Origin of the sequence: Paracoccus amoyensis, assembly GCF_014490725.1 — a bacterium.
Lineage (GTDB): Bacteria > Pseudomonadota > Alphaproteobacteria > Rhodobacterales > Rhodobacteraceae > Paracoccus > Paracoccus amoyensis.
This window is the reverse complement of record NZ_JACOQL010000003.1, coordinates 113,953-170,099: the sequence shown is the minus strand read 5'-3', so window position 1 is coordinate 170,099 and position 56,147 is coordinate 113,953. Positions and strand designations below refer to the sequence as shown.

The window sequence follows — 56,147 nt, the reverse complement described above, 5'->3', positions numbered from 1 at the left end:
GGAACCCGGAAGGGTGAGCAAGAGACATAGTCCACGCCGGCGGCATGACAAAACGCGATGGATTCAGGATTGCCGCCATGTTCGCCGCATACGGACAAGATGATCTGGGGATTGGTCTGCCGTGCCCTTTGGACACCGGTCAGGACCAATTCGCCCACGCCATCCTGATCCAGAATGTGGAACGGGTCTTCGGAATAGACACCCTGACCAACATAAATGCCCATGAAGCGGCCCGCATCATCGCGCGACAAGCCATAGGTCATTTGCGTCAGGTCATTTGTGCCGAAGGACAGGAATGAAAGATGCTCGGCAATTTCTCCGGCCCGCAGCGTCGCGCGCGGTGTTTCGACCATCACCCCAAGCCTGTAGTCGAAATCGATGCGGTGGACGTTGCGCACCTCGGCCGCGACGGCGTCGATGCGGTTCTTGACGATCTCGACCTCTCGCACGGCGCTGACCAGCGGGATCATGATTTCCGGGACGATGGGCTGACCCGTCCTTGCGGCGGCATCAATCGCCGCCTCGAAGATCGCGCGGGCCTGCATGTCATAGATTTCCGGAACGGTGATCCCCAGGCGAACGCCGCGCATTCCCAGCATCGGGTTGAACTCTGACAACGCATCAACCCGGCGGGTCACATCCGACAGGGGCAGGTCCAATGATTCTGCCAGTTCACGAATACCTTCGCGATCATGTGGCAAAAATTCATGCAAAGGCGGGTCGAACAGACGAATGGTGACGGGCAACCCCGCCATGATTTCGAACAATTCGCGGAAATCCTGCCGCTGCATCGGCAAAATGCGCTCCAGCGCCAGACGACGATCATCCGGCGTGTCGGCAAAGATCATCTCGCGCATTGCGGGCAGGCGGTTCGCGTCAAAGAACATATGCTCGGTGCGACACAGACCGATGCCTTGCGCCTTGAAGGTCTGGGCCATTCGCGCATCTTCGGGCGTATCGGCATTGGCGCGAACCACGATGTCGCTTTCCTGATCCGCCCAGTCCAGCAGTTGATTGAAACTGTCATCCAAGGCCGGGCCCAGCAGCGTGACACGCCCGGCCAAAACCTCGCCCGAGGTGCCGTCGACGGTGATTTCGTCACCTTCTTCCAGCACCTCGCTGCCAAATTTGACCCTGCGATGGCGCAGATCGATGTTGATTCCTGTTGCTCCGACGATGCAGGGCTTGCCCAGCCCACGCGCAATCACCGCCGCATGGCTGGAGGTGCCGCCGCGTTCTGTCAGAACCGCAACAGCGGCATGCATCCCACGGATATCTTCGGGACTGGTTTCGCGACGGATCAGGATACAGGCCTCGTCACGTGCCGCGGCCGCCTGTGCATCGGTTGTGGTAAAGACGATCTTGCCAGTTGCCGCCCCCGGACTGGCATTGATGCCACGCGCAATAACGTGACGCGGGGCGCCCGGATCGACCTGATGGTGTAACAGATCGGCCAGTGCGCGCGGTTCGACCCGCATCACGGCTTCGGCCGTTGTAATGATCTTGTTGCGCGCCATCGCGACAGCCACCCGGACATTGGCACGGGATGAACGCTGCACCCGCGTCGCATCGATGATCGAGATATTGCCATTGTTGATGACAAATTCGATCTGCATTTCTTCGCGCAGCCGCGCACGGGTGGCGGTTCCATATGCCACCAGATCACCGAAAAGCTCTGGTGCGACGTCTTCCAGCGATGAACCGCGGTCATCCTTGACCAGATAAAATGTCTCGACGTCCTGACCGGCTGTTGCGCCCTGTGATTGGCGACGGAAACGCCCGGTGATGCGGGGTGCGCCGCTGACCGGGTCGATGAACTGAATAGTGCCTGATCCGCACAGGCCAGGACCAAGGGCAGGGGCCATATCCTGGACGACCAACCCAAGGGGTGCATCTGCCGGGGCGCCCTTTGCCTGACGCAGCAGGCGCGCTGTCGGGCCGTCCCATGCCCGTGACATGGACCGCAAAACCTCGGCCAGTTGGGTGCCCGGGTCCTGGGGGAAGGGTTCGTCCATCTGGTCGTGATACAGGTGCAAAGCCTGTGCCAGCGCACCCGGCCCGTCCTGCGTGAACATGTCGGGGTCCAGACGCGCAATGTTGATGGCGTAGCTTTGGACAAAATCCAGATAAATCGCATCGGCGTTTGCGCCGCCGATAGATTTCGACATCGCCGTATGGGTGTCGTCATTGATGCCGACGTTCAGCACCGTGCGTGGCCCGCCCCATTCAGGCATGACCGCCGAAGGGCGAACGCTGACCAACCGGTTATCCTGAGAAAACAGCGCACGCAGTTCGGGCAGCGGGATGCGTCGACCGCTGGCGATACCGGCCACGGTCGAGGCGGGAATGGCAAAACTGCGCGGAACCGGCAACTCAAGCCGGATCAGACGTTGCAGGCATTTCGCCCGCCATCCGTGGTGATGGCGTTCAATCCCCGCCGAGGGGGTGATTTCGGTCAGATCGGGGCTGTCGCGCATATCCATGATTGTGGAAGATAGGCATCGCGCCAGTCATGCCGCAAGTGCGAAAAAGGGGGCGCAAGGCCCCCTTTTGCTGATTTTGTCCAATGACGTCGCGATTATTCGACGATGGTGACCTTGGACATGTAGTCGGGCTCTTGCACCGAACCATTCGCGGCGGCATCGCCCTTTTTGATCTGGTTCAGGACATCCCAGCCATCGATCAACTGACCGACGACGGTATATTGACCATCAAGGAAGGGGGCCGGCGCCAGGTCGATGAAGAATTGACTGTTGGCGCTGTTGGGATCTTGCGCACGCGCCATGCCGACCGTGCCCGCGTCGAACGAGGTTTCGTTGAACTCGGCCTCAAGATCGGGCTTGCTGGAACCGCCCATGCCCGCCCGCGACAGATCGCCAGCCTGCTTGCCATGTTCCACGTCGCCGGTTTGGGCCATGAACCCCTCGATCACGCGGTGAAAGACGACGCCATCATAGTCGCCAGCCTTGGCCAGTTCGACCAGACGAGCGACGTGGTTCGGCGCCTTGTCCGCCAGCAGATCAAGCGTGATCGTGCCTTTGGGCGTGCCGTCAGCCGCTGCGACCTCTATCACCATGTTCGGGCCGGGGCCATCAGCATGCGTCGGCGCGTCCTGCGCAACGGCCGCGGTTGCCGTCAGCGCAAGGGCCGGGACCAGCAGGTATTTACTGAACATCGGCAGCCACCTTGACTGAGATCATGCGGTCGGGCGATGCTGGCGGTTCGCCACGGACGATCTTGTCGACATGCTCCATCCCGTCAATCACGCGCCCATAAACGGTATATTGGCCGTTCAGGAAGTCGTTGTCCTTGAAGTTGATGAAGAACTGGCTGTTGGCGCTGTTCGGGTTCTGCGAACGCGCAGCGCCCAACGTGCCGCGCGAATGCGGCAGTTTGGAAAATTCAGCAGGAAGGTCGGGCAGGTCTGATGCGCCGGTGCCGGCGCGGCCCGGATTGTAGTCCTTTTCCATATTGGCATGGGCTACGTCGCCGGTCTGGGCCATGAAGCCGTCGATCACGCGATGGAAGGCGACATTGTCATATGCGCCTGCGCGGGCCAGCTCTTTCATGCGCTCGGAATGTTTGGGCGCCACGTCGGGCAGCAACTCGATCACAACCGGGCCGTCCTTCAGCTCGATGATGATGGTGTTTTCGGGGTCTTTGATATCGGCCATGCGGCCCTCCTTTGCCACGTTCACTTGTTGATTTAGGCGTTTGCGAACACAGGTGCAACGCGCGACGACCTCAAAGGTTTATCACGCAGGCGTCATCATGCCTCACGTTGCCGGCACTGTTGACGCCGCCGCGCCCATGCGGGACAAGCCTATTCAAAACATTCACCCCGAAAGGACGCGAGATGGCGGATTTCAATACGATTGATGACATGGATCTGGATGGCAAAGTCGTGCTGACCCGCGTCGATCTGAATGTTCCAATGGAAAATGGTCGCGTCACCGACACGACCCGGATCGACAAGATCGTGCCAACGGTCAAGGATATTCAGGCCAAAGGCGGCATCCCGGTTCTGCTGGCGCATTTTGATCGTCCGAAAGGTCAGCGCGTCGAAAGCATGAGCCTGAAGCAAATCCTGCCCGCGCTGGAGGCCGCACTGGGGCAGCCGGTCGCGTTCAGTGACGAACTGATCGGTGGTCCGGCAAAGCGTGTGGTCGCTGCACTGAAGCCCGGTGATGTCGCGCTGATGGAAAACACCCGGTTCTACGAGGGTGAAGAAAAGAACGATCCGACCTTTGCCGCGTCGATCGCGGCGCTTGGCGGGGCCTTTATCAACGACGCATTTTCGGCCGCCCACCGTGCGCACGCCTCGACCACGGGTCTGGCTGATCTGCTGTCCGCAGGTGCCGGACGCCTGATGGAAGCCGAATTGAAGGCGCTGGATGCGGCGCTTGGCAATCCGCACCGCCCGGTGATCGCGGTGGTTGGGGGCGCCAAGGTATCGACCAAGCTGGATCTCTTGATGAATCTGGTCGAAAAAGTTGACAATCTGGCGATCGGCGGCGGCATGGCCAACACTTTTCTGGTCGCCAAGGGGATCGAGGTCGGAAAGTCGCTTGCGGAACGCGACATGGCCGACACGGCCCGCGCGATCATGGAAAAGGCGGCGCAGACCGGCTGCACCATCCTGCTGCCGCAAGACATTGTCGTTGCACGCGAGTTCAGGGCAGGTGCGCCAAGCGAGACGCTGCCCGTCGATCAATGTCCGGCTGATGCAATGATTCTGGATGCGGGACCGAAAACCGTTGCCGCTTTGGGCGAGTCGATGGAGCTGTGCAAGACACTGATCTGGAACGGCCCCTTGGGCGCGTTCGAAATCGAGCCGTTTGATGCAGCGACCAATGCGGCTGCCCGCAAGGCGGCACAGCTGACCCGCGAGGGACGTCTGATTTCGGTCGCGGGGGGTGGCGATACCGTTGCCGCATTGAACAAGGCTGGCGTGGCCGATGACTTCACCTTCATCTCGACCGCCGGTGGGGCGTTCCTTGAATGGATGGAAGGCAAGGATCTGCCCGGTGTGCAGGCGTTGAAGAAACCGGGCAAGTAAGCGTTCGGCAATGCAAACGAAAAACGGGGCGACAGATATCGCCCCGTTTGGTTTCCAGGATGAGCTTTGTCAGCGCCCGAACAATCCGCGCAGCAATCCGCCAAGCAGTCCGCCGGAATTGTTGCTGCCGGTATTGTTCGCCGGAGTGGTCACGACGACCACATTTGACGTTGCCGAGGTTGCGTTCGATCCCGTCTGAGACATCGTTTCCGCAGTCGTGGTGGTGGCCGACGTCGCAACGGTGTCCGTCACCGCAGATGCTGTATCGGAAATAGCTGCCACCGTTTCCGTCGCGGGTTCCGTTACCGTTGCTGCAGGAACGGTCTGCTCTGCGCTGGCAGCATCTGTCGATACAGCCGTGGATGCAGCCTCTGCAACGACACCGGCAGATTGCGACTGTGCTGTCGCATCACTGTAATCGCGCGTCGACTGTAACCAGCCGCTATAGTCAGCAGGTAATTTCACCGCGGGCGATACCGCCGTATACTCTGACGCCTCATATCCGTTTGCCTCACCCGCCGCGATGATGGGCCGGACAAAAATGCTGCGCTGATCCCCGCCGATTTCGGTTGAGATTGCATTGGTCATCCCGCCGAACAGCGAAAGATGTTGAAGCGTGAGGTTTGAATTCATGAACATGATACCTCCTTTGGGTAAAACTCAGTCCTCGCTCTCAGCTATGTGCCAAGCCACGCGATATCGCCAATGATTTGAAATTAAGATTTTATTCATCTTTGTGGATGCGAGTGGGCTTGTTTCCGCTATTGTTATCGCATGTTAGCGTCACCAGCGTTGTCTCTGGTCACCTCCATGCTATGCAGCCGCCAAACAGAGTGGAGTGCTTCAATGCAGATGACCGATACGGTTCGGAAAATCCTGGCCAATTACGAAGGCGAAAATCCTGGCGTGAAGGCGCAGTTGGCGCGGATGCTGATGACGGGCAAGCTGGCTGGCACCGGCAAGATGATCATTCTGCCGGTCGATCAGGGTTTCGAGCATGGCCCGGCGCGCAGCTTTGCGCCGAACCCGGCCGGCTATGACCCCCATTATCATTACCAGCTGGCAATCGACGCGGGCCTGAATGCCTATGCCGCGCCGCTGGGCATGATCGAGGCCGGGGCCGATACGTTTGCCGGTCAGATTCCGACGATCCTGAAGGTCAATTCGGCCAATTCGCTGATGTCTGATACGGCGGGCAAGAACCAGGCCATCACGGCAAGCGTGGACGACGCTCTGCGCCTTGGCGCTCGGCCATCGGGTTCACGATCTATCCGGGGTCGGACATGGCGCTGAGCATGTTCGAGGAAATCTCGGCCATGCGTCAGGAAGCGGCGGCCAAAGGGATCGCCAGTGTCATCTGGTCCTATCCGCGTGGCGAAGCGATCAGCAAAGACGGCGAAACCGCCATCGACATCGCGGCCTATGCCGCACAGATCGCGGCCCTGCTGGGCGCGCATATCATCAAGATCAAACTGTCGACCGATCATCTGGAACTGCCCGAGGCCAAGAAGGTCTATGAGGCGCAGAAGATTGACGTCGCGACACAGGCTGCACGCGTCAAGCATTGCATGCAGGCATCGTTCAACGGGCGCCGCATCGTGGTCTTTTCGGGCGGTGCCGCGAAAGGCGCGGATGCGGTTTATGACGATGCCCGTGCGATCCGTGACGGCGGCGGCAATGGCTCGATCATCGGGCGCAACAGTTTTCAGCGTTCGCGCGAAGATGCACTGGATATGCTGCAAAAGCTGGTGGATATCTATAAGGGTGCGTAAGCAACCTGTTTGATTGTGAATGAAAAAGGGGGCGCTCGCGCCCCCTCTTGCGTCCTTGGGGGCCGCAATTCACCCCCCGAGGATATTTAGGCACAGAAGATGGATCAGCCGCGCAGGCCGGTTTCTTCCAGCAAGCCTTTGCGTTTGGCTTCGTAGTAATAGCCGCGCGAATACCAACCGATTGTCTTGTCAGGGTTGCCGTCAGCAACGAGATATGCACCACGCAGGTATTTCACGCCATAGCGCAGGTTCGTATCGGCATCCAGAAGCCCGCTGTCCGGGCCGCGATAACCCATCGTGCGGGCGGTTTGCGGCAGGATCTGCATCAGGCCGTAATAGGGGCCGTTTCGGGCCCCGGGGCGATGATGGGATTCCCGGATAATGACACGCTGAACCAGTGCAGAGGGCACCTGATAGTGGCGCGACCAATAGGTGATACGCGACCGCAAGTGGGGCGTTTCGTTGGGATAGAGGCCGTTCGCGCCGAGGCCTTCGGGCATCGGTCGCGAATTGCCGCCACCACAGGCGGCCAGCGCCAGAGCTGACAGGATCAGCCCCCGGCGTCCCCACTGGGCCATCTCAGGCATGAATCGCACCGTCGCCAAGTGCCAGTGCCGCTTCGCGAACCGCTTCCGACGTGGTCGGGTGGGCATGGCAGGTCAAGGCGACATCTTCGGCCGAGGCACCGAATTCCATGGCGACGCAGATTTCGTGGATCATCTCACCCGCGTTCGGGCCCACGATGTGGCAGCCCAGAATACGGTCGGTTTCTGCATCCGCGATCATTTTCACGAAACCTTCCGACTGCATCATCGCCTTGGCGCGGGCGTTGCCCATGAAGGGGAACTTGCCGACCTTGATCTTGCGGCCACTTTCCTTGGCGGCTTCTTCGGTCAGACCAACCGATGCAACCTCGGGCGTGGTGTAGATCACGCCGGGGATCACGTCGTAATTGACGTGGCCATGTTTGCCCGCGATGACCTCGGCAGCCGCCATGCCTTCGTCTTCGGCCTTGTGCGCCAGCATTGGGCCGGGAACGCAATCCCCGATGGCATAGATGCCCGGCACATTGGTGCGCCAGTGATCGTCGATCTTGACGAAACCGCGATCGGTCATTTCAACGCCAAGTTTGTCCAGCCCCAGACCGTCTACGGTGGGGCGTCGACCCGTTGCGACCAGAACGACATCGGCCTCCAGCGTGTTTTCGCTGTCGTCTTTCTTCAGCTTGTAAGTGACCTTGGCCTTGCCTTTGGTGACTTCGGCGCTTTGGACGGCGGCGCCCATGACGAAGTTAATCCCCTGTTTGCTCAGGATTTTCTGGAATTGTTTTTGCACTTCGGCATCCATGCCCGGCGTAATCACATCCAGATATTCAATCACCGTCACATCCGCGCCCAAGCGGGCATAGACGGAACCAAGTTCCAGGCCGATGACGCCAGCGCCGATCACGATCATGGATTTTGGCACTTTCGGCAGCGCCAATGCACCGGTGGAATCGACGATCACGCCGCCCGCATTATCAACCTCGACCCCCTTCAGGGCAGAGGGGACAGAGCCGGTGGCAATGACGATGTTTTTCGTGTCATAAAGCGTGTCGCCGACCTTGACCTTGCCGGGGGCTTCGATCGTTGCCCAGCCTTTCAGCCAATCTATCTTATTCTTTTTGAACAGAAATTCGATGCCCTTGGTGTTGCCGGCGACGGTTTCAGCCTTGTAGCCGAGCATCTTGGCCCAGTCGACTTTGACCTTGGCGCCCGTCAGACCCATCTTGTCAAAATTATGTTCGGCCTCGTGCAGCAGATGGCTTGCGTGCAGCAGGGCTTTTGATGGGATGCAGCCCACGTTCAGGCAGGTGCCACCAAGAGTTTCGCGGCCTTCGACGCAGGCGACTTTCAGGCCAAGCTGGGCGGCGCGGATGGCGCAGACATAGCCGCCGGGGCCGGCACCGATCACGATCAGATCATAGGTGGACATCGTAAACTCCTTCTTGTCCTTGGCCCGCACGGGGCATGCACTGGGCGTACACAAGCTGTACACCGCCCATGCACTATTCTTCTTTCGTCAGGGCGCGCGGTTTGATCAAAACAACGCCGCCAAAATCATCATCATCGTCGCGGCAAAGCCTATCGCCCAAATGAGCGAGCGGCCGGGTGTCCAACCCAATACATAAGCTGGAATGTAGAAAATTCGAGCGATCAGATAGATCCATGCGCAGGTCGCCGTCAGCGTGGACCCCTGTTGACCCATCGTCACCACAACAACCGCCAGCGTGAACAGGATCAGCCCCTCGAAATGGTTGTTCAGCGCACGCTGTAATCTGCCCGCAGTCCCGGTCAGAGCAGGTGGGTTGTCGCGCGGTCCCATGGCCACTTTCGGGCCGACCTGCAGATTGGCGGCGACCGAGAATACCGCAAACTGAATAGCTTGCAGGATTCCGGCCAGCGCCAATACGGTCAATTCGGTCGTCACGTCAGGCCGTTTCGACCAAAGCAAAGCTGGTCGCCGTCACGCCTGCCTGACTGTTGAAGACACCTGCCGCACCCTCGAGATAGGCTTTGGCGGCCTTGGCATCGCTGATGTTGAACAGCGCCCAGGCGTTGCCATTATCCTGACGCCACAGTTGCAGCAGCGACATCCCGTTATTGCCGCGATCTTCGGCGTCATTGTCGAAGGCCGTCTTGAAGGCCGCGAAATCATTCACGGTGTAATGTGCGATCATCTGGCTCATATCATTCCTCCTGTAACATTGCGTTGCGGATGGTTTGGAAATCCGCCTCGGTAATCTCAAATAATCCGCGCCGGGCCAACATGCCCCAGTTGCCCTGGGTAAATTCCAGCCGTCCTTTCAACTGGTCGATAGGCGTTTCAGCCGCTTTGCGCCAGTCCACATCGCGCCGATAAAGCATCATGCCGGGCCGGATTTCGGCCTGATATGGTTCGCCTTCCCTGATCTGACCAAGCGCGGTGAAAGCTTTCAGCGGCTGACCATCAGGATAGGCGGTTTTGGGGGAATAGAAGATCAGCCAGTCGCCGGGGCCAAGGCGTTGCAACGGCGCCAGCTTGCCGTGGTTCATCATGGCAAAGCCGCCGGCCACACCGATCATGACGTGTTCGCGGCTGACGGTGCTGATCCAGTAATGGGTCATGCGAGCCTCGGCGAGGAAGAAGGCGGGGCAAGACCCCACCTTGCCGTATCATGGCATTGGAGTGCAACCGATCGCAGGTGAGGGCGGGGCGCGGCCCCGCATTTCCCGCCCAGCGATGCCGTTGCAGCGCCCTTTCCCATCTTTCTCGACCTTACAGATCCATCAACAGCCGGCGCGGGTCTTCCAGCGCCTCTTTCACGCGCACAAGGAAGGTCACGGCGCCTTTGCCATCGACAATGCGGTGGTCATAGGACAGCGCCAGATACATCATCGGGCGGATGACGACCTGACCGCCAACGGCCATCGGGCGCTCCTGAATCTTGTGCATGCCAAGGATACCCGACTGCGGCGGGTTCAGGATCGGCGAGGACATCAGCGAGCCATAGACCCCACCGTTCGAAATGGTAAAGGTGCCGCCCTGCATTTCGGCCATGGACAGCTTGCCATCACGTCCCTTCACGCCCAGTTCGGCGATTTCCTTTTCGATCTGGGCAAAGGACTTCTGGTCGGCGTCGCGGACGACGGGAACGACCAGACCGTTCGGCGTGCCGACCGCGATGCCCATGTTGACATAGTTCTTGTAAACCACATCGGTGCCGTCGATTTCGGCGTTCACTTCCGGCACTTCATGCAATGCGTGGACGCAGGCCTTCACGAAGAAAGACATGAAGCCCAGCTTGACCTTGTGCTTCTTCTCGAACGCGTCCTTGTATTCGTTGCGCAAGGACATGATGCCGGACATGTCGGCCTCATTATAGGTGGTTAGCATCGCGGCGGTGTTCTGCGCGTCCTTCAGACGGCGGGCGATGGTCTGACGCAGCCGGGTCATCTTGACGCGCTCTTCGCGGGCGGCGTCCTGAACGGGACGGGCCGAAGCCGGGACGGCCGTGGGTGCGGCAGCTTTCGCCGGGACTGCGGCTGCGCCGGACACGTCTTCCTTCATCACGCGGCCATCGCGGCCCGAGCCGGTGACCTGATCGCGGCTGACGCCTTTTTCAGCCATGGCTTTCTTGGCTGAGGGGGCGTCTTCGACATCGTCGCGCGGCTTGGTCTGTTCCGGACCTGCGCCGGGCGATCCGACATCGCTGGCCTTGTCGGCATCCTTGTCACCGGTGGCTTCTGCCTCTGGCGCCTTTGCCGAAGCCGATACCGCGCCGGAAGCACCCTCGGTGATGATGGCCAGACGCGCCTTGGCATCGACGGTCGCGCCTTCTTCAGCCAGAATTTCGGCCAGAACGCCAGCAGCGGGGCTGGGCACCTCGACCGAGACCTTGTCGGTTTCCAGCTCGCACAGCATTTCATCAGCGGCGACGGTATCGCCAACCTTCTTGAACCAAGTTGCAACGGTCGCTTCGGTGACGCTTTCACCAAGAGCCGGGACCATGACGTCGACGGATTTTCCGCTCATATTGTTCTGTCCTTCCGGGGTCTTCGCGGCAGCTTCGCTGCTGGCCTGCGGTTGTTCTTCTTTTGGGGTTTCAGCTTTCGGGGCCGCCGCTGGTGCAGCAGCCTGACCGGCTTCGTTTATCTGGGCCAACAGGGCATCCGGGCCGACGGTTTCGCCTTCGGCCACGACGATTTCGGCCAGAACGCCAGCAGCGGGGCTGGGCACCTCGACCGTGACCTTGTCGGTTTCCAGCTCGCACAGCATCTCATCGACCGCCACCGCGTCACCCGGTTTCTTGAACCAGGTGGCAACGGTGGCTTCGGTAACGGATTCGCCCAGTGCGGGGACGCGAACATCTACGGTCATGGGGTTATCCTTCGATTGCCAGTGCTTCGTTGATGGACAGGGCCTCGTTCACCAGCGCCTCTTGTTCGGCCTTATGGCGCGATGCCAGACCCGTGGCGGGCGAGGCAGCGGCGTTGCGACCGACATAGCGGGCGCGGCTGTGTTTCGCGCCAAGGCGTTCCAGCACCCATTCCAGATAAGGCTCGACAAAACTCCAGCCGCCCTGGTTCTTGGGCTCTTCCTGACACCAGATGAACTCGGCCTGCTTGAAGCGCCCCAATTCCTTGACCATCGCCTGTGCCGGGAACGGATAGAACTGTTCCAGCCGCAGCAGATAGACGTCGGTGATGCCAGCCTCATCGCGTGCTTTCAGCAGATCATAATAAACCTTGCCCGAGCAGATGACGACGCGCTTGATTTCATCATCGGCCACCAGCGCGGTCATGGACGTCCCGCGCTGCGCATCATCCCACAGCACCCGGTGGAAGGTCGAGCCGGTCTGGAAATCCTCGGCCTTGCTGACGGCCAATGGGTGACGCAGCAGCGATTTCGGCGTCATCAGCACCAGCGGCTTGCGGAAGCCGCGATGGATCTGACGGCGCAGAATGTGGAAATAGTTGGCCGGCGTCGTGCAGTTCGCAACGATCCAGTTATCTTCCGCACTGCTTTGCAGGAAGCGTTCCAACCGGGCAGAGCTGTGTTCCGGACCCTGGCCTTCATAGCCATGCGGCAGCAGCATCACCAGACCGGACATCCGCAGCCATTTCTTTTCGCCCGAACTGATGAACTGGTCGAACATGATCTGTGCGCCGTTGGCGAAATCGCCGAACTGCGCTTCCCACAGCACCAGCGAGTTCGGCTCGGCCAGCGAATAGCCGTATTCGAACCCAAGGACCGCGTATTCGGACAGCATCGAATCGATGACTTCGAATTTCGCCTGATCCTTCTGGATGTGGTTCAGCGGGTAATAACGCTCTTCGCTTTCCTGATCGACGATGGCCGAATGGCGCTGCGAGAAGGTGCCCCGGGTCGAATCCTGACCGGCCAGACGGACGCCATGGCCTTCGACCAGCAGCGAACCAAAGGCCAGCGCCTCACCGGTTGCCCAGTCGAAGCCCTCGCCGGTTTCGAACATCTTCTTCTTGGCTTCCAGAAGACGAGAAACGGTCTTGTGCAGATGCACATCTTCCGGCGGCGTGGTCAGCGCATGGCCAATTTCGGTCATCATCGCGGGCGCGATGCCGGTTTCACCGGCCACGTAATCGGCACCTTCGCGTTCCAGACCGGACCATTTGCCGTCCAGCCAGTCGGCCTTGTTCGGCTTGTAGTTTTTCCCGATCTCGAACTCTTCGTTCAGATGCGCCTGGAAGGCGGCCTTCATATCCTCGATTTCGCCTTCAGGGATCAGGCCGTCCTTGACCAGCCGTTCCGTATAAAGCTGCAGGGTCGTCTTGTGACCCTTGATCTGCTTATACATCATCGGATTGGTGAACATCGGCTCATCGCCTTCGTTATGGCCAAAGCGGCGATAACAGAAGATGTCCAGAACGACGTCTTTGTGGAATTTCTGCCGGAACTCGATCGCCACGCGTGCGGCGTGAACCACGGCTTCCGGGTCATCGCCATTCACGTGGAAGATCGGCGCTTCGACCATCAGCGCAATATCCGTCGGATAGGGCGAGGTGCGGCTGAAATGGGGCGCGGTTGTAAAGCCGATCTGGTTGTTCACGATGATATGGATCGTGCCGCCGGTGCGGTGGCCGCGAATACCCGACAGTTGCAGACATTCCGCCACGACGCCCTGACCGGCAAAAGCCGCATCGCCATGCAGCAGGATCGGCAGAACGGCAGTCCGGTCGCCGGTATCGCCCAGTTGATCACCCTTGGCCCGCGCTTTGCCCAGAACCACGGGGTTCACGGCTTCCAGATGCGAGGGGTTCGCCGTCAGCGACAGGTGGACGGTATTGCCATCAAATTCGCGGTCCGAAGACGCGCCAAGATGGTATTTCACATCGCCCGAGCCATCGACATCTTCGGGCTTGTAGCTGCCCCCCTGAAACTCGTGGAAAATCGCGCGGAACGGTTTCGACAGCACGTTTGCCAGAACCGACAGGCGGCCACGGTGCGGCATGCCGACGACGATATCCTTCACCCCAAGCGCACCACCGCGCTTGATGATCTGCTCCATCGCGGGGATCAGCGCCTCGGCACCGTCAAGGCCGAAACGCTTGGTGCCCATGTATTTGACATGCAGGAACTTCTCGAAACCCTCGGCCTCGACCAGCTTGTTCAGGATGGCGCGGCGGCCTTCGCGGGTGAAAGCGATCTCTTTGCCATAACCCTCGATCCGTTCTTTCAGCCAAGCGGCTTCCTCGGGATTCGAGATGTGCATGTATTGCAGCGCGAAAGTGCCGCAATAGGTGCGCTGCATCAGGTCGTTGATCTGCCGGATCGTTGCGATTTCCAGGCCAAGCACGTTGTCGATGAAGATCGGGCGATCCAGATCATTGGGACCAAAACCATAGGTTTCCGGCAACAGCTCGCCGTTATCGGGGACTTCGCGCATGCCCAGTGGATCAAGATCAGCATGCAGGTGGCCGCGAATACGATAGGCGCGGATCAGCATCAGCGCGCGGATCGAATCCAGCACCGCCTGACGCATCTGGTCGCTGCTCAGGCTGATGCCCTTTTCTTCGGCCTTGGCCGCGATTTTCTTCATCGCTGCATCTGCTTCGGCTTTGGTCGATTGCGGCCATTCGCCGGTCAACGCCGACGTGTTTTCGTCCGAAGGCACCGGCGGCCAGTCGCGGCGACGCCAGGTTGCGCCCTGCGCTTCGCGGACGGCATCTGCTTCGGCATCGCCAAGGCCGCGGAAAAATTCGTTCCACGCCTGATCGACGGCAGCCGGATCCTTGGCCCATTGGCCATAAAGCTGTTCGATATAGGCCGCATTCTGGCCCTGAAGGAACGACGAGTCGTGGAAATCGGTATTTTTCGGTTGCTCGGTCATGTTTTTCGCGCCCTTGACGCTTTGGCTGGAAATAGTGGCTGGCGTCGCGTTACGCGGCGCTACATTCGACGATCATGATCTGGACACCGGGCATGGCGGCGCCCGAACCAGGAGAGTTGGTTTTGCTGTTTTCGACACTGCGGCCGTCCTGCCCGCAAAGTTTTGCCGGCGCTGCCTCGACCTGACCCGGATTGGCCTGTGCGGGGCGCAGCAGCACGATGTAACGGCTGTCCACGTCACCTGATATCGATACGAGCGCTGCCTGTTGCAAGCCTGTGCGGCTGTCGACCGGGCCGGTATGGCGGGTAGGTGCAGCGGGCACTGCCGGCGTCGTCGGCGCGGTCACGGTGGGCGCGGGTGGGGGCGTCGTCACTTGCGGGCGCTGCACCGGAGCGGGTGCGGGCGGCGCGGTGGTCACGGGTGCCGTTGGCGTGGGCTGCACGCAACCTGCGACCATGGCCGCGACAAAGCCAAGCATCGTGGCTGATTTGGCAGTGCGAAGGGAAATATGTATCATTCTGGTCACCTGTTCTCGCATCAAGCACAATAGACGTCGATAATTGCCGCACCGGGATCGGCATAGGGATCAAGGCGCGGGATATGTTCGATCCGCGCCGGACGACGCTTTTCAAGACCACACAGAGCGCGGGCCGCATCCTGTTCCGCATTCGCGGGCGCACGGGCAGGGTGATAGATCAGACGCCAGCCGAAATCGCGGCGCGCCACCGTGCGAACGGCGTCCGGCGGCAGGGTGCTGGCCTGATGCAGATTGGTCATCGCCGGAATGCCGCCGGGCAGGATGTCATCCGTCGGCCCACGTCCACAGGCCGTAATCAGCAGCAGCGCGGCAAGCGACAAAGGCGCGGTATAACGGCCTTCGGCTGTTTTGACGTGGGGTTGCACTCTCTGCCTCCTGCGGTCGCGATTACGGTCCATAGTCGGGCGAGAGGGCGAAGGTGTCAAATTGATGTCACGGGTCGGCAGCGTCCGGGCCGCCGAAGCGCAGGCATGAAACGGGCGACACAAGGCCCCGGGACGAGAAGCTGCCGCGTCGCCGACGGGCGGTTGCCGGTCGATTCGTGTTATGCCTGAACCGCTGCTCATCATCTGTCCAAAGCCCGTTTAACCCCCGGTGCAACAGGATTGCCGCACCGGGGACTTGATTATTTGCCGATGGCTTTCAGCACGGCTTCGCCGAGACCGGCAGGGCTGTCGGCGACGATGATGCCGGCCTTTTTCATGGCCTCGATCTTCGATTCCGCGTCCCCCTTGCCGCCGGACACGATGGCGCCGGCATGACCCATGCGACGGCCCGGAGGGGCGGTGCGGCCGGCAATGAAACCGGCAGTCGGTTTCCAGATGCCTTTTTTCTTCATCTCGGCCAGAAACTCTGCAGCTTCTTCCTCGGCGGACCCGCCAATTTCGCCGATCATGATGATGGATTCGGTTTCCGGATCTTCAAGGAACATGCGCAGCACGTCGATATGCTCCATCCCCTTGATCGGGTCGCCGCCGATGCCGACAGCGGAGGACTGACCCAAGCCGACGTCCGAAGTCTGCTTGACCGCTTCATAGGTCAGCGTGCCCGAGCGTGAGACAACACCGACGCTGCCGCGCTTGAAGATCGAACCCGGCATGATGCCGATCTTGCATTCGTCCGGTGTCATGATGCCGGGGCAGTTCGGCCCGATCAGGCGTGACTTGGACCCTTCCAGCGCGCGTTTCACGCGCATCATGTCCAGCACCGGGATGCCTTCTGTGATGGCAACGATCAGCGGAACTTCCGCGTCGATTGCTTCCAGAATGGAATCCGCAGCGAAGGGCGGCGGGACATAGATCGCAGTCGCGTTGGCACCGCTTACTGCGACGGCTTCGTGTACGCTGTTGAAAACCGGCAGGTCAAGGTGGGTGGTGCCACCTTTGCCGGGCGTCACGCCGCCGACCATCTGAGTGCCGTAAGCAATCGCCTGTTCGGTGTGAAAGGTCCCCTGGGATCCGGTGATGCCCTGGGTGATGACCTTGGTGTTCTTGTCTACGAGAATAGCCATCTTTTTCTTATCCTTTAACCGCTTTCACGATCTTCTCGGCTGCGTCCGACAGGTTGTCGGCGGCGATCACGTTCAGGCCGCTTTCGGCGATAATCTTCTTGCCCTGCTCGACATTGGTGCCTTCCAGACGCACGACCAGCGGAACCTGCAAGCCGACCTCTTTCACGGCGGCGACGATGCCTTCCGCGATGATGTCGTTGCGCATGATGCCGCCGAAGATGTTGACCAGAATGCCTTTGACGTTCGGGTCGCTGGTGATGATCTTGAACGCTTCGGTCACTTTCTCTTTCGTGGCGCCGCCGCCAACGTCGAGGAAGTTCGCAGGCTCGGCGCCATACAGCTTGATGATGTCCATGGTGGCCATGGCCAGACCGGCGCCGTTCACCATGCAGCCGATTTCGCCGTCCAGCGCGATATAGTTCAGGTCGAACTTGGACGCGGCGAGTTCCTTGGGGTCTTCTTCGGTTTCATCGCGCAGCGCCATGATGTCGGGCTGGCGGTAAAGCGCGTTATTGTCGAAACCCATCTTCGCATCGAGGCATTTCAGGCTGCCATCGGTCATGACGATCAGCGGGTTGATTTCCAGCATCTCCATGTCTTTTTCGATGAACATGCGATACAGGTTTTTCACCAGCGCCACGCATTGCTTGACCTGCTGGCCCGTCAGGCCAAGGGCAAAGGCCACGCGACGGCCGTGGAAGTCCGACAGGCCCGAGGCCGGATCGACGCTGAAGCTGACGATTTTTTCGGGCGTATTGGCGGCGACTTCTTCGATGTCCATGCCGCCTTCGGTCGATGCGACAAAGCTGACGCGCGAGGTGCCGCGATCAACCAGCAGCGCCAGATACAGCTCGCGTTCGATGTCGCTGCCGTCTTCGATGTAGATGCGGTTGACCTGCTTGCCGGCCGGACCGGTCTGGTGGGTCACAAGGGTGCGGCCCAGCATCTGACGGGTCAGCTCCTCGGCTTCCTCGACCGATTTGGCCAGGCGGACACCGCCCTTTTCGCCAGCTTCGGCTTCCTTGAATTTACCCTTGCCACGGCCACCTGCGTGGATCTGGGCCTTGACGACCCACAGAGGGCCGTCCATCTCGCTTGCCGCCGATTTTGCTTCGTCGGCTTTCATGACGATACGGCCGTCACTGACCGGCGCGCCATACTGACGCAGCAGAGCTTTGGCCTGATATTCGTGAATGTTCATTGTCATCCCCCGCTAGTTCGGTTGCTGGGGTTTTGTCACAAGGCGAAATCCATTTGAACCGGAACAGGGCAGTGTTAGCGCAAAATTGTGCCGAAATTACATTCTGTGATCACGCGGATATTTTGTGTGATCACATTTCTGCGGACCCAGGTTCAGCCGCGCATGACGGGTCCAATCGCATATTTGCGTCCCGACACGACAGATTTGCGAATTTTTTCGTGTGGCCCGAATTAAGTTGTTGACGATTGTATGAGCGTGCCGAAACTGCAGCGGAAGATAATTCCTGATTAAAGCTTTCATGAGGAACGAAATGGCGAACACTCCGACAGAAGGTAATGACTCGCTCGAAGGCACCGCTGGCAACGACACGATCAATGGCTTGGGCGGCAATGACAGCATTTACGGTTATGCCGGGAATGACCGCCTGATTGGCGGAACCGGCGATGATCGCTTCTACATAACCGCCAATGACTTCGGGACCGATACCATTGACGGCGGCGATGGCACCGACTGGATCTATGTCACGGCAAACCTGACAGTGAACAAGTTCCTGCTGAACTCGACCTATCTGAAGAGTGTCGAAGGGCTGTATCTTTATCCCGGTTCGGTCAATGGCACGACCGGCAACGATGTGTTCGATATCAGCGGCGTGGGGGAGGTCGACAGCGCCGGATCCAACGATTTCTTCCTGAATGATGGTAACGATTCATTCATCGGTCACATCGGCTCGGATACCGTTTGGGGTGGAACGGGCAATGATACCTTGCGCGGCGGCGCGGGCGACGATCGTCTTTATGGCGGTTCCGGGGTGGATCGGCTTTATGGCGACAGCGGCAATGACCGCTTCTACATCGATGCCAACGATGTTGGAAACGACTACCTTTACGGCGGCGATGGCACCGACTGGATCTATGTCACGGCAGATCTGACGGTGAACAAGTTCCTGCTGAACTCGACCTATCTGAACAGCATCGAAGGGCTGTATCTTTATCCCGGTTCGGTCAATGGCACGACCGGCAACGATGTGTTCGATATCAGCGGCGTGGGGCAGATCGACAGCGCCGGATCCAATGATTTCTTCCTGAATGATGGCAACGATTCATTCATTGGTCACATCGGCTCGGATACCGTTCGGGGTGGAACGGGCAACGATACCTTGCGCGGCGGCGCGGGCGACGATCGTCTTTATGGCGGTTCCGGGGTGGATCGGCTTTATGGCGACAGCGGCAATGATCGCTTCTACATCGATGCCAACGATGTTGGAAACGACTACCTTTACGGCGGCGATGGCACCGACTGGATCTATGTCACGGCAGATCTGACGGTGAACAAGTTCCTGCTGAACTCGACCTATCTGAACAGCATCGAAGGGCTGTATCTTTATCCCGGTTCGGTCAATGGCACGACCGGCAACGATGTGTTCGATATCAGCGGTGTGGGGCAGGTCGACAGCGCCGGAACCGGCGACTTCTTCCTGAATGATGGCAACGATTCATTCATCGGTCATGCTGGTGCAGATACCGTTCGGGGCGGCTCGGGTCGTGACACCATTTATGGCGGTGCAGGGAACGACGTCCTCGACGGTGGAGATGGCGTTGATGTCCTAAGCTATAGCTCGGCCTCGGGTGGTGTGACCGTCAATCTGTCGATTACCGATTATCAGACTGTCGGTGGTGGCCAAGGCTCTGACAAAATCTCGAATTTCGAAAATGTTCGCGGGTCCAAAGGGAATGACCAGATTACCGGCTCGGGTAAAAGCAATACGTTGAACGGCGAAAACGGGAATGATGTGCTGCGCGGTGGGCGCGGGAATGACGTTCTGAACGGCGGAGCGGGCTTTGATTTCGCCTCATTCTCGGATTCGGCAAGCGGCATTCGCGTAAACCTTGCCGCGACGGGCAGCCAACGGATCAGCAATTCTCTGGGTGATGATCGGCTGGTTTCGATCGAAGGCGCCATCGGGTCGCGTCACAATGACCGGATGACCGGAAATAACGGTGCCAATCATCTGCGGGGCGAAGGTGGGAACGATACGCTGATCGGCGGCGGCGGTGCAGACACGCTGAACGGCGGCGCTGGCAGGGATTGGACCATTTACACTGGAAACAGTGCGGTCAAGGTCGATCTTGCACGATCTTCCGCGCAAAGCGCGGCCCACGGCACTGACAAGCTGATCTCGATCGAGAATGTGTCGACCGGCAATGGCCATGACAGGCTGGCAGGCAATGCTTTCGCGAATGAACTGGTTGGCAATGGTGGCAAGGATACGCTGCTGGGCGCTGGTGGGAATGATGTGCTGAACGGTGGTGCGGGCAATGACCTGATCGACGGCGGCGCAGGCCGTGATACGATCATCTTTACCGGGAAGGCCGCAGCCAAGGTCAATCTGGCGGTCACGGCGGCGCAGAACACCGGCTATGGCATCGACAAGATCGTCAAGGTCGAAAATGTCACCGGCGGGAACGGCAATGACGTGTTTACCGGAAACGGGGCTGCAAACGTGCTGTCAGGGCGTGGCGGAAATGACCGCCTGCTTGGCGGCGGCGGCAACGATACTCTGGACGGCGGCGCGGGAAATGACACCATCGTGGGCGGTGCCGGACTCGACCGGGTGGTGTTTGACACCAACGCAAACATCAGGGTCAATCTGGCGGTCACGGCGCTTCAGGTAACCGGTGCGGGCCGGGACAAGATTACCGGGGTCGAGCAGGTCCAGACCGGCGGTGGCGATGACCGCTTGGTCGGGAATGCCGGCAACAACGTGTTGATCGCCGGAGCAGGTGACGACCGCCTGACGGGCGGTGCTGGCAGCGACATTCTGACCGGTGGTGCGGGCGAGGATGTTTTCGTCTTCGCACGTCGTCACGGCGCTGACCGGATCACGGATTTTGAGGATGGTGTTGATACGATTCATATCACCGGCGCAAGATTCGCAGCGTTGAACATCGAATATGCCGGGAATGATACCAAGGTCAGCTTTGGGGGCACGACGATCCTTGTGAAAGACGTCTACTACTACAACCTGGACGAATCTGACTTCACCTTCGGGTGACAGATCGACATTCTGGTGCGCCCGTCGAGGGGCGCGCCAGATCCGGACATGGTAAGATCGCTGTCGCGCGGTTGAATTAATGTCGTCTGGCGGTGGATATATCGGCCAAAGACCGCATCGACATCAGCGGCCCGTTTGCCAGAAGTCGCGTGTTTTCTGGTCCAGCGACCAATCCTTTGCAATCAGCGTCCGAAATTTTGCAGCGCGTTTTGATCCCAGCACTTCTTCCAACCCATATGGTTGCAGCGGATCACCCGGATTTGCCGCGCCATGCAGCCTTCGCGAGTGCAAGACGCGTGGTGCACCACTTTTTTCATTCCAGTTATCCAGCGCAGAAAGCTGGATCAGATTATACTCCACCGGCAGGCTGAGAAAGCTTAGGTCGGATTCATAAAGGGAACTGCGAAAATAGGGTTGATCCACAGGTGTCCCCGTTTCCCTGACACGGCTTTCCCAGGCTTCTGTGAAGGCAGTAATCCTGTCTGATTTGCGGACCGCCAGAAAGCCTGTGTTGATGACAGGAAAGCAACGCGGTGGCATGCGCCCGCGCACGTGCATCATCCCCTTTGTGCGGATGAGGGCTTGAACGCCGGCCATTTCATACTTGTCCAGAATCGCAAAGACCTCGGACAGATCGGCCGTTACAAGGATGTCAGCGTCCAGAATAATTGTCTTATCGAAACGAGTCCGACGAATTGCCTCCATCTTGGGGCGAAAAAAACCATGATCAAGCACGTGAATGCGACTGAAAACCGGGTCATTGACCGGTTGATCTGTAAACAGATCTATCAGCGCATCCGGCATCATCAATCGCAAACTTCGCGCAGCGCGTTGTGCCAGTATGGTGTATTTGAGGCCGGTAGCCGCAAAAACAAATCCATATTCCGCATCGGTCTGGGTGGGGATGTTTGGGGTCGAGGGGGTCTGATATCTTGCATGCAGGTAATGTCCGGCCCTGCGTTTGATATTCCGATAGATAGACTTAAGCGAAGACATCAGGGTTCTTTCGGTATCCGTATACCAATCCGGAAAAGAAAAGACCCGGCGATTGTCGCCGGGTCTTGTGCCAAGTCTTATGCCAGCGAGGGGTCAATGCCTTTGCACGCGGCGACCAGACCTTTCACTGCATCAACCGACTTGTCGAACATCGCCTGTTCGTCCTTGTTCAGTTTGATGTCGATGACTTTTTCAACGCCATCCGCGCCGATCACGGTCGGCACGCCGACATACAGACCGTTCAGACCATAAGCACCGTCAACATAGGCCGCGCAGGGCAGAACGCGCTTTTGATCTTTCAGATAGGCTTCCGCCATCTCGATGGCTGATGCAGCCGGCGCATAGAAGGCAGATCCGGTTTTCAGCAGGCCGACGATTTCGGCACCGCCATCACGGGTGCGCTGGATGATGGCATCCAGTTTTTCCTGCGTGGTCCAGCCCATGCTGACCAGGTCGGGCAGCGGAATACCGGCAACCGTCGAATAGCGTGCCAGCGGAACCATGGTGTCGCCGTGACCGCCCAGAACAAAGGCCGATACGTCGCGCATGGACACGCCGAATTCCAGCGACAGGAAGTGGCGGAAACGGCCCGCATCCAGAACGCCCGCCATGCCGACGACTTTTTCAACCGGCAGGCCGCTGAACTGCTGCAGCGCCCAGACCATCGCGTCCAGCGGGTTGGTGATGCAGATCACGAAGGCGTTCGGGGCGTGGGCCTTGATGCCTTCGCCGACCGATTTCATGACCTTCAGGTTGATGCCCAGCAGGTCATCACGGCTCATCCCCGGCTTGCGCGGAACACCGGCGGTCACGATGCAGACATCAGCCCCTGCGATATCGGCATAGTCATTGGCGCCTTTCAGGCTGGCATCGAAACCTTCGACCGGGCCGGATTGCGCAATGTCCAGTGCCTTGCCCTGTGGCGTCCCTTCCGAGATGTCGAACAGGACGACATCGCCCAGTTCCTTCATCGCGGCCAGATGTGCCAAAGTGCCGCCGATCTGCCCCGCACCGATAAGTGCGATTTTGGGTCGGGCCATGTTAAACCTCCGGTTTCATAGGATGGATTGTTGCGAGGTTGGTTAGTCCCTTGGCGTGGGAATCGCAAGGGACCGGCAACAATGATGGCCCTAACACTTGTGTCCGCCGGCACATGGCTGCATTCAAAGCAGGCGAAAATGGGGGAAACCATGCTGGATCTGACGCTTGAGGGATGGATTCTGGCAATCATCGCGTCGATTGCAATCGGATTGGCAAAGGGCGGGCTGGCGATGGTTGCGATCATCTCGGTCCCGATCCTGTCATTGGTCATGTCGCCGGTGCAGGCGGCCGGGTTGATGCTGCCGGTCTATATCCTGTCGGATGTCGGTGGGCTGATCGCGTTTCGCCGTAATTTCGATATTCGGGTGCTGAAAACCGCGCTGCCGGGGGCCGTGGCCGGCATCGGGATCGGCTGGGCTACCGCGCATATCGTGCCGGTGTGGGGCGTCACGCTGATTGTCGGTCTGATCGGTCTGATTTTTGCGCTGAATGCGCTGATCCGTCCCGATTTGGGCCACGATGCCCGCCAGCCGTCTCCGGTCAAGGGCAATTTCTGGGGAATGCTGGCCGGTTACACCAGCTTTGTCAGCCATTCCGGCGCACCACCATGGCAGGTATACGTTCAGCCGCTGCGGCTGCCGGCGCTGATCTATGCCGGAACGACGACCTGGTTCTTTGCCATCTGCAACTGGATCAAGCTGATCCCCTATGCCGCACTTGGCCAGCTGTCGCTGCCCGCGCTGAAAACAGCAGCCGTCCTGACGCCTGTCGCGCTGATTTCGGTCTGGCTCGGTTTGCGGCTGGTCAGGATCATGCCACAGAAAATATTCTATCAGTTTATTACTTGGGGATTGCTTGTCGTGTCGGTTCGTCTGATCTGGCAGGCGTTGATGAGTTGATCGTGCGCAAGGGTTCGAAGAATGGGTTTTCGGGACAAGCTGCTGGGGCAAGAGCGAGCCTCCTGCGAACATCGGAAAGTCGGAAAATATTGCCCCGATTGTGGGCAATTGCTGCAGGTGCCCCGCTATTCACCTGACGAAATGATGGGCGGGCAAAAAGAAATCTGGATGGAGAAAGGTTTTCGCCGCACGCTTGTCGGGCTTACATTGCGTCCAGGTAGGTCGATCCGTATCTTTTTGTTTCAGGACCGAAATTATCTGATCAGGCCATTGGCCTATCTGATCGTCGCGATGTCCTTTTCCCTTTGGGTCGATCATCTTTTTGCCGCTGAAGAGGTCTGCGCACCCGATGATGGACTTTGTCTGGTGTTGCGTGACGATGCCCAGTTTGTTCAGTTGACCTTGATTGGCGTCTTTGCCGTTCTCTATCGGCTGGCGTTTCGTAACGCAGGGTTGAATCTTTGGGAATATTCGGTCGGCTTCGGCTATATCGTCGCACAGGCGACCATGATTGCTTCGCTGATATCCCTTGTTCTGGCGCCGATCAGTTCCGATTGGGACGCTGGGATCAGCATTATATTATATCTCGGTTATACAATCTTTGCGATTGTGCAGTTGCTGAAGATCCGTGGGTTTTGGCATGTTTTTGGCGCGATTATGTTGGGCCTTCTGGCCTATGCTCTCTTCGGGTTCATACTGGTTGGGCTGAGTATCATAGAAACGCTACCCGATGAATGATGCCGCAAGCGCAGAATATTCTGCGATGCAGCAATTCTTTCCTTGCCAATTCTGGCTTGTCGCGCAACATTCACGCAACAAAGTTGCGAGGAGAGTTGAATGACGCGCCCCTATCGTTCGGTTTTGTACATTCCCGCTGCCAATCAGCGTGCAATGGAAAAGGCACAAACCCTGCCCACGGACGCGATCATCTTTGATCTGGAAGACGCCGTGGCACCCGACGCGAAGATTGCGGCGCGCGATGGTCTGGCGGCTGCACTGGGCAATGATTACGGCCAGGGGGCCAAGATCGTCCGTATCAACGGCATGGGCAGCGAATGGGGCAAGGGCGATGCCCTTGCCTGCGCACAGGCTTGGTCTGGCAAGGCAGATGCCGTTCTGATCCCCAAGGTCGATTCCGCTGCCGATCTGGACGCTGTGGCGGCCCTGATCCCTGACCTGCCCCTTTGGGCGATGATGGAAACGCCGTTGGGCATGCTGAATGCCGCCGAAATCGCGGCGCATCCCCGACTTCTAGGCATGGTGATGGGCACCAACGATCTTGCCAAGGAACTGAACAGCCGTTTCCGTGCCGACCGCTTGCCGATGCAGGCGGGTCTTGGCCTGTGCCTGCTGGCGGCCAAGGCTTATGGCAAGGTGATCGTTGATGGGGTCTTCAACGCGTTCAAGGACGAAGAAGGGCTGCGTGCCGAATGCGAGCAGGGCCGCGATATGGGGTTCGACGGCAAGACCCTGATCCATCCCGCGCAACTGGCGATCGCGAACCAGGTTTTTGCGCCCACCGAGGCGGATGTCGACCTTGCCCGTCGTCAGATCGACGCGTTCGAGGCCGCGACCGCAGAGGGCAAGGGCGTCGCCGTCGTCGATGGCAAGATCGTCGAAAACCTGCATGTCGAAACCGCACGCAAGACACTGGACCGGGCGCAGGCTATTGCGGCGATGGGCCAATAGGTTCAACCTGCCGGCGTTTCGACATCCAGCGGAAGGAAGCCAGATGTTTGTCCTGATCCTTGGTGTGGGCCTGTGGTGGGCCGCGCATTTCTTCAAACGCGTCGCGCCCGAGCGTCGTGCGGCGATGGGCGATCCGGGTCGTGGCGTCGTGGCCGGGCTGATCGCGTTGTCCGTTGTCCTGATGATCTTTGGCTATCGGGCAAGCACTGGTCCGGTCTGGTGGGGGCCGTCGCCGGCGCTGGTTGGCATCAACAACCTGCTGATTCTGGTGGCGTTCTATCTGTTCGCGGCCGCAGGAATGAAAACGCGCGTCACCTCGGTCCTTCGCAATCCGCAATTGACCGGCTTTTCGCTGTGGGCCATTGCGCATTTGCTTGTAAACGGGGATCTGCCATCTTTTGTCCTGTTCGGCGGGTTGCTGATCTGGGCCTTGGTTGAAATCGCGGTGCTGAATCGCGCCACCCCCTGGGTTCGTCCGACAGGCCCATTCCCGGTCCGCAAGGAAATCATGGCAGCCGCTGGCGCTGTCATCGTCATGCTGGTTGTCGGCATGATTCATTACTGGCTTGGCTACTGGCCATTCGGAGGCTGAAATGACCACGATCTACCGCTGCATCACCGAGGACGACACCTCTCGGTTCTGCCACCGCGTCAGCGAGGCGCTATCAAAGGGCTGGTCGCTGCATGGCACCCCCACCATGGCCTTTGATCCGGTCAAGGGCGTGATGCGCATGGGCCAGGCGGTCATCAAGGATATTCCCGCAGATTATCACCCTGACATGAAACTGGGACAGCAATGACCAAAACAAATCCGGGCCGTTTCTTCGAGGATTACAAGGTCGGACAGGTGATCCGTCATGCCGTCCCGCGCACCATCGCCGAGGGAGAGCGGGCCCTGTATCACGCGCTGTATCCCGCGCGCCATGCGCTGTATTCCAGCGATGAATTTGCTGCGGATTGCGGGCTGGACGGCAGTCCGATGGACGATCTGATCGCCTTTCACGTCGTCTTTGGCAAAACGGTCCCGGATATCAGTCTGAATGCCGTGGCCAACCTTGGCTATGCCGAAGGGCGCTGGCTGCGTCCGGTGATGCCGGGCGATACGCTGCATTCGGAATCCGAGGTGATCGGGCTGAAGCAGAACTCGAACGGGAAATCCGGCGTGGTTTACGTGCGCACACGCGGCGTGAATCAGGTGGGCGAGACGGTTCTGGAATATGTTCGGTGGGTCATGGTCCGCAAACGAGATCAGGATGCCGACGCGCCCGAAACCGTCATTCCCGAACTGGCCGCGGTCGTCGATCCCGCCGATCTGATCATTCCAGAGGGCCTTAGCTTTGCCAGCTATGATTTTGAACTTGCAGGAGAACCGCATCGTTGGAGTGACTATGCGATAGGTGAGAAAATCGACCATGTCGATGGTGTCACCATTGAAGAGGCCGAACATATGCTGGCCACCCGGCTGTGGCAGAACACGGCCAAGGTTCATTTCGATGCCACCAATCGCGACGATGGCAAGCGGCTGATCTATGGCGGTCACATCATCAGCATGGCTCGCGCGCTGTCGTTCAACGGTCTGGCCAACGCGCAGATGATCGTCGCGCTGAACGGCGGGGCGCATGCCAACCCCTGCTTTGCGGGCGATACCGTTCGCGCCTGGTCCGAGGTTCTGGACAAGGCTGAAACCGCGGCGCCGGGCGTGGGCGCGATCCGGCTGCGGCTGATTGCGACCAAAGGCGACAGTGCTGGCTTTCCATTGAAAGGTGATGACGGGAAATATCTGCCCGAAGTTCTGCTGGATCTGGATTATTGGGCGCTGATGCCGACATAAGATTTTGATTATTTGTTTTAAATCAAAATCATATCTGGAAACCTCACGTGAATTCTTGCCGTGTTTTTTCAGGCCTGCTGCTGCTGACGCTTCTGGCGTTGGCAGTCAGCTATGGGGGGGCGTGGCATCCCGCAGGCGATGCAATGGCGGTATTCCGGCCCGTCTTTGCCCTTGCTGCGATGTTTTTGGGACTGTTGCTGCGGTCGCGGGCAGGTGTCTTTGCGGCCTTTCTGGGGGCGATCGCATTGTCGCCGATCCTGTGGATGATGCGTCCTGTTGCCCAACCCGCCGAAGGGCTGATCGTCTATCAAAAAAATCTGTCCTTTCGCATGCAAAATCACGAGGCGATCATTGCGGATATCCGCGACAGCGGTGCCAATATCGTGCTGCTGCAAGAGGTAACCGACAGCAACCTGCCGGTGATCCGATCGCTGGCGAATAGCCATCCCTATCAGCAGATTTGCGTAGCGCATTCCGTTGGGGGCGTCGCCATCCTGTCCGATATGCCGTTTCGGGGCGCACCTACCTGTCCCAATGTGCGCGGTTCGGCGTTTGCCAGTATCGTGACCCCCTACGGCCTGCTCTCTGTCGCGGCGCTGCATTTACACTGGCCCTGGCCATATGGGCAGGCATCGCAGATGGAAGCCTTGCTGCCGCAGTTGCGGGATTTGCCGCGACCCGTGCTGATCGGTGGCGATTTCAACATGGTTCCGTGGTCGCATCTTGACCGCGTCACGACGGCAGCCACCGATACCACTGTCGCAAGACCGGTTCGACCAAGCCTGAATTTGGAACAGATCTATCCCATGCCGATCGATCGGATTCTGATCCCGCAAGGTTGGACAGGTCATGTTCAGATGCGGGACAGGTTGGGGTCAGATCATCGCGGCATGTTGTTGCGGCTGTCGTCCCGGTCGCAAGGGAATTTGTCGCAATAAGCGGGCAGGGGTCAGCGTTGAACGCCGCCGACAAGGCCATGTGGTGTGACCTTGTGCCGTCGGCGTGAAGTTGGCCATCCAGCCGCGGATTCCATTTGCAAGCTGACCCGGAAGCGTCGGCCTGACAGGGCGGTGATGCTGTGCGAGGCCTTCATATGTGGCCATTTCATTGCGATGTCATGATTCCCGGCTCGCCCGTCGGCTTCGACGCGCCTGGGCAATGCGATTGCCGCTTGTGTAAATTCTGCGGGCGGATTTTTGCGTGAATACCGATGTTTGCGCTAATTCAAGAGGCGGGGCTTCGTGGAGTTCACGTTTTCATCGGAAGCTGTGATCACAGTTGATGCGCGTGTGATCGCAAATGCTGAAATCGATGCTTTTTCGTCCGAAGGTCTGGTATCTTCCGGTGACAGGTGGCAGTAATGGCGGCAATACACGCGCCAACCGCCAGCCCCGCGCGGCCAGCCAAAAGCCTGCGACGGGACGTGCCAGAACCGACAAAGGAGCGCCGCATCATGGCAGATGTGAACCGGGGCAACCGGCCGCTTTCTCCCCATCTTCAGGTCTACAAGCTGCCCGTGGCGGCCGTGACCTCTATCATGACCCGGATTACCGGTCACGCATTGGTGGCAGGTATCCTGCTGCTGGTCTGGTGGCTGGTTGCTGCCGTCAGCAGTCCGGGTGCCTTTGCCTGCGCCGATTGGGTCGTGCGGTCCTGGATCGGCTTTGTCGTCCTTGCAGGTTCGACCTGGGCGCTTTGGTATCACACGCTGGCCGGTATCCGGCACCTGTTCTACGACGCAGGTATCGGGCTTGAGATCGAGCAGGCTCGGAATTCCTCTTGGATCATCATCATCGGCTCGGTCATTCTGACGCTGCTGTCGATCATCATTTTCTTCTTGGCCTAAGGCGAGGGAACAAGGATGCGTTATGTAACTCCGCTGAAAGCCGCCGAAGGCCTGGGTTCTGCCCATACCGGCACACAACATCACTGGGCCATGACGGTCAGCGCCTGTGCGCTGGTTCTGCTGACGCCAGCTTTCTTGCTGGTCGTGGGCAATGCCATCGGCCTGCCGCAAGAAGGCGTCATCGCCTATTTCGGACGGCCCTATCCGGCCATCGTGACCGCCTTGTTCGTGATCGTGGGCATGGTCCACTTCATCAAGGGCACGCGGATCATGATCGACGACTATTTCCATCATACGGCGCGCAAGGTGGCGATCATCGTTTCGGTGATTTTCAGCTGGGCGGTCATTGCGGCGGCGGTTTATGCGCTGGTCAAAATGGCATTCGTCACCATTGTGATCTGAGGATACCATGGCAGAAAAAGACATCCCGCATTTGGCGGATTACGAAATCGTCACGCATGAATATGATGTCGTCGTCGTCGGCGCCGGTGGTGCCGGTTTGCGGGCGACGCTGGGCATGGCCGAACAGGGCCTGCGCACCGCCTGTGTGACCAAGGTTTTCCCGACCCGTTCGCATACCGTTGCGGCGCAGGGCGGCATTGCGGCGTCGCTGTCGAACATGGGTCCGGACAATTGGCAGTGGCATATGTATGACACGGTCAAGGGCTCGGACTGGTTGGGCGATACGGATGCGATGGAATATCTGGCGCGTTCGGCCCCTGCGGCGGTTTACGAGCTGGAACATTACGGCGTGCCGTTTTCGCGCACCGAAGAGGGCAAGATCTATCAGCGCCCGTTTGGTGGCCACACGACCGAATTCGGCGAAGGTCCACCCGTGCAGCGCACCTGCGCCGCGGCCGACCGCACCGGCCACGCGATCCTGCACACGCTGTATGGTCAGTCGCTGAAGGAAAATGCCGAATTCTTCATTGAATATTTGGCGCTGGACCTGATCATCACCGATGGCAAATGCACCGGCGTTGTGACGTGGAAGCTGGATGACGGCACGATCCATGTGTTCAACGCCAAGATGGTGGTGCTGGCCACCGGCGGCTATGGCCGCGCCTATTTCAGCGCGACCAGCGCCCATACCTGCACCGGCGATGGTGGCGGCATGGTGGCCCGCGCGGGTCTGCCGCTGCAGGACATGGAATTTGTGCAGTTCCACCCGACCGGGATCTACGGCTCTGGCTGCCTGATCACCGAAGGTGCGCGCGGCGAAGGCGGCTATCTGACCAACAGCGACGGCGAACGCTTCATGGAGCGGTATGCCCCGACCTACAAAGACCTTGCCAGCCGCGATGTCGTCTCGCGTTGCATGACCATCGAAATCCGCGAAGGCCGGGGTGTGGGCGAGCATAAGGATCACATTTTCCTGAACCTGATGCACCTGCCGCCGGAAACCTTGCACGAACGTCTGCCGGGCATCTCGGAATCCGCCAAGATTTTCGCGGGTGTCGATGTGACGCGCGAGCCGATCCCGGTTCTGCCGACCGTTCACTATAATATGGGCGGTATCCCGACGAATTACTGGGGCGAGGTTCTGAACCCGACCGAAGAAGCGCCGGACCAGATATTCCCCGGCCTGATGGCTGTGGGCGAGGCTGGTTGTGCCAGCGTGCATGGTGCAAACCGTCTTGGTTCCAATTCGCTGATCGACCTTGTGGTCTTCGGGCGTGCAGCCGCGATTCGCGCGGGCGAAGTGATTGACCGCGCAGCCCCGATCCCCGGCACCAATCAGGATGCCGTGGACCGGATCATGGCGCGTTTCGACAGCATCCGCTTTGCCGATGGCAATACGCCGACGGCCAAGCTGCGCGATGAAATGCAGCGGACGATGCAGGCGGATGCCGCCGTGTTCCGCACGGACAAGACGCTGGCCGAAGGTGTCGAGAAGATGGAGGTCATCGCGGCAAAGCTGGATGATCTGAAAGTCACCGACCGCGGCCTGATCTGGAACAGCGACCTGATGGAGACGCTGGAACTGACCAACCTGATGCCTAACGCGTTGGCAACCATCGTCGGCGCCGAAGCTCGCAAGGAAAGCCGTGGCGCGCATGCCCACGAAGACTGGCCCGAGCGGGATGACGCCAACTGGCGCAAGCACTCGCTTGCGTGGGTGGATGGAAACAAGGTTAAACTGGCATATCGCCCCGTTCACCTCGAACCGCTGACAAAGCAAGAGGATGGCGGAATCGACTTGAAGAAAATAGCTCCGAAAAAGAGGGTTTACTGATGCGTTTTCATATCTTTGCGGCTCTTGGTACAGCGGCTCTGACCTTGTCTGCCTGCGCCACGCAAATGCCGACGACGACCTCGCCCGTTGCGCCGGGCGTGACCAGCCCGGTTCAGCCAACCGTTCTGGACGCGGCGTCCCGCCAGATCGCGCGGAACGTGATCAACACCGAAATGCAGAAGCGTCTGCCCGGTGCGAACGTGTCGCCTTATACCGATTGTGTCATCAACAACGCGACCACGGCCGAGCTGATCGACATTGCGCAGGCCGCAAGCTCGGGTGCGTCGGGCACCGCCAACAGCGTCGCCACGATCGTCTCGCGCCCGGCAACGACGCAGTGCATCGCATCCGCTGCACGCAGCACCGGCACCGCCTGAACTGATGTTGGCACGCGCAGGCATCTTTACGTTCTTGCCGCTTCTGGCGGTGCTGGCCTCTTGCGGGCCGGTGCCACTAGAGCAGGCTGAGCGGACATGCCTGCGCGACGCCGACCTTGCCCAACGCCCGCGCGGCTCGATTGCGATTGGCGGCGGCAGCGGCGGCGCGTTTGGTCGGATCGAGATGGAAGTATCCGACGATTATCTGATGCGCCGTGACCCGTCCGATGTGTATAACCGCTGTGTTCTAAGCCGCTCTGGGCAGATGCCTACGCGCCCGCTGGATGACCAGCTGGGGTGGCGGGGGTAGGCGCGAATGGGGAAGGCGCAGAAAACGGCCCGCCGTCTGATCGTTCATCTTGGCGTGCAGAAAACCGGCAGCACAGGTTTGCAGCGGCATTTGCAACTGAATGCCGATGCCCTGGCGGATCGCCTGATCCTGCTGACGCCCGAAAAAGGATCGCCGATGCGGCCTTTGGGGCGGGCGGCGGTGGCCTATAGTCTGGCACCTGCTGAAAAGACTGCCCGTGCATTGGAAGATGCGCTGCGCGAGGTCTTGGTGACACTGCCCGACAATGATCTGCCAGTGCTGCTGAGCCACGAAAATCTTGCAGGCGCGATGCCCGGGAATGGTGGTGAAACCGCGCTTTATCCTGCATTGCCGCAAATCACGCGCATCGTTCGGGAAACCGCAGCGGATTTCGCCGTCGATTTCGTCATTTATACGCGTGAGATGTCGAACTGGAAGCCAAGCGTCTGGGCGCAGGCGGTGCGAACCGACGGTTATGCCCGGACCTTGCCGGATTTTCTGGACGAGACCAAGGCGCTGCCCGCGTGGGATGATCTGATCGCCCGGATCGAAAACGTGATCGGCGCCGCCAATATCATCAGTGTCCGGCTGGAGGATGAGCCGAAGGACGGCCATCCCGGTCGCCTGTTGCTGCGTCACGCCGGATTGCCTGATGCACAGATCGACGCGCTTGATCCGTTGGATGAAACTGCCAATCCGCGCTTTAACAGCGGATCGACCGAATTTCTGCGCCGCCTGAATGAAGCGGCGCTTAACCCGCATGCCCGTGGCAAGGTCGTCGATCTTGTCGCCCGCGCTCAACATCTGTTTACGGCTGATACGCCGTCCGAAGGCACTCTCTGAAAGGAGCACCCAATGGTCCAGTTCACCCTGCCCAAGAATAGTCAGATCCGGGTCGGCAAGACCTGGCCAAAGCCAGAGGGCGCGAAAAATGTGAAGAAATTCCAGATCTATCGGTGGGATCCCGATACCGGGGAAAACCCCCGGCTGGACACCTATTTCCTTGATCTGGACAAGACCGGACCGATGGTTCTGGACGCATTGATCAAGATCAAGAATGAGATTGACCCGACGCTGACCTTCCGCCGGTCCTGCCGTGAGGGGATCTGCGGTTCCTGCGCCATGAATATCGGTGGCGGCAACCATCTGGCCTGTATCTATGGCATTGATGAAATCAAGGGCGACATCGCCATCTATCCGCTGCCGCATATGCCGGTCGTCAAGGACCTGATCCCGGATCTGACGCATTTCTATGCCCAGCATGCCAGCATCAATCCCTATCTGATCACCAAATCGCCGATGCCGGGCAAGGAATGGCGGCAATCGGTCGAAGATCGTAAAAAGCTGGACGGGCTTTATGAATGCATCATGTGCGCGTCTTGTTCGACCGCATGCCCATCCTATTGGTGGAACGGTGACCGTTATCTTGGGCCGGCGGCGCTGCTGGCCGCCTATCGCTGGATCATCGACAGCCGCGATGAGGCAACGGGCGAGCGTCTGGACAATCTGGAAGACCCCTTCAAGCTGTATCGTTGCCACACGATCATGAACTGCACCAATACCTGTCCCAAAGGGCTGAACCCGGCCAAGGCGATTGCGTCGATCAAACATATGATGGTCGACCGGATCGTTTGATCTGGCAGCTGGGGGCTTCGCGCCCCCAGACCCCCGCGGGGTATTTTGACAAAGAAGAAAGCGCCAAAGGGGTTAACCTTTGGCCCTTTCTTTATTTTGGGTGGTCGGTGGTCGGTGGTCGGTGGTCGGTGGTCGGTGGTCGGTGGGCGTCAGCCCTCGATCTTGCCGAAATCGGCGATCTGGCGGCCTGCCTCGCGGATGCGGGACAGCAGGTTCAGGCGGTTGCGCCGGACGATCTGGTTGTCGGTATTGACCTGCACTGCCTCGAAGAAGGCGTCGATGGGGCCACGAAGCGCGGCGATGGCCGTCATGGCGGCGGGGAAATCTTCCTTGGCCATGGCGTCCTTGATTGCCGGTTCGGCGGTGTCGAGCGCGGTGAACAGGGCGCGTTCCTCATCTGTCTCGGCGAATTTCGGGTCGGCGCCGAATCTGTATTCGACGCCGTCCTTGGCCTCGGCCTGTGTCAGGATATTGCTGGCGCGCTTGATGCCCTGGGTCAGGTTCTTGCCGTCATCGGTTTTCAGCATGTCGTTCAGCGCCGTGGCCCGGTTCGCCACCAGCACGAGGTCGTCATTGCCGGGCTGGGCAAGGACGGCGTCGATGATGTCATGGCGGATGCCCTGGTCGCGGAGGTAGACCTTGAGGCGGTCGTGGAGGAAGGCGAGGAGGTCGGAGGCGATCGATTCAGCGTCAGATAGCAAATCTTGCCCAGATGTTTTGGGGCGATCTAAGATTGCATGTAATGTATTACTATCTAGCGTCATCGAGGCCGATGGCATTACGATTTCTCCCGTTTGGAACTGGGTTACCAGTTCTTCCGCCATCAATTGATCTTCATCGACACCTAGCGCTTGCGCGTAAGCTTTACGCGCATTATCGATACCTTCTCGGTTGGATTTCGCGTTGCCAAAGTTGCTAAGCGCCCAAAGTAGACGTCCTACGAGGAGGCTGTTCAGTTGCAATTTAATATCGTTGTTCAGCAGTAGTCTGATCACACCTAAAGCTGCCCTTCTGAGCGCAAAAGGATCTTTTGAACCCGTTGGCTTTTCATCAATTGCCCAAAAACTGCTAAGGATATCAATCTTATCTGCCAAAGCCACGGCTACAGATACAGGCGCTGTAGGCACCTCATCAGACGGGCCGAGCGGTGCATAGTGTTCGCGAGCCGCCTTACTTATCGCTTCAATTGATGCCTCATCAGCATTTTGTTGCTTTCCCGCCTCGCCAACATAATATTTTCCCATTACGCCCTGAAGCTCAGGAAACTCGCCGACCATTGCGCTTCGAAGATCGAGCTTCGCTAGGTTTGCTGCAAGCACAGCGTGTTCGACATCCGCCCCGACCGCTATTGCGGTCTCCCTCGCTATGTGCGCGATGCGCCGAACGCGTGCTGCTTGTGACCCCAATTCGTTGTGGAAAGTCACCGATTTCAGGCCCTCGGCCCAGTTTTCCATCCCCGCCCGCGCCTCGCGCAGGTCGTTGTCATAAAAGAAGGCCGCATCCGACAGCCGTGCGGCCAGAACGCGCTGGTTTCCGGCAAGGATGGTTGCGCCATCGTCAGGGGTTACGATATTTGCGACGGTCACAAACCCCTCGATCCGGCCGGTTTTCGGGTTCCGGGCCGAGAAGAATTTCTGGTGTTCCTTCATCGAGGTTTGCAGGACTTCGGGCGGCAGGTCCAGAAAGCGGTCCTCGATCACGCCCATCAGCGGCACGGGCCATTCGACCAGACCGGCAACCTCGGCCAGCAAGCCGTCGTCGGGCACGATGTCCCAGCCACGGGCAAAGGCAAGGCTGTCAGCCTCTTGCCTGATCGCGGCTGCGCGTTCGTCGCTGTCCAGCATGACGCGGGCGCGGCGCAGTTTGGCGACGTAATCGTCAAAGCCGGTGACAGTGAAGGCGTCGGGGGCCATGAAACGGTGACCGCGTGTGGTATTGCCCGAAGTGATACCCTCGACCGTCAGTGGCACGACGGTGCTGCCGGATTCGTCGCTGAGCAGGCAGATGATCGAATGCAGCGGACGGACCCACCGAAGGCTGCCCGCGCCCCATCTCATGGATTTTGGCCACGGGAAATCGCGGATGGTGCGCTCCAGAACGTCGGCCACGATGTCGGCGGCGGGGCGACCGGGCTTGGTGATGGTGGCGAACCAGACCTGACCTTTCTTGTCGTCGCGGGCTTCCAGCTGATCGCGGGTCAGGCCGGTCGAGCGCAAAAAGCCGTCCAGTGCCGCATCGGGCGCATCGGTGCGCGGGCCTTTGCGTTCTTCGCGGGTGGTCGGGCTGTTGGCCGACAATCCTTCGACCGTCAGTGCCAGACGGCGCGGCGTGCTGAAGGCGCCGGCGCTGGTATAGGTCAAGCCAGCTTCGACCAGACCATCGGTCACAAGGCGTTGCAGGTCGGCGCGGGCGCGGGCCTGCATCCGGGCGGGGATTTCCTCGGAAAAGAGTTCGATCAGCAAATCGGGCATCAGTCCATCACTCCGCGTTCCGGGGATTTGTCGTTAATCTGGTTCCAGCCGAAGACACGGCCATCGGGATAGATTGCCAGCACACGGTCCACATCGGGGTGGATTTCGGACTGGGACAGATAGGCTTTGGCAATGCCTGCTTCCAGATCATGTCCGATCTGTTCGGCGTCGAAACAGTCGAACCAACCGGGACCATAGCTGGGCAGGGGATTGTCATAGGGGACGGCATCCGTCGGCACATCAGACAACTTTGCGCAGGCCCGCCAACGATGCGGCGCACTATTGGCGTCAATGCCCTCGAAATCCGTGACGTGCAGGCTGATCGGACCACTTTTTGTTTCGATAAACAGTGCAGCTTCGGGTGCGTCGGGGGCGATGCTGTCGTAATACATGTATTCCTGCGCATACCAGATGCCGCCGCCCACGATGAGGGCAGAGCCGAGGATGGCAAGGACTGGCCATTTGCCGTTCATGCCGACACCTGCATTCCGTGAATATGTCGCGACGATGCAGTCATCAGGCGGCTGGCGCTTCCAGTTGCGCGGCATCGGTCGTCAGGAACAGGTCGGCACAGGCCTTGGCCAAGGCGCGGACGCGGCCGATATAGGCCTGACGTTCGGTGACGCTGATCACGCCACGGGCATCCAGCAGGTTGAAGATATGGCTGGCCTTGATGCATTGATCATAGGCCGGATGCGCCATTGGAATACGGCGGCCTGCGCTGTCGGTTTCGGGCGCGGCAAGGATGCGGGCACATTCATCCTCGGCATCCTTGAAGTGCTGGAACAGCATATCGGTATCGGCCTGATCAAAGTTCCAGCGGCTGTATTCCCGCTCGGTCTGGCGGAAAATATCGGCATAGGTCAGCCGGATCGGGCTGTCGGGGTCGTTGAAGGGCATGTCCATCACATGTTCAACGCCCAGAACATACATGGCCAGACGCTCTAACCCATAGGTCAGCTCGCCCGATACGGGACGGCAGTCGTGACCGCCGACCTGCTGGAAATAGGTGAACTGGCTGACTTCCATGCCGTCGCACCAGACTTCCCAGCCAAGGCCCCATGCCCCGAGGGTCGGGGATTCCCAATCATCCTCGACGAAGCGGACGTCGTGGACCATCGGGTCCAGACCGATGGCCTTCAGACTGCCAAGATACAGGTCCTGCAGGTTGGCGGGGCTTGGCTTGATGATAACCTGATATTGATAATAGTGCTGCAAACGGTTCGGGTTTTCACCATAGCGGCCATCGGTCGGGCGACGAGACGGCTGGACATAGGCAGCAGCCCATGGCCGTTCGCCAAGCGCACGCAGCGTTGTGGCGGGGTGAAAGGTGCCTGCGCCCACTTCCATGTCATAAGGTTGCAGCACGGCGCAGCCTTGCGCAGCCCAGTAGTTTTGCAGCCGCAGGATCACTTCCTGAAAGCTGCGTGGTTTGTTTGGGCTGGTCATCCGGGCCATCCTTTTGCATAGATCGTTCAATGCCTGTGTGCCTTCTAGGCGCGGCATGGCGAAGGGTCAATAAAGGGCCTGAGGGCAAAGGGCGGGAAGCGCCCGGAATTACGGAGAGCGGAATGCGGCGCTTGGCGATGATGGTAATGGCGGCAGGCTTGCCGGTGGCAGCTTTGGCGCAGGATGCGGTGATCCGGATCGAAGCGAAGCGCGGGCCAGAAGCTGCGGCAGCTGCGGCGGCAGGTTGGGGCGAACGGTTCGACAATATCGTGACCTTTCCGCTGGCCCAGAACTGGATCGCCATTGCCATCGGCCCGCTGAGCGAGGCTGATGCGAACGCTCAAATCCAGCAGTTGAAGGCCGCAGGGACCATTCCGGCCGACAGCTTTGTCGCGGTGCCCAGTGGCAATGTCACGCTGACCCCGGCCGCTGGGCAGGCGGCGGTGGCCGAGACTGCACCGACTGATGGTGCGGAAGCCGTGCAGGTCCAGCCTGCAGAGCCTGCGGCCCCCGTCGTTCCGCCGGGTATGCATATCCGATTGCAATCGGTGCAGGGTGAACCCGCAGGACAGGCGGCTTTGGCTGAATGGCGCAATACGTTTGCAGATGCTGGTCTGTGGGCGATGCCCGGCGGCTGGTATGCCGTGACGCTTGGTCCGATGCCTGCGGAAACCGCGACCGCCTGGTTGGCCGCGTTCAAACGTGCGGGCAGCGTGCCGCGCGATGCCTTTACCGCCGATTCCGATGAGTTTTCGGCCCCTGTTGACGTTGTCGAAGGCGCACAGCTTCCCGCGCCCGGCGCAGTGCAGGACATGCCGCCGCTGGATGAGGTTCAGCGCGCCTTGCGGTGGGCCGGACGCTATGACGGGGGGATCGACGGCAAGGACGGCCCGAAAACGCGCGAAGCCATCGCGGCCGAGGTTGCGGCATTGCGTGTCTCCCCCGATGCTGGCACAGCCATGGCCGAGCTGATCAAGCGGCGTGCGGATTGGCGGACGGAAATGGGGCTTAGCACATTGAATGACAAGGTGACGGGCCTGTCAGTCATCGCGCCGATGGACCAGTTGGAGTTTGATCGAGCCGAACGTGCGCTGTCCATCTATCGTCCGAAGAACAATTCAGGGGCGGCGCTGATCCTGTTCAGCCAGCCGGGCGGTCAGCAGGAACTGGTTGATCTGTCGGGGCTTGTGACCGCACTTGGTTGGGTGCCACAGCCGACGCGCAGCATTGAAAACGGCCATATCCTGCTGGACGGCGCAAACACGATCATATCGGCCGGGCCGAAGGTTGGGTCCGTGATGGCCGCGCCGAAGGTTTCGTCCTGATCTGGCCCGCAGCCGATACCGAAGGACAGGCGCAGATTTCCGCCGAAATGTCAGACAGCTTCAGTCGCACCGGGCCTGCGCAAAACGACCCCGTGACAGAGCCGACCGCGCCTGCGGCCACTCCCATCCCGGCGGCGCAGCCTTAACTGCGCCAGAATCTGGGCAGCAGCAGAACAAGGACTGACACCAGTTCCAGCCTGCCCAGATACATTCCGAGGATCATCAGCCACTTGGCAGCCTCGGGGAATTCCGCGACTGAACCGTTCTTTGTGACTTCTGGCCCCCAGACCGGACCGATATTGGCGATCGCCGTCCAGGCGCCGGTCAGTGCGGTGCGCGGGTGCAGACCCGTCAGTGACAAGGCCACGATCAACAGGCCAAAGGTCAGCATGAACAGCGTGAAGAACGCCATGACCGAATTCACAACATCCTGTTCCAGTGGACGCCCCTGATAGCGCAGCGGATAGACCCGGTTGGGTGACAGCATCCGCCGCAATTGGGCACGGACAGCCTGTGACAGAACCAGATAGCGGAACACCTTGACCGAACAGGCAGTCGATCCGGTGCAGCCGCCGATCAGCCCCGCGATGATCAGCAGCGCAAAGGGGAAATGGCCCCAGCTCATCACATCAGATGAAAAGAAACCGGTGCCCGAAAAGGTCGAGATGGTATTGAATACGGTTTCGCGAACCATATCCATCAGGCCGGTATGTTCGACCCCGCTGAGCAGGCGATAGACGACGATGGCCGCACAGACATAGAAGATCCACCGCAGATAGGCCCGGATCTGCGTATCCTTCCAGATTGGGCTGAAATTCCCGCGCATCACCTGAACCATGCGGATGAACGGGATCGAGGCCAGCACCATGAACACACTTGACGCCCATTCGAGCGGTCCCAGAAACTCGGCAAAGCTGAGGTCATAGCTGGAAAATCCACCGGTCGAGACGGTCGCGAAGGCATGCACGACGGCGTCGTAGCCCGTCATGCCCAGTAGCAGATAGGTGATGATACAGGCCGCCGTCAGGATCATGTAGATTCGCGTCATCTCTGACGCGATCTCACCAGCGCGGGGCAGGATCTTGCCCAATGTGTCAAATCCTTCCGAGCGGAAGAACTGCATCCCGCCGACCTTCATCACCGGCAGAAACACCATCGCGACAACCACGATCCCCAAGCCGCCCATCCAGTGCAGCATCGCCCGCCACAGGTTTGTGCCTTTCGGCAGGGCGTCCAGCTGAGAAAAGGCCGTCGTTCCGGTTGTTGTCACGCCCGACATGGATTCAAAATAAGCATCGATGAAACTGGCATGCGGTTCGCCCATCATGAAGGGCAGGGCGCCAAAGATCGGCAGGATCAGCCATAGCCCCGATGTCAGCAAAAACGCCTGCTGCAAACTGACCGAGGTATATTTCCCACGGGTCGAAACCGAGATCATGATGCCGATCACAAATGTCAGCACCGCGCATTGCAGAAACGCCTCCCAATGGGCGCTGCCGTGCCACCAGTCGACGACCATGGGAATAAGCATCGACACGCCAAGCGTGGCGATGATGCGGCCGATCGGTTGGGCAATGGGGCGAAAATCGATCATCTGGTCTGCTTGCCGCGCCCTCTGTCACCCGTCAAGCGGCCAATCGCCTATTCGGGGTCTGCGACACCTGATCACAGGGGGGCGTTGTCCTGAAACCTCACAATCGGTGTGCAAGCTGCTATACTGCGTGCGACACAACCGGAGATCGTGATGACGAACTACCCCCTGAACCTTGCTATCCACCCGGATGTCAGCGGCCATTTCGATCCTGCGACCAACACGATCAGCTATATCGTCAAGGATCCGGCGTCTGACAGCTGCGCCATCATCGATTCTGTCATGGATATCGACTATGCGGCGGGGCGTATCACGCATGAGCACGCCGATACCCTGATCGCCGAAATCCAGCGGCGCGATCTGGTGCTGGAGTGGATCATCGAAACCCATGTTCACGCCGATCACCTGTCCGCTGCGCCCTATATTCAGGATCGGTTGGGAGGCAAAATCGGGATCGGCGCGAAAATCATGGAGGTGCAGGAAACCTTCGGCAAGATTTTCAACGAAGGGACCGAGTTTCAGCGCGATGGCAGCCAGTTCGACCGGCTGTTCAGCGATGGCGACAGCTATCAGATCGGTCAGATGGCCTGCTTTGCCATGCATACACCGGGCCATACGCCTGCCTGCATGACGCATGTGATGGGCGATGCGGCCTTTGTTGGCGATACGTTGTTCATGCCCGACGGTGGTTCGGCCCGTGCCGATTTTCCGGGGGGCGACGCGGGTATGTTGTATGACAGCATTCAGAAGGTGCTGAGTCTTCCGGACCGGATGCGGCTGTTCATGTGCCACGACTATGGCCCGAATGGCCGCGATATTCAGTGGGAAACCAGTGTCGGGGCGGAAAAGGCTGACAACATCCATGTTGGCGGCGGCAAGACGCGGGAAGAGTTTGTTCGTTTCCGCACCGAACGCGATGCCCAATTGGCAATGCCGCGTCTGATCATTCCGTCCCTGCAGGTGAATATGCGTGCGGGCGAGGTGCCTCGGGACAAGGACGGGCGCCCGATGCTGAAAGTTCCGGTGAACGGGTTGTAGCCCCGTTCACCGGCACCTCATCAGATGATCCGTGACAGTCGCGCGATCCACAGCGTTGCCGCTGCCAGAACCGCGGTCGAGACGATCGCGACCACGGACACCGACCGCTCGAACGCAGCGACGCCGTTGGCAAGGATCTGGCGCGCCTGTTCGACCGGGGCGGTCTCGGCGACCAGCATCGCCTGATCCAGCGAATCTGCCGCCATCGTGACAGCGTTATCGCCGCCCGCCAGATAGGCGGCAGTATAAACGCCTGACATCAGGCTGCCCAACAGCGCCACACCAAGCGCGCCGCCCAATTCATAGGACACCTCTTCTATCGACGCGGCCATTCCGGCGCGATTGGCGGGTGCATTCATCATGATGGCCGAGGAAGCGGCCGTCATTGCCGAGCCGATTCCTGCGCCGATCAGGGCAAAGGCAATCAGCTGAATCCACATGCTGCCATCGAAGTTGAAGGCATAGACAGCTACGCCCACAGCCGTCACCGCGAATGAATAGGTCAGCACCTGCCCGGTTTCGACCTTTCCCAGCAGTAATCCGGTCAGCGGACCCGCAATGAAAGACGCAAGCGGAATCGGCAGGATGAACAGCCCCGCCTGCAGCGGTGTCATGTGCGAGACCAGTTGCAGGCGCTGGCTGATGACCAGCTCCAGCCCCAACAGGACAGCCGCAGACGAAACCGCCGCCACCACGCCCGCCGCAAAGCGCGTATCGCGGAACAGGTGCAGGTCGATCATCGGGTGCGCACCGCGCTGTTGACGGCGGATGAACAGATATACCGCAGCGACGCCGATCAGGGCGGGCAGGATAAAGCCCATCCAGGTCGGTTCAGGTTTCGCGACCTCCTTGATGGCCAGGGTCAGTGTCAGCAACCCGATCAGGATCATGATCGAGCCGATGGGATCAAAGGGATGGCCGCCCTCTGATTTGCCGCGCTGCACGTAGCGCAACGTCAGCGGTATCGCGATCAGGACGATGGGCAGGTTGACCAGAAACACCGCGCCCCAATGGAAATGTTCCAGCAACGCCCCGCCGACCAGCGGTCCGATTGCCGCCCCACCCGAGGCCACGGCCGCCCAGAAACCAATGGCCAGTGATCTTTGGGCTGGATCGTCAAAGCTGTGGCGAATGATCGACAAGGTCGCAGGCATCATTGCGGCCGCACCCACGGCCAACAGGGCGCGTGCGCCGATCAGGACTTCCGACGACGGCGCCAGCCCGGCAATCAGCGACGCCACGCCAAAGATCACCAGACCGATCAGGAACATCCGACGATGGCCGTAGCGGTCGCCAAGCGCCCCCGACCCCGGCAACAGGCCCGCCACCACCAGCGAATAGGCATTCACGATCCACAGCTTTTCAACCGCTGTTGCCCGCAAATCATGCGTCAGGCGGGGCAGGGCCGTATACAGGATGGTCATATCAACCACGATCAGGAACAGCGCGGTTGAAACAATGGCCAGGACAAGCCAGGGCGAACGGGTCTGCATCGTATAACCTTTGCGAAAAGTGGCGCAACTCGTGTTGCGAATCGTATGATCGACATTTAAATACGGTTGTATTGAAATGGAAGGGCTGATGGCAAGACCACGCAAGATCGACCGGGATCAGTTACTGGACGCAGCCGAGGAACTGGTGCGCGAAAAGGGTGCAGCGGCGCTGACGATTGATGCATTGGCCAAGGCCTGCGGCATCACCAAGGGCGGTGTACAATATAGTTTCCGCAGCAAGGATGATATTCTGAACGCGATGTTCGACCGATGGTATGTGGATTATGATCGGCAATTTTCGGCACTTGTGGGCGATCCACCCGCTGCCGGTAAGCGGGTTGCTGCGCATGTCGCGGCGACCCGTCAGGGGGATGCGGCCCTGAATGCCAAGGCCGCCAGTCTGATGGCTGCACTGCTGCAAACGCCTGAACATCTTGAATCGACGCGCCAATGGTATCGCGAGCGGCTGGCAGGTGTGGATGCCACCACGCCCGAGGGGCGCAGGCAGCGGCTGGCCTTTCTGGCCACCGAGGGTGCATTCCTGCTGCGCTTCATGCGGTTCATGCAGATCGACGACGATGAGTGGGATCAGATTTTCGCCGACATCGCCACTTTGCTGGAAGGCAATGTCGGCTAGAAAGTGGCGGCCATAAGCGCCGCAGGTCTTATCAGTTCAGATATTCTTCGGGATCGACACTGTTGAAACCCTGACGAACCTCAAAATGCACGAAGCCGCCTCCGCCAGCCTTGCCGAGTGATTGGCCCGAGGTGACGGTATCGCCTTTCTTGACGTCCAGAGACTTGTCCAGCCCGGTATAGACCGTCATCAGATCGCCGGTGTGGCGCACGACGACAATCGGCACGCCCGAGGTGTCCTGCGTCACAGCCGCCACGGTGCCACTGCCTGCCGCTTTGACCGCCGAACCAGAGGTTGCGGAAATGTCGATGCCGTCATTCTTGCCCTTTTCATAGACGCGAATGATGGAACCCGACACGGGCATCTGGAAACGCCCGCCGCTGCTGGCGGCGGTGCGCGTGGCACCCAGATTGGTGTCGGGGGCCTTGGGACCGGGTTCGGAGGTCGCCGTTGTTTTTTCACCCGGCAACGGGGTCGAGGCAGACGGTGGACGTGGCGTCGGGCTGCCTGCGCCCGGCGCAGTGGTCGCGCCCGAGGCCGCAGGGGCAGCTTGACCCGCGACCGGAATCATCAGCCGTTGGCCGACGCGCAGCGACATATTTGACGGCAGGCTGTTCCATTCCGCCAAATCCTGAATGTTCGTGCTGTATTTGCGCGCAATGGACCATGCGGTTTCGCCCGCCGCAACGACGTGCTGGCGCGGTTGCGACGCGGCGGTGGCCGCAGGCGCCGGCGCGGACGCAGCAGAGGTTTGCCCGGCAAACGGGTCTTTCACGGCGCTGCCTCCGGTGCTTGCGCCAGCCGCGCTAACCCGACGCGGCAACACCAGCGGCTGTCCTGCGTTCAGCGTTGCCGTGGCGGGCAGCGCGTTATGCTGCGCCAATTCGTTCGGGTTCAGTCCCAAGCGTTGGGCGATCGTGGTCGGCGTGTCACCGCGTCCCGCGATCACGACCTGATAGTCGGGAAAATTGATCAGCCCGCGACTGTCTGGCGCGGGACGTGGCGCGGCACGGGCGGCGGCATCTGCGGTATTCAGTCCGCCGGGTGCCCACCGGCGAAAATCGGGATCGAAACTGCCATTCGCGCCACATGATGCCAAAATTGAAAGGGCTGCACCTGCAGCCATCAATTTGAAATTTCTGCTCATCCTGTCGTCCTCACGTCAGTTTGCGTGGAAGGGGGTCATGTCTGTCCCAACCCCTCGACCAGCGGCACAAAGCGCACTTGCCGCAACTCATCATAATCAAAGCCTGTCTCGGTTCGGGTCACGCGGATCAGCGTCTGCACTGCATCCGACTGCCCGACCGGCACCACCATGATACCGCCGATCTTCAACTGTGCCAACAGCGGTCCGGGTGGATCTTCGGCGGCGGCGGTCACAAGTATGCGGTCAAAGGGTGCCTGATCCGGCAACCCGCGCGATCCATCGGCGACCTGCGCGGTGATGTTCGACAGTCCAAGCTGCTGGAAGATCAGCTCGGCCTCCTGCACCAGACGGCGGTGGCGGTCCACGGTATAGACCCGGCGGCACAGGCCGGACAGAACAGCCGCCTGATAGCCGGAACCGGTGCCGACCTCCAGCACGGTGTCGCGGGGGCGTGGCCCAAGCGCCTGTGTCATCAGGCCAACCACAGACGGCTGGCTGATCGTCTGGCCGCACGGGATCGGCAGGGGCGTATCCTCATAGGCGCGGTCAGCGAACTGGCCACGGATGAACAGGCCGCGATCAATGCCCTCCATCGCCTCCAGCACCCGAGGATCGGTGACCCCACGCGACCGCAACTGAAACAGGAAACGCATCTTGCGTTCGGCCGGGCTGTCCTCGTCGTGATCCTCGGTGTTCATCGGCGGTCCATCACTCGTCTTGCAGGGCGTTGGTCAATTCGGTCAATGATCTCTGGCAGGTCAGATCCGCCCGCATCGGCGTGACCGAGATGTAGCCGTCCATATTCACGGCGACATCGGTCCCCGCGCGGGCAGGGGCGGTCTGTGACCCGCCAGCAGCCCACATGAAGCGGCGGCCATTGGGCGCCAGATATGGCTCGACCCGGAAATTCACGCCGAAGCGGCGTCCTTGCGGGGCTGCGCGAACGCCGCGCACCTCATTTGCGGGAACGGGTGGGAAGTTGATGTTGTAGAACAACCGGAATTCATCATCCGACGCCCAATCGCCATAGTCCAGCAAACGGCGGATGATTGCGACGCCATGCGACCGCGCCGCTTCAAACGGATCGGCCAGTCCGACCAGTGCGGCGCCCATGTATTGCGACAGCGCGATGGCGGGCAGGCCCTGCATCGCAGCCTCCAGCGCGCCGCCGATGGTGCCCGAATACACGACGTTTTCGCCGGAGTTGTTACCCCGGTTCACGCCCGACAATACCAGATCGGGCAGTTGATCGGCCATGATGTCATAGACCGCGGCCAGAACGCAGTCTGCGGGGCTGCCTTCGGTCGCATAGCGACGCGGGCCCAGTTCTGCGACCAGCGTGGGATGGGCATAGCTGATGCAATGCGACACGCCCGATTGTTCAAAGGCCGGCGCGACCACCCAGACCTCGCCACCGGGGCCTGCCAGTTCGGCGGCGATTTCTTCCAGCACCTGCAATCCCGGAGCGTTGATGCCGTCGTCATTGGTGATAAGAATGCGCACTGTGTCCCCGTGTCTGTCAGGACGCGCCCTTGGGCACGCAAAACGATCCGAATGAAATCTCTGTTATCTTTGCTTACCGACGCATGGGCTGCGCTTCAAGTCGTTGAGACATCATCGAAACCGGTTTGACCTGTCGGCGTCCTCGTTGCATCTTGTAGGCAACGCACGCGGCACGAGAGATATGCAGATTTACCTGCCCATTGCCGAGGTTTCGGTCAACGCATTAACTTTGGTCGGGCTTGGCGGCCTTGTCGGCCTGATGAGCGGGCTTTTCGGCGTGGGCGGGGGTTTTCTGATCACGCCCTTGCTGTTCTTTATCGGCATCCCGCCCCCCATTGCGGTGGCAACCGGGGCCAATCAGGTCGTGGCCTCGTCGGTTTCCGGGGTGCTGGCGCATGTGAAACGCAAAAGCGTCGATTTCCGCATGGGGGGCGTGCTGCTGGTCGGCGGTCTGATCGGATCGGTGCTTGGCGTATTGGTGTTCAACGTCCTGCAAAGTCTGGGGCAGTTGGATCTGGTCGTGCAGCTTTGCTACGTCGTCTTTCTGGGCCTGATCGGCCTGATGATGCTGCAAGAAAGCGTCAGATCGTTGCGTCGGTCGAAAAGTCCCACCTATCGCAAGCGGTTACATCAGCATACCTGGGTGCATCGCTGGCCGCTGAAGATGAAGTTCCGCGCATCCGGCCTGTATATCAGTGTCTTCCCGCCACTGATGGTTGGGGTGGCTGTTGGTGTTCTGGCGGCCATCATGGGCGTTGGCGGCGGTTTCATCATGGTGCCCGCGATGATCTATCTGCTGGGGATGCCGACCAAGGTGGTTGTCGGCACATCGCTGTTCCAGATCACCTTCGTGACGGCGTTCACCACCTTGATGCACGCGGTCAGCTATAACACCGTCGATATCATGCTGGCGGTGCTTCTGATCATTGGCGGGGTCATTGGCGCACAGATCGGCACCGGATTAGGTGCGAAACTTCGGGCCGAACAGTTGCGCATCCTGCTGGCACTGCTGGTGCTGCTTGTCTGTGGCAAGCTGGCATTGGATTTGTTTCTGACGCCGGATGATCTGTATGCGATTACGGCAGGGGTTCAGTGATGGGATTGCTGCGCTGTTCACTTGCCGCAATTTTCATCGCCTTGCCCGTATCGGGGCAGGAAGCGCCGAATTTGAACCAGCCGCTTTCCGAACAGCAGGGAAGCCCGTCGCAACCCATCTATGATAATCCCAGCCAACCGGATCCCACGTTAGAGGTCCACCCGGCCGAGCAGGTGGTTGCGGGGCTCTCCAGCGACTCGGTCGCCATCACGGCCAGCTTTGATGGATCGGATATCTTGATCTATGGCGCGGTGAAGCGGGAAACGCCGATCCCTCAGGGATTGCCGCTTCAGGTGATTATCACGGTCGAGGCCCCAGCCGGCAGTGCAACGGTTTGGCGGAAAGAGCGGAAGGCAGGGATCTGGGTCAATGCGCAGTCGGTCAGGGTCGCATCCGCGCCCAGCTTTTACGCCGTCGCAACCTCGGCCCCGCTGGATCAGATATTGCTGCCGGAATGGGACAGTCGCTATCGGATATCGCTGTCTCATGCGATGCGTGCATTTGCCGGAACCGAGGCCGTGGAAAGCACCGTTCCCTTTACCGAGGCGCTGCTGCGTATCCGCGAGAACGAGGGCCTGTATAGGCTGGACGAAAACGCTGTGTCGATCATCGACCAGACCCTGTTTCGGGCCGATGTCAGATTGCCCGCAAACCTGGTCGAAGGCGCTTACAAGACGCGGATATTCCTGCTGCGCGACGGGCAGGTGATTGACGCCTTTGTCGCCCCGATTTTGGTTCGCAAGGTTGGGCTGGAACGCTGGCTCTATCATTTGGCGTTTGAACGACCGCTGCTTTATGGGCTGATGTCGTTGGCCGTGGCTGTGATTGCCGGGTGGGGCGCGTCCGCCGCCTTCCGGGGGCTGCGCCGCGCCTAGGCTGTCGCGCTCTGCTGCTGCCGAATCAGTGATGCCCGGCCATCAGGCACAGGCGATTTCGTTTACGCTTGCCTCGGGCCTGATTGCGGCTCTGGCAGGGCCAGAGCTGTTCAAGCCGACCCGTGATCCGGGGTCTGCTCCGCCAAGCGGTGCCTATGCCGCGATTACAGGACTGGGGCTTCTGGGAATGCCGCCAATTCTGTCCTTGCGCGGGATGGGGCGGCCCAAGGTCGCGCCCGCGCCGATCTATGCCCTTGATCAAGACACTGGCGATCCCCGGCGTTCGCCTCGCCATTCTGGCTGCGATGGTGTCACGGGGGCATGGTGTTTCTGAATGGCGCCCGCGCCCTTGGCAATGAGCGCGGTTGACTGCACCGCAAATCAGGCGGCCGACACGATCCGTTGGCATGTGCTGGCATCTGTGCAAGGGGCGAATGACACGCTTGTCGCCGCAGCTTCGGCCATGGGCACGCTAAGGGGCGGGCGTGGTGCAATCCCTGCTGGGATGGGAATGGATCGGGCGGGCAGGGCTTGTCCTCGCGTTTGTCGCACGTCTGTTGTAGTGCGGCGGGCAGATGCGATCTGCGGAATCGGCGTGATACACACATAAAAGGCCCCGCGCTAAGGCGGGGCCTCCTCCTCCCACGATGCGGCGCTGACCCCTCCACTGATCTGCGCCGCGGTGGATGGATTATCCAGCGATCAGTTCGGCCTGACGAACGATCACCTCTGCCTGTTTGATCGACGCGATGTCGACCAGACGGCCTTTATAGACCGTGGCGCCCGCGCCGGACTTCGTGGCCTCTTCCATCGCCGCCAGAATTTCGCGAGCTTCGGTCACCGCAGCCTGGGAAGGTGAGAAGACTTCATTCGCCAAGGCAACCTGACTGGGATGGATCGCCCATTTGCCGACCATGCCAAGGGTCGCTGAACGCAGTGCTTGCGCCCGGAAACCTTCGCTGTCGCTGAAATCACCGAAGGGGCCATCGACCGGCAACACGCCATGCGTGCGGCAAGCCGCGACGATCTTGGCTTGCGCCCAATGCCACGGATCGGACCAGTATTTCTGCCCGGCGTGATGCATGTAATAGTTTTCCTGAGTGCCGCCGATGCCGGTGGTTGCCATCCCCATGGACGCCGCGAAATCAGCGGCACCAAGGCTGATGGCGTCCAGCCGGGGCGATGCGGCAGCGATATCCTCGACATGGCAGATGCCTGCTGCGCTTTCGATGATCACCTCGAACCTGATTGGTTTTTTGCGGCCCTTGGCCTTTTCGACAGCCGTTACCAAGGCATCGACGGCATAGATGTCGCTGGCATTGCCCGCCTTGGGGATCATGATCTGGTCCAGACGGTCGCTGGCCTGTTCCAGCAGATCGACCACATCGCGATACCAATAGGGCGTGTCCAAGCCGTTGATCCGCACCGACAGGGTCTTGTCGCCCCAATCCACGTCGCCAATCGCCTGAACGATATTGCGTCGGGCCTGATCCTTGTCATCAGGGGCGACCGAATCTTCCAGATCAAGGTTGATCACATCGGCGTCGGACTTGGCCATTTTCGGGAACAGGCTGTCGCGCGAACCGGGTCCGAAAAGTTGGCAGCGGTTCAGGCGGGCAGGGGGAAGGGGCTGTGTCCGAAAACTCATGCTTGGGTCCAGTTCGTTTAAATTTCTGGTTGGCAGAGCAATAATCTTTCGTTCCGCATCATGCAACCGGGTTTCCTGCGACAACGCCACCTGTCTTGCCGCTGCTTGACGCGGCCCTGGTTTGGGCGCAGGACCACAGACGTTCTTATGGCCCGGCACGGAGGAATGAAAATGACGCGGACCGTTTATGTGAATGGCGATTACCTGCCCGAAGATCAGGCAACGGTGTCGATTTTCGACCGCGGATTTCTGATGTCCGATGGCGTTTACGAGGTGGTCAGCGTCCTGGACAGCAAATTGCTGGATTTTGGGGGACATATCGTGCGCCTGAAACGCTCGCTGGCGGAGTTGCAGATGGATAATCCGCTGAGCGATGATGAATATCTGGATGTGCACCGGCAGCTGATTGAAAAGAATGATATCACCGACGGTCTGGTTTATCTGCAAGTGACGCGCGGCAATCCGGGTGATCGCGATTTTGCCTTTCCGCCTGCGGGAACGCGACCGACAGTTGTGATGTTTACCCAATCAAATCCCGGTCTGGCAGATAATCCCGCAGCAAAGACAGGCTGGAAGATCATCAGTGTCGAAGATCTTCGGTGGGGACGCCGCGATATCAAGACCGTGCAGCTGCTTTACCCGTCGCTGGCCAAGATGGAAGCCAAGGCGCGTGGCGTGAATGACGCATGGCTGGTCGAAGACGGCAAGGTAACCGAGGGAACGTCGAACAACGCCTATATCGTCAAGGGCAACACCATCATCACGCGCGCGCTAAGCAACGATATCCTGCACGGGATCACCCGCGCCGCCGTTCTGCGTTTCGCAAATGAGGCGCAGATGAAGGTGGAAGAGCGCAGCTTTACCATTGATGAGGCGCAAAATGCGGACGAGGCCTTCGTGACCTCGGCTTCTGCCTTCGTCATGCCGGTTGTCGAAATCGACGGCGCGGCGGTTGGTGACGGCAAAGTGGGCGCAGTTGCGACGCGTCTGCGCGAAATCTATCTGGATGAGATGCGCAAGGCTGCGGTGTAAGTCCCCGGGGTAAGTCCCCTGTGTAATTCCCCTGTGGGATCGCCGGGGGCTTTCTGCCCCCGGACCCCCGAGGATATTTTCGGACCAATGCAGGATCAGAGGTCTGCGGCCTGCAAGACCCGGGTTATGACCGGCGCAAGTTTTGCGGCCCAGTCCGACTGGCCTTGGGTCGTTGCGATCAGATCGTTGCGAACCTCGATCAACAGGTTCGGGCGGTTGTGTCGTAGCGCATGCCGGTCGATGGAATCACCGTCCAGGTGCCCCAGATAGGGTTGGTTGTCGCCCGTGATCCAGCCTTCTTCCCGGCAGGCGTGCACCATTGGCGGGCCAAGGCGTTCATCCTTGTGCGAATAAAGAATGCCGACATGCCAGGGGCGCGGCGGTCGGCCACGCAATTGCGGGGTAAAACTGTGGATGGCGCAGATGCACCGGTCGGGATGCTGGGCAGCGATCCGTTCCAGTGCCGCGTGATAGGGACGGTGCAGGTCGTTCAACCGCCGTTCGCGTTCCGCGGCACCTGCGTGTTTGTTGGCCGGGATGACCGTGCCGTCATAGAGGCGCATCAGCAGGGTGGGGTCATCCTCTCCCCGGTTGGGGTCGATGACCAGCCGAGAGAAATCCGAAAAGATCGCGGGGGCGTTCAGATGGTCGGCCAGGTTTTCGGCGAGGCCCGCAGCGCCAACATCATACGCGATATGGCGTGACATATCAGTGGCATCGATGCCGAGTGATCCGTCCCCGATCCAATCGGGAACACGGTTCGTTGCATGATCGCAGGTGATCAGCCAACGCGACGGGCGGTTTTCGCCGCGGGTCCAGAAAGCACGTTCAGTCATGGCAATTTCATCGTTCATCGTGCAAGTTGTCTATGCGACTACGATATCCGACGCCAGTTGCACACGGGCGAAATTGCTGCATAGATAGCGCTAAACCTGAAGGGGCGGATTCATGAGAAGACATCGTAATGTAAAGATTGTGGCCACGCTGGGCCCGGCCTCTTCCTCGAAAGAGATGATCAAGGCCTTGTTCGAGGCCGGGGCAGATGTTTTCCGCCTGAACATGAGCCACGGCAACCACGAGGATCACAGGGCGCGCTACGATGCGATTCGCGCGGTCGAAGAAGAAACCGGTCGGCCAATCGCCATTCTGGCAGATTTGCAGGGGCCGAAGCTGCGGGTCGGGGCGTTTGCTGCCGGGCCACATGAATTGGTTGAAGGTGCGAAATTCCGGTTCGATCTGAGCCCGACCCCCGGTGACATCGATCGTGTGCAGCTTCCCCATCGTGAGATTTTCCTGGCCTTGATGCCCGGCAGCGAATTGCTGGTCAATGACGGTAAGATCCGGCTGAGGGTCGATGATTGTGGCGCGGATTTCGCCAACTGCACGGTGACGGTCGGTGGCACCATTTCCGACCGCAAGGGGGTGAACGTGCCCGATGTGGTTCTGCCCTTGGCGGCTTTATCCGATAAAGACCGTGCCGACCTGGAATTCGCCTGTAATCTGGGCGTTGATTGGTTGGCCTTGTCCTTTGTCCAACGCGCCGAAGACGTGCAAGAGGCGAAGGATCTGGCCAAAGGCCGTGCGGCGGTGCTGTCGAAAATCGAAAAGCCGGCGGCAGTCCGCGCCTTTGATGAGATCCTTGCGGTTTCCGATGGTATCATGGTTGCGCGTGGCGATCTGGGCGTCGAATTGCCGGTCTACTCGGTGCCGCCGATCCAGAAACGTCTGGTGCGCAAGTGCCGGGCTGCAGCCAAGCCGGTGATCGTGGCGACCCAGATGCTGGAATCCATGATTGACAGCCCGATGCCGACCCGCGCCGAGGTAAGCGACGTGGCAAATGCCATCTATGAAGGCACCGATGCGGTCATGCTGTCGGCGGAAAGCGCGGCGGGCTCCTATCCCATCGAGGCGGTGCGGACGATGGATAACGTCGCCCGCTCGGTCGAGGTTGACCTGAACTATCGCAATATCATCGAGGCTGCGCGTCAGGCGGAACGGCACAGCGTTGCGGATGCCATCGTGACGGCCACGCGTGAAATTGCCGAAACCACGGATGTTGCGGCCATCTGCGCCTTCAGCCAGTCGGGTAAAACCATCCGCCTGATCGCGCGCGAACGTCCCCGTGTGCCGATCATCGCGCTCAGCCCGCTGATTACCGTGGTGCGGCGCATGGTTCTGGTCTGGGGGACGCATTGCGTCATCACCCCGCAACTGTCGCGCTTCAAGGAAGCTGTGGTCAATGCGACCCGTGCCGCGCGTGATTTCGGGTTTGCAGATGAAACGCGACAGGTCGTCGTGGTCGCGGGCGTGCCCTTCAACGTGCCGGGCACGACGAATATCGTGCGGATCGCGCCCTGCGACGAACGGCTGATCTATGCCAGCGATCCTGAATAAAACCGTCATGACGTTGCTGACGTGACAGGCTTTCTGCTTTTGGTCGGGACCGCGCTTTGCGCAGTCTCGGTCATTCTGGCGATGGTGCAATTGATGCGCATGCAGCCTCCACGAACGGCAGCGATTACATTGATCGTGGGTATTGTGCTGATCTTTGTGTCCGCCTATCTGGACCCAAAGGCGTTTCAGGCGTCGGCCATCGTCAATATGTGGTCATGGCTGACGGGATCTGGGCCACAAACGCGCTGATCCCTCTTGCCAAAATCCCAAGCTGCGCTTATACGGCGCGCTTCCTACCCGTGCGTCCGGCCAAGATGGCATTGCCGAGGCGTGCGTTCACTCTGACTCGAAGGAGATGAAAATGCCGAAGATGAAGACCAAATCGGCCGCCAAAAAGCGGTTCTCGTTCACGGCTTCGGGCAAGGTGAAATCCGCTCAGGCCGGCAAGCGCCATGGCATGATCAAGCGCACCACCAAGTTCATTCGCGACGCACGCGGCACCACCGTCCTTTCGGACGCTGACGCCAAGATCGTCAAGAAATACATGCCGTATAACCGCTGATCGGAGGACTGACACATGGCACGAGTTAAATCCGGTAAGGTGACCCACGCCCGCCACAAGAAGGTGCTGGACAAAGCCAAAGGTTACTATGGCAACCGTTCGCGCAACTTCCGCACTGCAACGCAGGCGGTCGACAAGGCCAACCAATACGCAACCCGCGACCGTAAGAACCGCAAGCGCAACTTCCGCGCCCTGTGGATTCAGCGGATCAACGCGGCTGTTCGCCTGGTTGACGCTGAAATGACCTATTCGCGCTTCATCAACCTGCTGTCGAAAGCCGGTATTGAAGTTGACCGCAAAGTTCTGGCCGATCTGGCCGTGAACGAGCCTGAAGCCTTCGGCGCAATCGTCGAAAAAGCCAAGGCTGCGGCCTAAGAATATCCAGATTGGCCCGCAAGGCCGTTTCTGACCGAACCCCGCTCGACGTCATTCGGGCGGGGTTTTTTGTTGTGACAAGACCTGCTCGTTTTTCGCCGATCACCGATTTGCGTTTGGGCTTGTTGCCCGCAGATGCATAGGTTTCGGGCATGAAACGGACATTTTCAAATCTGTCGCATGAGAAGCCGATACTGGCCGTGATCGGCACATTGGCCATCTTCAATTTTCTTGGCAAAGCGCTGTCGGTTGAAACCGCTGGAGCTGTGTCGCTATTGGCCTTTTTGTGGCTTTTCGGAGTCATGATCTGGGGCGCCTCTGCCGTTGTGCGCCATGCCGAGGCTTTGGCAAACCGACTGAGAGAGCCGTATGGCACGCTGATCCTGACATTGTCCGTCGTCAGCATCGAGGTGTCCTTGATTGGGTCGGTCATGCTGTCAGGGGACGGTGGGCCGACGCTGGCGCGCGATACCATGTTCGCCGTTGTGATGATCGTGCTGAACGGGCTGATCGGTCTTTCTCTGTTGTTGGGGGCGCTGAAGCATGGGCAGCAAAGCTATAACTTCGCCGGGGCGTCGTCATTTCTGATCGTGCTGGTTCCACTGGCGGTCATGGCACTGATCCTGCCAGACTACACGATCTCCAGCGTGAACGACACCTATACGCCGGCGCAGGCGCTGTTCTTCTCGGCCGTGACCTTTGCGCTGTATTTGGTTTTTCTGATGATCCAGACCGTGCGGCATCAGGGGTTTTTCACCGAACAGGAAGAACCCCGGCCACAACCGCCCGACGACCACGCGCAATATGCGACCTGGGCGCATGTCTTCCTGCTGATGGCAACATTGCTGCCCATTGTGCTGCTGTCCAAGAAGATGGCCGGTTTTGTCGATCACGGCATCAATTCGCTGCATCTGCCCGCCGCCCTTGGGGGCGTCGTCATCGCCACCATCGTCCTGGCCTCGGAAGGGATGAGCGCGGTTCGCGCCGCGCTGGACAATCGCCTGCAACGCGCAGTCAACCTGTGCCTTGGCGCGGCGCTGTCGACGATAGGGTTGACGGTTCCGGCGGTGCTGCTGATCGGAACCTTTACCGGGCAACTGGTGATCCTTGGGTTGGGCGCGCAGATGCAGGTGATGTTGGCACTGACGCTGATTGTCTGCGTCCAGACCTTTGGTTCCGGACGCACGAACGTCTTGCATGGTGCGGTGCATTTGGTGCTGTTCTTGGCCTATCTGGCGCTTATACTTGAACCATGAACAGCAATGAGCCTGTCAAAGTTACGTTGCAGACAAAGCCGTTGGGTGTTTGGCAAACGGCAATGGCTGCGCGGCGCAATGTGTTGGAAATCGTGCCCAGGCTGGCTTTGCATCAGCCCATCGTCTCGGGCAAGGTCGGGATGCGCTTTCACATGGTCATGGACCCTGAAAGCCTGCGCCATGTGCTGAAAGATCGGGTGGAGGATTTTCCGAAATCCATCACCACCAAGCTGATCCTGAATCCCGCCATTGGTGACAGCATGTTCGTGGCCGAAGGTGCGCATTGGCGCTGGCAGCGACGTGCGGCGGCCCCGGCCTTTGCCCACCGTCATGTGCAAGCCTTGGGACCGGTGATGAGCGCCGCGGCCGAGGCGT

The 56,147-nt window shown here is 59.7% G+C and carries 56 protein-coding genes and 1 pseudogene (2 of these 57 only partly in view); 30 read left to right on the top strand and 27 right to left on the bottom strand.

Features of this window, described 5'->3' with window-relative positions; all coding sequences use genetic code 11:
* The 3 genes from H4P12_RS09890 to H4P12_RS09880 form a co-directional block, all read right to left on the bottom strand.
* Window positions 1-2,483, bottom strand: partial view of a putative PEP-binding protein gene (locus H4P12_RS09890; RefSeq protein WP_425498213.1) — the 5' portion only. It extends 61 nt beyond the left edge of the window; 2,483 of the gene's 2,544 nt are visible here — the first part of the coding sequence; its start codon is at window positions 2,481-2,483; its stop codon lies beyond the left edge, outside the window.
* A 95-nt stretch (window positions 2,484-2,578) separates the two neighbouring features.
* Window positions 2,579-3,175 (bottom strand): peptidylprolyl isomerase, encoded by a 597-nt coding sequence (locus H4P12_RS09885; RefSeq protein WP_187793526.1) that lies wholly within the window; start codon window positions 3,173-3,175, stop codon window positions 2,579-2,581.
* On the bottom strand, window positions 3,165-3,674 hold the full coding sequence (locus H4P12_RS09880; RefSeq protein WP_187793525.1) for a peptidylprolyl isomerase: 510 nt from the start codon (window positions 3,672-3,674) through the stop codon (window positions 3,165-3,167). The genes H4P12_RS09885 and H4P12_RS09880 overlap by 11 nt, the downstream gene beginning before the upstream one ends.
* Before the next feature lie 182 nt (window positions 3,675-3,856).
* On the opposite strand from H4P12_RS09880, the gene H4P12_RS09875 reads away from it, so the two are divergent.
* Entirely contained in the window at window positions 3,857-5,059 is a 1,203-nt protein-coding gene (locus H4P12_RS09875; RefSeq protein ID WP_187793524.1) for a phosphoglycerate kinase, read from the top strand.
* A gap of 69 nt (window positions 5,060-5,128) precedes the next feature.
* Here H4P12_RS09875 and H4P12_RS09870 read toward each other — a convergent pair whose 3' ends face one another.
* The gene (locus tag H4P12_RS09870; RefSeq protein ID WP_187793523.1) at window positions 5,129-5,698 is read right to left on the bottom strand and encodes a hypothetical protein; all 570 of its coding nucleotides are present in this window, start codon (window positions 5,696-5,698) and stop codon (window positions 5,129-5,131) included.
* Window positions 5,699-5,905: 207 nt separating this feature from the next.
* Between H4P12_RS09870 and H4P12_RS09865 the strand changes: the two are divergent.
* A pseudogene (locus H4P12_RS09865) lies at window positions 5,906-6,831 on the top strand (class I fructose-bisphosphate aldolase).
* A 104-nt stretch (window positions 6,832-6,935) separates the two neighbouring features.
* Here H4P12_RS09865 and H4P12_RS09860 read toward each other — a convergent pair.
* The 11 genes from H4P12_RS09860 to sucC form a co-directional block, all read right to left on the bottom strand.
* A complete protein-coding gene (locus tag H4P12_RS09860; RefSeq protein WP_187793975.1) occupies window positions 6,936-7,409 on the bottom strand; it encodes a lytic transglycosylase domain-containing protein in 474 nt (157 codons plus the stop codon).
* Window position 7,410: 1 nt separating this feature from the next.
* The gene (gene lpdA, locus H4P12_RS09855) at window positions 7,411-8,805 is read right to left on the bottom strand and encodes a dihydrolipoyl dehydrogenase (RefSeq protein ID WP_187793522.1); all 1,395 of its coding nucleotides are present in this window, start codon (window positions 8,803-8,805) and stop codon (window positions 7,411-7,413) included.
* 105 nt (window positions 8,806-8,910) lie between these two features.
* On the bottom strand, window positions 8,911-9,300 hold the full coding sequence (locus H4P12_RS09850; RefSeq protein WP_187793521.1) for an MAPEG family protein: 390 nt from the start codon (window positions 9,298-9,300) through the stop codon (window positions 8,911-8,913).
* A gap of 1 nt (window position 9,301) precedes the next feature.
* Window positions 9,302-9,559: a hypothetical protein gene (locus H4P12_RS09845; protein WP_187793520.1), complete on the bottom strand. Its 258-nt coding sequence runs from the start codon at window positions 9,557-9,559 to the stop codon at window positions 9,302-9,304.
* 1 nt (window position 9,560) lies between these two features.
* Complete coding sequence (locus H4P12_RS09840; RefSeq protein WP_187793519.1) at window positions 9,561-9,977, bottom strand: EVE domain-containing protein; 417 nt, start codon at window positions 9,975-9,977, stop codon at window positions 9,561-9,563.
* A gap of 151 nt (window positions 9,978-10,128) precedes the next feature.
* The gene (gene odhB / locus H4P12_RS09835; protein ID WP_187793518.1) at window positions 10,129-11,730 is read right to left on the bottom strand and encodes a 2-oxoglutarate dehydrogenase complex dihydrolipoyllysine-residue succinyltransferase; all 1,602 of its coding nucleotides are present in this window, start codon (window positions 11,728-11,730) and stop codon (window positions 10,129-10,131) included.
* 4 nt (window positions 11,731-11,734) lie between these two features.
* Complete coding sequence (locus tag H4P12_RS09830; protein WP_187793517.1) at window positions 11,735-14,719, bottom strand: 2-oxoglutarate dehydrogenase E1 component; 2,985 nt, start codon at window positions 14,717-14,719, stop codon at window positions 11,735-11,737.
* 49 nt (window positions 14,720-14,768) lie between these two features.
* On the bottom strand, window positions 14,769-15,236 hold the full coding sequence (locus H4P12_RS09825; RefSeq protein WP_187793516.1) for a hypothetical protein: 468 nt from the start codon (window positions 15,234-15,236) through the stop codon (window positions 14,769-14,771).
* Between the two features lie 20 nt (window positions 15,237-15,256).
* On the bottom strand, window positions 15,257-15,622 hold the full coding sequence (locus H4P12_RS09820) for a hypothetical protein (RefSeq protein WP_187793515.1): 366 nt from the start codon (window positions 15,620-15,622) through the stop codon (window positions 15,257-15,259).
* A gap of 260 nt (window positions 15,623-15,882) precedes the next feature.
* Window positions 15,883-16,767: a succinate--CoA ligase subunit alpha gene (gene sucD, locus H4P12_RS09815; RefSeq protein WP_187793514.1), complete on the bottom strand. Its 885-nt coding sequence runs from the start codon at window positions 16,765-16,767 to the stop codon at window positions 15,883-15,885.
* A 7-nt stretch (window positions 16,768-16,774) separates the two neighbouring features.
* The gene (sucC, locus tag H4P12_RS09810; RefSeq protein WP_187793513.1) at window positions 16,775-17,968 is read right to left on the bottom strand and encodes an ADP-forming succinate--CoA ligase subunit beta; all 1,194 of its coding nucleotides are present in this window, start codon (window positions 17,966-17,968) and stop codon (window positions 16,775-16,777) included.
* A gap of 310 nt (window positions 17,969-18,278) precedes the next feature.
* Here sucC and H4P12_RS09805 point away from each other — a divergent pair, with 310 nt between their 5' ends.
* Window positions 18,279-21,020, top strand: a complete 2,742-nt coding sequence (locus H4P12_RS09805) for a beta strand repeat-containing protein (RefSeq protein WP_187793512.1) — start codon at window positions 18,279-18,281, stop codon at window positions 21,018-21,020.
* A gap of 123 nt (window positions 21,021-21,143) precedes the next feature.
* Here H4P12_RS09805 and H4P12_RS09800 read toward each other — a convergent pair whose 3' ends face one another.
* Entirely contained in the window at window positions 21,144-21,824 is a 681-nt protein-coding gene (locus H4P12_RS09800; RefSeq protein ID WP_187793511.1) for a glycosyltransferase family protein, read from the bottom strand.
* Between the two features lie 269 nt (window positions 21,825-22,093).
* Entirely contained in the window at window positions 22,094-23,056 is a 963-nt protein-coding gene (gene mdh / locus H4P12_RS09795; RefSeq protein WP_187793510.1) for a malate dehydrogenase, read from the bottom strand.
* A 150-nt stretch (window positions 23,057-23,206) separates the two neighbouring features.
* Between mdh and H4P12_RS09790 the strand changes: the two genes are divergently transcribed.
* The 14 genes from H4P12_RS09790 (at window position 23,207) to H4P12_RS09725 (ending at window position 33,880) form a co-directional block, all read left to right on the top strand.
* Window positions 23,207-23,956 (top strand): sulfite exporter TauE/SafE family protein, encoded by a 750-nt coding sequence (locus H4P12_RS09790; RefSeq protein WP_187793974.1) that lies wholly within the window; start codon window positions 23,207-23,209, stop codon window positions 23,954-23,956.
* Between the two features lie 108 nt (window positions 23,957-24,064).
* Window positions 24,065-24,694, top strand: coding sequence for a DUF3667 domain-containing protein (locus H4P12_RS09785; RefSeq protein WP_187793509.1), 630 nt, complete (start codon window positions 24,065-24,067; stop codon window positions 24,692-24,694).
* A gap of 99 nt (window positions 24,695-24,793) precedes the next feature.
* On the top strand, window positions 24,794-25,645 hold the full coding sequence (locus tag H4P12_RS09780; protein WP_187793508.1) for an HpcH/HpaI aldolase/citrate lyase family protein: 852 nt from the start codon (window positions 24,794-24,796) through the stop codon (window positions 25,643-25,645).
* Between the two features lie 43 nt (window positions 25,646-25,688).
* Window positions 25,689-26,237 carry an NnrU family protein gene (locus H4P12_RS09775; protein ID WP_187793507.1) on the top strand — a complete coding sequence of 183 codons (549 nt, stop codon included), beginning with the start codon at window positions 25,689-25,691 and terminating at the stop codon, window positions 26,235-26,237.
* A gap of 1 nt (window position 26,238) precedes the next feature.
* Window positions 26,239-26,445, top strand: coding sequence for a DUF1737 domain-containing protein (locus H4P12_RS09770; protein ID WP_187793506.1), 207 nt, complete (start codon window positions 26,239-26,241; stop codon window positions 26,443-26,445).
* Window positions 26,442-27,476, top strand: coding sequence for a MaoC family dehydratase (locus H4P12_RS09765; RefSeq protein ID WP_187793505.1), 1,035 nt, complete (start codon window positions 26,442-26,444; stop codon window positions 27,474-27,476). Before H4P12_RS09770 ends, H4P12_RS09765 begins: the two co-directional genes overlap by 4 nt.
* Window positions 27,477-27,523: 47 nt before the next feature.
* Window positions 27,524-28,414, top strand: coding sequence for an endonuclease/exonuclease/phosphatase family protein (locus tag H4P12_RS09760; protein WP_187793504.1), 891 nt, complete (start codon window positions 27,524-27,526; stop codon window positions 28,412-28,414).
* A 515-nt stretch (window positions 28,415-28,929) separates the two neighbouring features.
* Window positions 28,930-29,322 (top strand): succinate dehydrogenase, cytochrome b556 subunit, encoded by a 393-nt coding sequence (gene sdhC, locus H4P12_RS09755; RefSeq protein ID WP_187793503.1) that lies wholly within the window; start codon window positions 28,930-28,932, stop codon window positions 29,320-29,322.
* Window positions 29,323-29,337: 15 nt separating this feature from the next.
* Window positions 29,338-29,724 carry a succinate dehydrogenase, hydrophobic membrane anchor protein gene (locus H4P12_RS09750; protein WP_187793502.1) on the top strand — a complete coding sequence of 129 codons (387 nt, stop codon included), beginning with the start codon at window positions 29,338-29,340 and terminating at the stop codon, window positions 29,722-29,724.
* Between the two features lie 31 nt (window positions 29,725-29,755).
* Window positions 29,756-31,558, top strand: coding sequence for a succinate dehydrogenase flavoprotein subunit (sdhA, locus tag H4P12_RS09745; protein ID WP_187793973.1), 1,803 nt, complete (start codon window positions 29,756-29,758; stop codon window positions 31,556-31,558).
* Window positions 31,558-31,935 carry a hypothetical protein gene (locus H4P12_RS09740; protein WP_187793501.1) on the top strand — a complete coding sequence of 126 codons (378 nt, stop codon included), beginning with the start codon at window positions 31,558-31,560 and terminating at the stop codon, window positions 31,933-31,935. The genes sdhA and H4P12_RS09740 overlap by 1 nt, the downstream gene beginning before the upstream one ends.
* 4 nt (window positions 31,936-31,939) lie before the next feature.
* Window positions 31,940-32,245 (top strand): hypothetical protein, encoded by a 306-nt coding sequence (locus H4P12_RS09735; protein ID WP_187793500.1) that lies wholly within the window; start codon window positions 31,940-31,942, stop codon window positions 32,243-32,245.
* Window positions 32,246-32,251: 6 nt separating this feature from the next.
* Entirely contained in the window at window positions 32,252-33,088 is an 837-nt protein-coding gene (locus H4P12_RS09730; protein ID WP_187793499.1) for a hypothetical protein, read from the top strand.
* A gap of 12 nt (window positions 33,089-33,100) precedes the next feature.
* Window positions 33,101-33,880, top strand: a complete 780-nt coding sequence (locus H4P12_RS09725; RefSeq protein WP_187793498.1) for a succinate dehydrogenase iron-sulfur subunit — start codon at window positions 33,101-33,103, stop codon at window positions 33,878-33,880.
* Between the two features lie 149 nt (window positions 33,881-34,029).
* On the opposite strand, the gene glyS is transcribed toward H4P12_RS09725, so the two are convergent.
* The 3 genes from glyS to H4P12_RS09710 are packed head-to-tail and all read right to left on the bottom strand — an operon-like array spanning window position 34,030 to window position 37,800.
* Window positions 34,030-36,351, bottom strand: a complete 2,322-nt coding sequence (gene glyS, locus H4P12_RS09720) for a glycine--tRNA ligase subunit beta (RefSeq protein WP_187793497.1) — start codon at window positions 36,349-36,351, stop codon at window positions 34,030-34,032.
* Entirely contained in the window at window positions 36,351-36,824 is a 474-nt protein-coding gene (locus H4P12_RS09715) for a DUF6446 family protein (RefSeq protein ID WP_187793496.1), read from the bottom strand. The genes glyS and H4P12_RS09715 overlap by 1 nt, the downstream gene beginning before the upstream one ends.
* Before the next feature lie 43 nt (window positions 36,825-36,867).
* Window positions 36,868-37,800 (bottom strand): glycine--tRNA ligase subunit alpha, encoded by a 933-nt coding sequence (locus tag H4P12_RS09710; protein ID WP_187793495.1) that lies wholly within the window; start codon window positions 37,798-37,800, stop codon window positions 36,868-36,870.
* 122 nt (window positions 37,801-37,922) lie between these two features.
* Between H4P12_RS09710 and H4P12_RS09705 the strand changes: the two genes are divergently transcribed.
* On the top strand, window positions 37,923-39,125 hold the full coding sequence (locus H4P12_RS09705; protein ID WP_187793494.1) for a peptidoglycan-binding domain-containing protein: 1,203 nt from the start codon (window positions 37,923-37,925) through the stop codon (window positions 39,123-39,125).
* Between the two features lie 142 nt (window positions 39,126-39,267).
* On the opposite strand, the gene H4P12_RS09700 is transcribed toward H4P12_RS09705, so the two are convergent.
* The gene (locus H4P12_RS09700; protein ID WP_187793493.1) at window positions 39,268-40,719 is read right to left on the bottom strand and encodes a TrkH family potassium uptake protein; all 1,452 of its coding nucleotides are present in this window, start codon (window positions 40,717-40,719) and stop codon (window positions 39,268-39,270) included.
* Between the two features lie 150 nt (window positions 40,720-40,869).
* Here H4P12_RS09700 and H4P12_RS09695 point away from each other — a divergent pair, with 150 nt between their 5' ends.
* On the top strand, window positions 40,870-41,754 hold the full coding sequence (locus H4P12_RS09695) for an MBL fold metallo-hydrolase (protein WP_187793492.1): 885 nt from the start codon (window positions 40,870-40,872) through the stop codon (window positions 41,752-41,754).
* Between the two features lie 20 nt (window positions 41,755-41,774).
* Here H4P12_RS09695 and H4P12_RS09690 read toward each other — a convergent pair whose 3' ends face one another.
* Window positions 41,775-43,247: an MFS transporter gene (locus H4P12_RS09690; protein WP_187793491.1), complete on the bottom strand. Its 1,473-nt coding sequence runs from the start codon at window positions 43,245-43,247 to the stop codon at window positions 41,775-41,777.
* 88 nt (window positions 43,248-43,335) lie between these two features.
* On the opposite strand from H4P12_RS09690, the gene H4P12_RS09685 reads away from it, so the two are divergent.
* Entirely contained in the window at window positions 43,336-43,884 is a 549-nt protein-coding gene (locus tag H4P12_RS09685) for a TetR/AcrR family transcriptional regulator (protein ID WP_187793490.1), read from the top strand.
* Between the two features lie 31 nt (window positions 43,885-43,915).
* Here H4P12_RS09685 and H4P12_RS09680 read toward each other — a convergent pair whose 3' ends face one another.
* Genes H4P12_RS09680 through surE form a run of 3 tightly spaced genes read right to left on the bottom strand, consistent with a single transcriptional unit; the run spans window position 43,916 to window position 46,534 of the window.
* Window positions 43,916-45,031 (bottom strand): M23 family metallopeptidase, encoded by a 1,116-nt coding sequence (locus tag H4P12_RS09680; RefSeq protein WP_187793489.1) that lies wholly within the window; start codon window positions 45,029-45,031, stop codon window positions 43,916-43,918.
* 35 nt (window positions 45,032-45,066) lie between these two features.
* Window positions 45,067-45,729: a protein-L-isoaspartate(D-aspartate) O-methyltransferase gene (locus H4P12_RS09675; RefSeq protein WP_187793488.1), complete on the bottom strand. Its 663-nt coding sequence runs from the start codon at window positions 45,727-45,729 to the stop codon at window positions 45,067-45,069.
* A 10-nt stretch (window positions 45,730-45,739) separates the two neighbouring features.
* Window positions 45,740-46,534: a 5'/3'-nucleotidase SurE gene (gene surE, locus H4P12_RS09670; RefSeq protein WP_187793487.1), complete on the bottom strand. Its 795-nt coding sequence runs from the start codon at window positions 46,532-46,534 to the stop codon at window positions 45,740-45,742.
* A gap of 181 nt (window positions 46,535-46,715) precedes the next feature.
* Here surE and H4P12_RS09665 point away from each other — a divergent pair, with 181 nt between their 5' ends.
* From H4P12_RS09665 to H4P12_RS09655, 3 genes are read left to right on the top strand one after another with little or no spacing between them, the layout of a single operon-like run.
* Window positions 46,716-47,630: a sulfite exporter TauE/SafE family protein gene (locus H4P12_RS09665; RefSeq protein WP_187793486.1), complete on the top strand. Its 915-nt coding sequence runs from the start codon at window positions 46,716-46,718 to the stop codon at window positions 47,628-47,630.
* Window positions 47,630-48,505 (top strand): TIGR02186 family protein, encoded by an 876-nt coding sequence (locus H4P12_RS09660; RefSeq protein ID WP_187793485.1) that lies wholly within the window; start codon window positions 47,630-47,632, stop codon window positions 48,503-48,505. Before H4P12_RS09665 ends, H4P12_RS09660 begins: the two co-directional genes overlap by 1 nt.
* Before the next feature lie 31 nt (window positions 48,506-48,536).
* The gene (locus H4P12_RS09655) at window positions 48,537-48,839 is read left to right on the top strand and encodes a hypothetical protein (RefSeq protein ID WP_187793484.1); all 303 of its coding nucleotides are present in this window, start codon (window positions 48,537-48,539) and stop codon (window positions 48,837-48,839) included.
* 357 nt (window positions 48,840-49,196) lie between these two features.
* Here the strand turns inward: H4P12_RS09655 and H4P12_RS09650 are convergent, their stop codons facing one another.
* Window positions 49,197-50,153 carry an L-malyl-CoA/beta-methylmalyl-CoA lyase gene (locus tag H4P12_RS09650; protein ID WP_187793483.1) on the bottom strand — a complete coding sequence of 319 codons (957 nt, stop codon included), beginning with the start codon at window positions 50,151-50,153 and terminating at the stop codon, window positions 49,197-49,199.
* A 171-nt stretch (window positions 50,154-50,324) separates the two neighbouring features.
* Here H4P12_RS09650 and H4P12_RS09645 point away from each other — a divergent pair, with 171 nt between their 5' ends.
* The gene (locus H4P12_RS09645; protein WP_187793482.1) at window positions 50,325-51,185 is read left to right on the top strand and encodes a D-amino-acid transaminase; all 861 of its coding nucleotides are present in this window, start codon (window positions 50,325-50,327) and stop codon (window positions 51,183-51,185) included.
* 95 nt (window positions 51,186-51,280) lie between these two features.
* Here the strand turns inward: H4P12_RS09645 and H4P12_RS09640 are convergent, their stop codons facing one another.
* Window positions 51,281-52,021, bottom strand: a complete 741-nt coding sequence (locus H4P12_RS09640; RefSeq protein ID WP_187793481.1) for an N-formylglutamate amidohydrolase — start codon at window positions 52,019-52,021, stop codon at window positions 51,281-51,283.
* A gap of 112 nt (window positions 52,022-52,133) precedes the next feature.
* On the opposite strand from H4P12_RS09640, the gene pyk reads away from it, so the two are divergent.
* The 6 genes from pyk to H4P12_RS09610 all read left to right on the top strand — a co-directional run.
* Window positions 52,134-53,579, top strand: a complete 1,446-nt coding sequence (pyk, locus tag H4P12_RS09635) for a pyruvate kinase (RefSeq protein ID WP_187793480.1) — start codon at window positions 52,134-52,136, stop codon at window positions 53,577-53,579.
* Between the two features lie 21 nt (window positions 53,580-53,600).
* Window positions 53,601-53,828 carry a hypothetical protein gene (locus H4P12_RS09630; protein ID WP_187793479.1) on the top strand — a complete coding sequence of 76 codons (228 nt, stop codon included), beginning with the start codon at window positions 53,601-53,603 and terminating at the stop codon, window positions 53,826-53,828.
* Window positions 53,829-53,940: 112 nt separating this feature from the next.
* Entirely contained in the window at window positions 53,941-54,141 is a 201-nt protein-coding gene (gene rpmI, locus H4P12_RS09625; protein ID WP_187793478.1) for a 50S ribosomal protein L35, read from the top strand.
* Window positions 54,142-54,156: 15 nt separating this feature from the next.
* Window positions 54,157-54,516, top strand: a complete 360-nt coding sequence (rplT, locus tag H4P12_RS09620; RefSeq protein ID WP_187793477.1) for a 50S ribosomal protein L20 — start codon at window positions 54,157-54,159, stop codon at window positions 54,514-54,516.
* 152 nt (window positions 54,517-54,668) lie between these two features.
* On the top strand, window positions 54,669-55,772 hold the full coding sequence (locus H4P12_RS09615; protein ID WP_187793476.1) for a calcium:cation antiporter: 1,104 nt from the start codon (window positions 54,669-54,671) through the stop codon (window positions 55,770-55,772).
* A 62-nt stretch (window positions 55,773-55,834) separates the two neighbouring features.
* A protein-coding gene (locus H4P12_RS09610) for a cytochrome P450 (RefSeq protein ID WP_246449222.1) crosses the window boundary here: on the top strand, window positions 55,835-56,147 show its 5' portion. Its footprint extends 965 nt past the window's final position; the window shows 313 of its 1,278 coding nt (coding positions 1-313); it begins with the start codon at window positions 55,835-55,837; the stop codon falls past the right edge of the window.

What these genes read in the sequence shown, in the direction of transcription:
- H4P12_RS09735 (WP_187793500.1), top strand. Translation starts at nt 31,940, where the DNA reads ATGTTGGCACGCGCAGGCATCTTTACGTTCTTGCCGCTTCTGGCGGTG.
- H4P12_RS09685 (WP_187793490.1), top strand. Translation starts at nt 43,336, where the DNA reads ATGGCAAGACCACGCAAGATCGACCGGGATCAGTTACTGGACGCAGCC.
- H4P12_RS09665 (WP_187793486.1), top strand. Translation starts at nt 46,716, where the DNA reads ATGCAGATTTACCTGCCCATTGCCGAGGTTTCGGTCAACGCATTAACT.
- H4P12_RS09660 (WP_187793485.1), top strand. Translation starts at nt 47,630, where the DNA reads ATGGGATTGCTGCGCTGTTCACTTGCCGCAATTTTCATCGCCTTGCCC.
- H4P12_RS09830 (WP_187793517.1), bottom strand. Translation starts at nt 14,719, where the DNA reads ATGACCGAGCAACCGAAAAATACCGATTTCCACGACTCGTCGTTCCTT.
- H4P12_RS09705 (WP_187793494.1), top strand. Translation starts at nt 37,923, where the DNA reads ATGCGGCGCTTGGCGATGATGGTAATGGCGGCAGGCTTGCCGGTGGCA.
- H4P12_RS09725 (WP_187793498.1), top strand. Translation starts at nt 33,101, where the DNA reads ATGGTCCAGTTCACCCTGCCCAAGAATAGTCAGATCCGGGTCGGCAAG.
- H4P12_RS09805 (WP_187793512.1), top strand. Translation starts at nt 18,279, where the DNA reads ATGGCGAACACTCCGACAGAAGGTAATGACTCGCTCGAAGGCACCGCT.
- sucC (WP_187793513.1), bottom strand. Translation starts at nt 17,968, where the DNA reads ATGAACATTCACGAATATCAGGCCAAAGCTCTGCTGCGTCAGTATGGC.
- H4P12_RS09770 (WP_187793506.1), top strand. Translation starts at nt 26,239, where the DNA reads ATGACCACGATCTACCGCTGCATCACCGAGGACGACACCTCTCGGTTC.
- H4P12_RS09650 (WP_187793483.1), bottom strand. Translation starts at nt 50,153, where the DNA reads ATGAGTTTTCGGACACAGCCCCTTCCCCCTGCCCGCCTGAACCGCTGC.
- H4P12_RS09790 (WP_187793974.1), top strand. Translation starts at nt 23,207, where the DNA reads ATGCTGGATCTGACGCTTGAGGGATGGATTCTGGCAATCATCGCGTCG.
- H4P12_RS09845 (WP_187793520.1), bottom strand. Translation starts at nt 9,559, where the DNA reads ATGAGCCAGATGATCGCACATTACACCGTGAATGATTTCGCGGCCTTC.
- H4P12_RS09710 (WP_187793495.1), bottom strand. Translation starts at nt 37,800, where the DNA reads ATGACCAGCCCAAACAAACCACGCAGCTTTCAGGAAGTGATCCTGCGG.
- H4P12_RS09800 (WP_187793511.1), bottom strand. Translation starts at nt 21,824, where the DNA reads ATGCCGGATGCGCTGATAGATCTGTTTACAGATCAACCGGTCAATGAC.
- sucD (WP_187793514.1), bottom strand. Translation starts at nt 16,767, where the DNA reads ATGGCTATTCTCGTAGACAAGAACACCAAGGTCATCACCCAGGGCATC.
- H4P12_RS09675 (WP_187793488.1), bottom strand. Translation starts at nt 45,729, where the DNA reads ATGAACACCGAGGATCACGACGAGGACAGCCCGGCCGAACGCAAGATG.
- H4P12_RS09860 (WP_187793975.1), bottom strand. Translation starts at nt 7,409, where the DNA reads ATGGCCCAGTGGGGACGCCGGGGGCTGATCCTGTCAGCTCTGGCGCTG.
- H4P12_RS09715 (WP_187793496.1), bottom strand. Translation starts at nt 36,824, where the DNA reads ATGAACGGCAAATGGCCAGTCCTTGCCATCCTCGGCTCTGCCCTCATC.
- odhB (WP_187793518.1), bottom strand. Translation starts at nt 11,730, where the DNA reads ATGACCGTAGATGTTCGCGTCCCCGCACTGGGCGAATCCGTTACCGAA.
- pyk (WP_187793480.1), top strand. Translation starts at nt 52,134, where the DNA reads ATGAGAAGACATCGTAATGTAAAGATTGTGGCCACGCTGGGCCCGGCC.
- H4P12_RS09730 (WP_187793499.1), top strand. Translation starts at nt 32,252, where the DNA reads ATGGGGAAGGCGCAGAAAACGGCCCGCCGTCTGATCGTTCATCTTGGC.
- lpdA (WP_187793522.1), bottom strand. Translation starts at nt 8,805, where the DNA reads ATGTCCACCTATGATCTGATCGTGATCGGTGCCGGCCCCGGCGGCTAT.
- rplT (WP_187793477.1), top strand. Translation starts at nt 54,157, where the DNA reads ATGGCACGAGTTAAATCCGGTAAGGTGACCCACGCCCGCCACAAGAAG.
- H4P12_RS09690 (WP_187793491.1), bottom strand. Translation starts at nt 43,247, where the DNA reads ATGCAGACCCGTTCGCCCTGGCTTGTCCTGGCCATTGTTTCAACCGCG.
- H4P12_RS09885 (WP_187793526.1), bottom strand. Translation starts at nt 3,175, where the DNA reads ATGTTCAGTAAATACCTGCTGGTCCCGGCCCTTGCGCTGACGGCAACC.
- H4P12_RS09695 (WP_187793492.1), top strand. Translation starts at nt 40,870, where the DNA reads ATGACGAACTACCCCCTGAACCTTGCTATCCACCCGGATGTCAGCGGC.
- glyS (WP_187793497.1), bottom strand. Translation starts at nt 36,351, where the DNA reads ATGCCCGATTTGCTGATCGAACTCTTTTCCGAGGAAATCCCCGCCCGG.
- H4P12_RS09880 (WP_187793525.1), bottom strand. Translation starts at nt 3,674, where the DNA reads ATGGCCGATATCAAAGACCCCGAAAACACCATCATCATCGAGCTGAAG.
- H4P12_RS09740 (WP_187793501.1), top strand. Translation starts at nt 31,558, where the DNA reads ATGCGTTTTCATATCTTTGCGGCTCTTGGTACAGCGGCTCTGACCTTG.
- H4P12_RS09840 (WP_187793519.1), bottom strand. Translation starts at nt 9,977, where the DNA reads ATGACCCATTACTGGATCAGCACCGTCAGCCGCGAACACGTCATGATC.
- sdhC (WP_187793503.1), top strand. Translation starts at nt 28,930, where the DNA reads ATGGCAGATGTGAACCGGGGCAACCGGCCGCTTTCTCCCCATCTTCAG.
- H4P12_RS09765 (WP_187793505.1), top strand. Translation starts at nt 26,442, where the DNA reads ATGACCAAAACAAATCCGGGCCGTTTCTTCGAGGATTACAAGGTCGGA.
- H4P12_RS09825 (WP_187793516.1), bottom strand. Translation starts at nt 15,236, where the DNA reads ATGATACATATTTCCCTTCGCACTGCCAAATCAGCCACGATGCTTGGC.
- H4P12_RS09700 (WP_187793493.1), bottom strand. Translation starts at nt 40,719, where the DNA reads ATGATCGATTTTCGCCCCATTGCCCAACCGATCGGCCGCATCATCGCC.
- H4P12_RS09655 (WP_187793484.1), top strand. Translation starts at nt 48,537, where the DNA reads ATGCCCGGCCATCAGGCACAGGCGATTTCGTTTACGCTTGCCTCGGGC.
- H4P12_RS09780 (WP_187793508.1), top strand. Translation starts at nt 24,794, where the DNA reads ATGACGCGCCCCTATCGTTCGGTTTTGTACATTCCCGCTGCCAATCAG.
- H4P12_RS09640 (WP_187793481.1), bottom strand. Translation starts at nt 52,021, where the DNA reads ATGACTGAACGTGCTTTCTGGACCCGCGGCGAAAACCGCCCGTCGCGT.
- rpmI (WP_187793478.1), top strand. Translation starts at nt 53,941, where the DNA reads ATGCCGAAGATGAAGACCAAATCGGCCGCCAAAAAGCGGTTCTCGTTC.
- H4P12_RS09615 (WP_187793476.1), top strand. Translation starts at nt 54,669, where the DNA reads ATGAAACGGACATTTTCAAATCTGTCGCATGAGAAGCCGATACTGGCC.
- H4P12_RS09645 (WP_187793482.1), top strand. Translation starts at nt 50,325, where the DNA reads ATGACGCGGACCGTTTATGTGAATGGCGATTACCTGCCCGAAGATCAG.
- H4P12_RS09775 (WP_187793507.1), top strand. Translation starts at nt 25,689, where the DNA reads ATGTTTGTCCTGATCCTTGGTGTGGGCCTGTGGTGGGCCGCGCATTTC.
- mdh (WP_187793510.1), bottom strand. Translation starts at nt 23,056, where the DNA reads ATGGCCCGACCCAAAATCGCACTTATCGGTGCGGGGCAGATCGGCGGC.
- H4P12_RS09750 (WP_187793502.1), top strand. Translation starts at nt 29,338, where the DNA reads ATGCGTTATGTAACTCCGCTGAAAGCCGCCGAAGGCCTGGGTTCTGCC.
- H4P12_RS09875 (WP_187793524.1), top strand. Translation starts at nt 3,857, where the DNA reads ATGGCGGATTTCAATACGATTGATGACATGGATCTGGATGGCAAAGTC.
- H4P12_RS09680 (WP_187793489.1), bottom strand. Translation starts at nt 45,031, where the DNA reads ATGAGCAGAAATTTCAAATTGATGGCTGCAGGTGCAGCCCTTTCAATT.
- H4P12_RS09870 (WP_187793523.1), bottom strand. Translation starts at nt 5,698, where the DNA reads ATGTTCATGAATTCAAACCTCACGCTTCAACATCTTTCGCTGTTCGGC.